The organism is Ensifer sp. ZNC0028, assembly GCF_000799055.1.
GTDB lineage: Bacteria > Pseudomonadota > Alphaproteobacteria > Rhizobiales > Rhizobiaceae > Ensifer.
This window is the reverse complement of record NZ_JTLA01000131.1, coordinates 1-56825: the sequence shown is the minus strand read 5'-3', so window position 1 is coordinate 56825 and position 56825 is coordinate 1. Positions and strand designations below refer to the sequence as shown.

The window sequence follows — 56825 nt, the reverse complement described above, 5'->3', positions numbered from 1 at the left end:
TAGACGAGGCGGCCGAATTCCTCATGCGCCATGAAATCCTGGCCATAGACGAACATCGGGCAGCCGAGACGCTCGGCGGTCGAGACCAGCACATCCCGGGCCGCCTCTTCCTCCTGCTGGCCGATCACCACAGGGCAACCACGCTTCATGATGCCGGCCTTTTCGGCGGCAATCAGCTCCACCCGATCGCCGAGATAGGCCTGATGGTCGAGCGAGATCGGCATGACGACCGAGACGGCCGGACGGGCAATGACATTGGTCGCGTCGAAACGGCCGCCAAGGCCGACCTCGATGATCGCGACATCGGCCGGATGCTCGGCAAAGAGCACGAAGGTAACGGCGGTCAGGATTTCGAAGACGGTGATCTTCTCGCCGCCATTGGCTTCAGCAACGCGACGCACGGCATCGGCGAGAACGGGATCGCTGACGAGCTTCCCCTTGCCGCCCTTGACGCCCAGGCGATAGCGCTCGTGCCAGTTGACGAGATGCGGCGAGGTATGAACGTGAACACTGAGGCCGGCCGCTTCCAGGATCGCCCGAGAAAAAGCGGTTGCCGAGCCCTTGCCGTTGGTACCGGCGACATGGATCACCGGCGGCAGGCGGTCCTGCGGATTGCCGAGTGCTGCGAGAAGCCGGGTGATCCTGTCCAGCGACAGGTCGAAGCCCTTGGGGTGAAGGGCGAGAAGTTTTTCGATCTCATAGCCCGCTTCGCTGGCTTCCACCGCTGCCATCTCTTAACCCCGCCCCGACACGCTCGGCTGCTACAGCGCGCGCCCTATAGGCCGTCTACCGATCGCTGTAACGCCCTGAGTTGCAGCATCTCCGCACACAAGAAATCGCGGAGATGCATCATTTTGTTCTATACAGTTCAGCCGACGCAGCGCTTCAGGCGCTGGCAGCGACCGGCAGGGCGGCCGGCTGCGTGCCGCCGTTGAGCTTCGAGGCTTCCGCCGGCTTCTTCATCAGGATCTTCAGGACCCGGGCGAGCGTCGACGGCAGATCATGGCGCTTGACGACCATGTCGACCATGCCATGCTCCAGCAGGTATTCCGACGTCTGGAAACCTTCCGGCAGCTTCTCGCGCAGCGTCTGCTCGATCACGCGCTTGCCGGCAAAGCCGATTTCCGCGCCCGGCTCGGCCATGTGGATGTCGCCGAGCATCGCGTAGGATGCGGTAACGCCACCGGTGGTCGGATTGGTGAGCACGACGATATAGGGAAGGCCGGCTTCCTTCAGCATGTTGACGGCAACCGTGGTGCGCGGCAGCTGCATTAGCGACAGGATGCCTTCCTGCATGCGGGCGCCGCCCGAGGCCGGGAAGATGACCAGCGGGCACTTCTCGGAAATTGCCCGTTCGAAGGCCTTGATGATCGCCTCACCGGCAGCCATGCCGAGCGAGCCACCGATGAAGTTGAACTCGTGCACGACGGCGACGAGCTTGACGCCCTGGACGCGGCCGAGACCGGCAACGATCGTGTCTTCGAGTTCGGTCTTGGCACGGCTGTCGCGCAGACGGTCCGAGTACTTCTTGGAATCGCGGAACTTCAGCGGATCCTGGGCAACCTTCGGCTGCGGAAACGCTTCAAAAATGCCGCCGTCGAAGAGGTCCTTCAACCGCGCCTTGGCCGGCATCTTCATGTGGAAGCCGGACTGCGGGATGACCCACTTGTTTTCCTCGAGATCGCGGTGGAACACCATCTCGCCGGTTTCCGGGCACTTGATCCAGAGATTTTCCGGAACTTCCCGGCGGCCCAGCATCGAGTTGATCTTCGGCCGAACGTAGTTTGTGATCCAGTTCACTTAGTAACTCCTGAAGATTTCCTTCGGGTTGTGCGCGCTAATATAGGCAATTATTCGGCTGCTGCGAGACGTGCGGACCGCACGCCTGCCGAGAGCCCTCTCACCAGCGCTTCGACACCCGGAACCGTCGCATCGGTCGCCTTGCCCTCTTCGGTCAGGCTCGACGCGATCTGGTTGACGATCGCCGTACCGACGACCACACCATCGGCAGATGCTCCGATGGCCCTTGCATGTTCCGCCGTCTTGACGCCGAAACCGACGCAAACGGGCAGATTGGTGTGTGCCTTGATACGCCCGACGGCGCCACCGATCAACGACGGATCGGGCAGAGCCGATCCGGTGATGCCGTTCATCGACACGTAGTAGACGAAACCGGAGGTGTTTTCGAGCACCTTCGGCAGGCGACGGTCGTCCGTGGTCGGCGTCGCCAGGCGAATGAAGTTGATGCCCTTTTCCAGCGCCGGGATGCAGAGCTCGTCGTCCATTTCCGGCGGCAGGTCGACGACGATCAGGCCGTCGATCCCGGCGACAAGCGCATCCGTCAGGAAGCGATCGACGCCGTAGATATAGATCGGGTTGTAATAGCCCATCAGCACGATCGGCGTGCGCTCGTCGTCCTCGCGGAAGCGGCGGGCGATTTCGAGCGTCTTTTCAAGCGTCTGGCCGCCTTTCAGCGAGCGCTGGCCAGCCAACTGGATAGCCGGGCCGTCGGCCATCGGGTCAGAGAACGGCATGCCGAGTTCGATGACGTCGGCGCCGGCCTTCGGCAGCGCCTTCATGATCGAGACCGACGTCTCGAAATCCGGATCGCCGCCCATGAAATAGGTGACGAGGACCGGACGTCCTTCGGCCGCGACATCGGCAAATCGCTTGTCCATGCGTGCGGTCATGATCTTACTGCCCCATTCCCAGTAACTTGCCGACGGTGAAGATGTCCTTGTCGCCACGGCCGGAGAGGTTCATCAGGATGATCTCGTCCTTGCCCATCTTCGGCGCGCGCTTGATCACCTCGGCAAGCGCATGCGACGGCTCGAGCGCCGGGATGATGCCTTCGAGACGGGTCAGCGTCTTGAAGGCTTCGAGCGCTTCGTGGTCCATGATCGGCACGTATTCGACGCGGCCGACATCGTTGAGCCAGGCATGCTCCGGACCGATACCGGGATAATCGAGGCCGGCCGAAATCGAATGGCCTTCCTTGATCTGACCGTCGCCGTCCTGCAGCAGATAGGTGCGGTTGCCGTGCAGCACGCCGGGCGAACCGGCGGTGATCGAGGCGCAATGCTCGTCGCCCTCGATGCCCTTGCCGCCGGCTTCGACGCCGACGATCTTGACGCTCTCGTCATCGAGGAACGGATGGAAGATGCCGATCGCGTTGGAGCCACCGCCAACGGCGGCAATGACGAGATCCGGCAGCCGGCCTTCGGCAGCGAGCATCTGCTCCTTGGCTTCCTGGCCGATGACGGCCTGGAAATCGCGGACCATCTCCGGATAGGGATGCGGGCCGGCAGCCGTGCCGATCAGGTAGTAGGTGTTGTCGACATTGGTGACCCAGTCACGCAGCGCCTCGTTCATGGCATCCTTGAGCGTGCCGCTGCCGGCGGTTACCGGCTTTACCTCGGCGCCCAGGAGCTTCATGCGGAAAACGTTCGGCGCCTGGCGCTCGACGTCGGTCGCGCCCATGTAGACGACGCAGGGCAGGCCGAAGCGGGCGGCGACGGTTGCCGAAGCCACGCCATGCTGACCGGCGCCGGTCTCAGCGATGATGCGCGTCTTGCCCATGCGCTTGGCGAGCAGGATCTGGCCGATGCAATTGTTGATCTTGTGGGAACCGGTGTGGTTCAGCTCTTCGCGCTTGAAGTAGATCTTGGCGCCACCAAGCTCGGCCGTCAGCCGTTCAGCGAAGTAGAGCGGGCTCGGGCGCCCGATATAATGCGCGCCGAGATGCTCCAGCTCCGCCTTGAAGGCCGGGTCGTTCTTCGCGTTATCCCACTCGTTCTGGAGATCGAGGATCAGCGGCATCAGAGTTTCGGCCACGAAGCGGCCGCCGAAGATACCGAAACGGCCGTCCTCGTCCGGGCCACCCCGGAAGGAATTCAACTTTGGCGCCTGGTTCACGTCCTGCTCCCTGACCGTGGCATGCCCGCCTCCGCCTGGCGAACGGCATTGAAAAACGATTCCATGAGCTTCAGATCCTTGACGCCCGGCGCGCTCTCGACGCCGGAGGAGATATCGATGGCACGCGCGCTGGTCTGCGCCATGGCCTCGCCAATGTTGTCGGCGTTAAGACCACCGGAAAGCATGTAATCGACGCTTCCGTCAAGCGCATCGAGTAGCTTCCAGTCAAAGGAAACGCCGTTGCCACCGGGCAATTCGGACCCTTTTGGCGGCTTGGCATCGAAGAGGAAGCGATCGGCGATGCCGATATAGGCATCGATCTTTTGGAGGTCCGATGCTTCGCGCACCGAAAAGGCCTTCATGACGGGAAGGCCATAGATTGCCTTGACCGTCAGCAGTCGATCCGCGTCCTCGCTGCCATGAAGCTGCAGGATATCCGGGTTGAGCGCCGAAACGATTTCGTCGAGCTCGTCATTGTCGGCATTCACCGTGACGGCGACGATCTTCGCCTGGCCGCGAATCCTGTCCGCGATGCGGCCGGCATCGTCAGGCTCGATGTTCCTGGGGCTCTTCGGGAAAAAGATGAAGCCGACATGGGATGCGCCGAGCGCGACAGCACGCTCCGCCGCTTCCGCGGTCTTCAGCCCGCATATCTTCACTTGGGTTTTCATGAGAAGCGACCTTGCATGAAATGCCGCGCGAGTCGAGCCAAAAACCGACGCAAAAGCGGTCACTCAGCACCCCTGCACCCGTCCTTCGCCGGGTGTGCGCCCCTTGCGCGGCAGGCGCGCTTTTACCATATGCATTTTACCACAACGGAGAGACTGATGCGCCTGTTGCTCGCGCTTATCCTGCCTTGGCTGCAGTTTTTTACCATCGGCCGCCCCTTTGCCGGCCTCATTTGCCTGATCCTGCAACTGACGCTGATCGGCTGGGTACCGGCGGCGATCTGGTCGGTCTATGCCCTCAGCCAATACAAGACCGACGAGAAGATCCGCGAAGCGCTGCGCCACCGCGCATAACGAGCCGCTCATCGCCCTCCAGGATTCAATCGAAGTCGATCGCGTGAAGCATCGTGCCGTTGCGGCGGAGCCAGCGCTTGGCGTCCTCCGTATCGGGGCACAATCTGCCGCAGAGCGCCCAGAAGCTCGGGCCGTGGTTCATTTCCTGCAGATGCGCCACTTCATGCGCCGCGAGATAGGCGATGACCTTCGGCGGCGCCATGACGATGCGCCAGGAGAAACTCAACGCCCCGTCGGCCGAGCATGATCCCCAGCGGCTGCGCGTGTCCTTGAGCGACAGCGACTTTGCCCGTCGGCCGATACGGCCGGTGTAGATCGCCACCAACCGGTCGAGATCCTGGCGGGCTTCCTTCTTCAGAAAATCGACGATGCGCCGGTTGAGGTGTTCCTCGCCGCCGCTGACGCGCAGCACCGGTTCGTCATCGATCACGATCGCTTCCGTGAGCCCGCGGATCTTTCCGGTGCGCTCGATGCGGTGGGCGATGCCGCGGATGAGGATGGAACCGCCCTCCTCGATCTGGCTCTCGCCGGAGAAGCGGGCGAGCTTGGTCATCAGCCACCCCTGGTGTCGTGTCAGGAAGGCGTTGACCTCTCGCTCGGGGAGTCCCTGCGGCACGGTCATCTTCAGGGCCCGGCCGCCCGGCTCGATGCGCAGCGTCATGCGCGTCGCGCGCGCGTTCTGCTTGATCGTCAGCGGCAGGGACTTGCCGGCGACCTCGATCTGCCGCGTCGTTGCGGGTGGTGCAGGATGAATGCGCCGCTTGAAAGAAGGGAACATGCAGGCTTTCTAACCGATTCGCGGGGCTTTCGCCTACAGTTCACAGGTTGGGGTGCATGCCAAAAGTGATCCGGCGTTTCATGTGAAACGCCGGAAGCGGTTTCGTCAGGTCAGTGGGCTTCGACAATCGGGCCCGAGCCGCCGTTCTTGCGGTCGCGCATGAAGCGGTCGAACTCTTCCTGGTCCTTGGCGCGGCGAAGCTCGCGCGCATAGCTGTCGAATTCTTCGCGCATCTCGTCGAGCTTGCGGCGTTCCTCGTCGAGACGGGTAAGTTCGGCTTCGCGCCAGTCGTCGAAGGCGACGTTACCGGTGCGATGCGTCCAGTTGGAACGGCGGCCGCCGCGCTTGAAAGCCGAGCACATGCCATCCACCGTATCGTTTGCGTCTTTCTTGAACGTCTTGAGCTTTTCGCCAAAGAGAATGTAGGCGAGCATGGCCAGGCCGAGCGGCCAGAAGACCACGAAGCCAAGCACCATCAGGGCGATGGTCGCGGGCGTCCAATCCGGACGGATCATTGCAGATTGGTTCATCTTCAGGATTCCTCGCAATCATCCGGGCCGCCCATGCGGCCCGATGAAAACGATGTGGGAAGGCGCTCTTGGCTCTGCAAGACGCCCTCCCCCGGAATCGGACAAACCCTTGACTCTACGCAGTCAAAACGGCCGTGCCGCCGAGATCAGGCCGACTTGCCGCCCTTGATCAGCTGCTTCACCGGTTTTGCGTGGCGCGCGTGCTCGCGGTGGAAAGCGACGATGCGCGGCGCGATTTCGCGGCGGAAGCGCGAGCCGTTGAAGACGCCGTAGTGGCCGACATCCGGCTGCATGTAATGCAGGCGCATGTGGTCGGGGATGTTGGTGCAGATCGTCTGCGCCGCCTGGGTCTGACCGACACCGGAGATATCGTCGTTCTCGCCTTCGACCGTCAGGAGCGCCACCTTCTTGATCGCCGTCGTGTCGACGCGCTTGCCGCGATGCATCATCTCGCCCTTCGGAAGCGCATGCTGCATGAACACCACCTGCACCGTCTGCAGGTAGAATTCGGCCGTCAGGTCCATGACCGCGAGATATTCGTCGTAGAAGTCGCGGTGCTTTTCGGCGGCGTCACCGTCGTTCTTCACCAGGTGGGCGAAGAACTCCTTATGGGCGATCAGGTGCCGGTCGAGGTTCATCGACATGAAGCCGGAGAGCTGCAGGAAGCCCGGATAGACCATGCGCATGAAACCCGGTTGCGGCCACGGCACCGGCATGATGACATTGTCACGGAACCATTCGATCGAACGCTCTTCCGCGAGCTGGTTAACGCCTGTCGGGTTGATGCGGGTGTCGATCGGTCCGCCCATCAGCGTCATCGTCGCCGGCGACAGCGGATCATCGGCAGCTTCCATCAATGCGACGGCAGCAAGCACGGGCACCGCGGGCTGACAGACGCCGATCACATGGGTGTCAGGCCCGAGGAAATGCAGCATCTGGATGACGTAGTCGATGTAATCGTCGAGATCGAAGGTGCCTTCGCTGAGCGGCACCATGCGGGCATCGATCCAATCGGTGATATAGATGTCGGAATGCGGCAGCAGGGCTTCCACCGTGCCGCGCAACAGCGTCGCATAGTGGCCGGACATCGGCGCGACGATGAGCACCTTCGGATCGGGCGCGCGGCCCTTGGGCAAGGCACGCTCGAAATGAATGAGGTTGCAGAACGGCGCGCGCCAGACGATGCGCTCGTAAATCGAAGCCGATTGACCATCGACGACCGTCTCGGGAAGACCGAACTCGGGCTTGCCATAACGGCGGGTGGAGCGCTCGAACACTTCAAGACCGGCTGCGGCGGCGCGACCGAAATAGGTGTGCGAGACGGGGTTCATCGGATTGCTGAACGCGAGCCGCATGGCGTCGGCTGCCGTGCGCCACGGCGCCATCATTGCGTGGTTCAGTTCATAGAGCTGGTAGAACATGGGAAGCGTACCCCTTGGTTCAATCAACGACAACGCCGCTCCCGGTCGGACGCAAGCTTGCGATTGTTTGTCTTGGTGTCCGCAATCGCTGCCAGACTACCACTTTTCTTGTGCAGTGCAACAAATATACCCGTCTCGCCTCGATACAAGGCCTGAAGCCAGAATGAATCCGGATTCCTGACGATTTGCAAACGAGCTTGCTCGAAACTGGCCGTTTTCCGCTATTTTCGTGCGTCGAGCCGCAATACCTGGCCTTTTCTGGGATAATTGGCGCCTCGCAGCGGCAAAGATGGGGTGCGCATCGCTGTGGCGATGCAGCAAACCCGCCAGCGTTCACGCGGCCGCCACTTGAATGACAGCCTTCACCAGGCCCGTCTTTTCCTCCGCCCATCGCGGCAGATCGGCAACCGCGCCGTCCAGCGTTGTGCGGTGGGTGATCAGCGCCTCTACCGGCACCAGGCCGGACGCGATCGATGCGACGACATGGTCGAAATCCTGCCGCGTCGCGTTGCGGCTGCCGACCAGCGTCATCTCGCGCTTGTGGAACTCCGGATCGGAGAAGCGGATATCGTCCTTGACGACACTGACGAAGACCAGGGTGCCACCGTGGGCGACGTGGGCGAAGGCCGCCTGCATCGAGCCGCCATGCCCGGTCGCGTCGAAGACGACATCGAAACCGTCTCCATCCGTCGCCGCGACAACGCGCGCCGCCGTATCGGTATCCACGACGATGCCCTTGGCAAAGCCGAGTTTGCGGGCGGCAAAGTCCAGCCGCTCCGCGCTGGTGTCGGCGAGCACCACGTCATGGCCGGCGATGCGGGAAAAGATCGCGGTGCCGAGACCGATCGGTCCGGCACCGATAACCAGCGCCCGTGACCCCGCATCCGTCGATGCACGGCGGACCGCGTGGGCGCCGATCGCCAGGAACTCGACAGTGGCGGCCGCCTCCGGCGAAAGACCCTGCGCCGGATAAAGATTGCCCTCCGGCACGACGATCTCTTCGCAAAACGCGCCGTCGGTGTGAACGCCGAGTACCTTGATGGCCGTGCAGCAATTGGGCTTGCCCTTTCGGCAGGCAACGCAAGCACCACAGGCGAGATAGGGGTTGACCACGACCGGCGTGCCGGGCGCCATCGTCGTCCCTTTCCCGCCGGCCATCACCGTTGCCGAAATCTCATGGCCCATGACCCGCGGATATTCGAGGAACGGATGTTTGCCGGCGAAGATATGGTAGTCCGTACCGCAGATGCCGACATGGCTGACGGCGAGGCGGACCCAACCGTCCGGCACGGTTTCGATTGGCGTGCGGTCGACGACCTCCAGCCGACCGGGTTGCGGGCAGAGCACGGCTTTCATGGCAATTCTCTCGAATACGGCAGCGCCTAACGGGCGCTGCGGCGACGCAATTGGTCGAAATAGACGATAACGATGATCAGCACCCCGGTGATGATGCGCTGCCAGAACGAGTTGACGTTCAAGAGGTTGGCGCCGTTGTTGATCGTCGCGAGGATGAATGCGCCGAGCAGCGGCCCATGTACCGAGCCGACCGCCCCGAACAGGCTGGTGCCGCCGATGACCGACGAGGCGATCGCCTGAAGCTCCCAGCCTTCGGCCTGGGTGGCGTTGCCGATACCGATGCGCGAGGCAAGCAGCAGGCCGACAAAGGCGGCGCAGGTGGATGACAGGATATAGGCGAGATAGATCGTGCGATGCACGTTGACGCCGGAGAGGCGCGCCGCCTCGCTGTTGGAGCCGACCGCAAAGAGATAGCGGCCGAAACGGCTCAAATGCAGGAAGACATAGGCCGGGATCGCCACCACGATCACCATCCAGAACAGGCTCGGAACGCCCAGGAAATCCGCGCGAGAGAAATTGGTGAAGGCCTCATTGGTGATCGAGATGGTCGAGCCATTGGTGATCAGGAGGCCGATGCCGCGCAGCGACGTCAGGGTCGCCAGCGTGATGATGAAGGGCGGCAGACCCATACGCACAATGCCGAAGGCATGGAAGGCGCCGATCAGGACACCGAAGGCGAGCGTCAGGATGATGGCAATCCAGAGCGGAACGCCGGCGGCCAGCAGCCAGGCGACGATAACACTGGTGAAGCCGACCACGGCACCGACCGACAGATCGATGCCGGCGGTGATGATGACGAAGGTCTGGCCAACTGCCAGGATCGCCGTCATCGCCCCCTGGCGCAAAAGGTTGCTGATGTTGTTGGGCGTCCAGAAGCTGTTGGTCGCGAAGCCCAGCGCCGCCCAGAGCAACAGAAGCAAACCGAGTAGGGTGAGACCAAAAAGGATGCTCACACCTTTCCTTGGTGCAGCACTTGCACCGCTCTCCGCCGTCTCCGCACTCATCGTCTTCCTCCCTGCGTCCCCTAAAACTTCTTGAAGCCGGATGCGGGCGGAAAACCGCTCACGCTCATCCCGCTCTGTGATCAAACGCCGATCGCCTGCGTCAGCACTTCCTCATGGCTGGCGGCGTGATAATCATGGCTGGCGACCAGCCGCCCGCGCCGGAACACATGCAGCCGGTCTGCCAGTTCGTAGACCTCCGGCAAATAGGACGAGATCAGGATGATGCCTGCCCCGTTCTCCAGAAGCCGCGCAAAAAGGCGATAGATTTCCGCCTTGGTGCCGACATCGACCCCGACCGTCGGCTCATCGAAGATGAAAAGCTTGGCGCCGTGGCTCAACCATTTGCCGATCACAATCTTCTGCTGGTTGCCGCCGGACATGGCCGACGCCAGCACCCGGCGTGACGGCGTCTTGATCTTCAGGTCTCGAATCTGCCGGTCGGCATTTTCCCGCTCCTGCTGGCCGTTGATCGTCAGGCCGCGCGTCAGCCGGTTGAAAACCGGCAGATTGATGTTGAGGCCGATCGGCAAGTTGAGGCAGAGGCCCTGGTCACGCCGGCTTTCGGGCGCAAGCGCAATGCCGAGGTCCATGGCCTTACGTTCGCTGGCGATCTCCACCTTGCGGCCCTGCCAGTAGACCTCTCCACCCGTTGGCCGATGCCGGCCATAAAGGCCGAGCGCAAACTCGCTGCGTCCCGCGCCGATCAGCCCGTAGAGGCCGACGATTTCGCCGGCGCGCACCGTCAGCGACACATCCTGAAAGCCGGGGCCGCTCAAGTTGCGCGTCTCCACGATGACAGCGCCCGGCGGAAAATGTTCCTTGTGATAGATCTGCTCGATGGTGCGGTTGATCATCAGCGCGATCAGTTCTGCCTCGTTGGTCTCGCCGATCTTGCGGGTGCCGACATGGGTGCCGTCACGCAGCACCGAGACACGGTCGGCCAGTTCGAAGACTTCCTCCATGCGGTGGCTGATATAGACGATCGTCACCCCTTCGGTCTGCAGCCTTCGGATCAGCCGGAAGAGCTGGGCCGATTCCTGACGGGTGAGATAGGCGGTCGGCTCATCGAAGATTAGAAACTGCGTGCCGCGCATGGCGGCGCGCGCGGTGGCGACGAGCTGCTGCTGGCCGATCGTCAGGCTACCAAGCACGGCACCGGCCGGCAGGTTGAAGCCGAGATCATCCAGCACGTTTTGTGCCGCATCGGTCATCGCGCGCTTGCGCATCAGGCCGTTGCGATTGATCTCGTCGCCCAGAAACATATTGGCCGCAACCGACAGGTGGGCGCAAAGTACGACCTCTTGGTGCACGGCATTGATACCGCGCTCGATCGCCTCCTGCGGCGTACCGAGCTGAACGGGTTTTCCGCACCAGAAGATTTCACCGGACGTGCGCTTGATAACGCCGGTCAGAAGCTTAATCAGCGTCGACTTACCGGCACCGTTTTCGCCGACGATCGCGTGAATTTCACCGGAAAGAAAGGTCAGCGACGCGGGCTTCAAGGCTTCGACGGCACCATACTTCTTCTGCAGGGCGCGCAGTTCCAGGATCGGCTCGCCTTTGGGAACCGGGTGACGCGTCGCCACATGCAGTCCTTCTGTTCTGATGTCGCGTGGCTCTTGCAAGTCGGTCATCTGCGCATTCCTCCCATCGCAGAGATCGCTTGCGGCCGGTCCTCGTTCCGGCCGCAAGCGGGTGCGGCAGGCTCAAGCCCGCCGCAGCCGTCGTCACTTGATCTTCGGGTTCAAGAGAGCGTCGATCTTCGGCTCGGCCATGTTGGCCTTGGTCACCAGATTGGCACCGGTATCGACATTCGCCTCGACCTTCTCCTTCTTCGAGACGGCGAGCGCCGTCTTTATGCCATCATAGCCCATGCGGTAGGGATCCTGAACGACGAGGCCGGCCAGAACGCCTTCCTTGAGGAAGCCCACCGTCTTGTCATCGCTGTCGAAGCCGATCACCTTGATCTTGTCGCCGAGCTTGTTTTCGGCAATCGCCTGGCCAACGCCCTGCGCCATGATCAAGTTGGATGCGAAGACACCAACCAGATTGGGGTTGGCTGTGATCAGGTCGGTCATCATGTTGAGGCCAGTGGTTGCCTGGCCGTCCGCATACTTATCCGCAACGACTTTGAAGCCCGGATACTTGGTCTTGATCTGATCGAGGAAGCCTTCACGGCGCTGGTCGAGCGAGCCGACGCCCGGGAGGTTGGTGATGATGGCGATTTCGCCCTCTTCCTTGCCGGTCATTTCCTTGACCGCTGCGGCAAGACCATCGGCGGCGATGCGACCGCCCTGGACGTTGTCGGTGGTGAGGAACGACGAGAAGGCCTTGGAATCAGCTGCGGAATCGATACCGATGATCGGCACGGTCTTGGCCGCTTCGTCGATCGGCTTGCCGAGCGCCTTGAACTCCGTCGGCGAGATGACGACGGCAGCCGGGGCACCGGCAACCGCGTTCTCGAGAATGCTGATCTGGCCGTTGATGTCGGATTCGGCCTGAGCGCCGAGTTCCGGCACGTTGACGCCGAGATCCTTGCCGGCGGCGCGGGCACCGGCGAGCACGATCTGCCAATAGAAGGACGTGGTATCCTTGACGATGATCGGGATCGTCACGTCCTGTGCGAAGGACGCGACCGGCGACATGCCGGCGATCATCGCGGCGCCGGCCAAGGCGGTAAAGGCGCGGCGGGTAAGGCTGCTTTTCAGAATGCTCATCCCAGGTTTCTCCTCTTGGTGCACCGTGTTCCACTTCTTGGAGATCGATCGCAGGTGCTGGCTTATCGACCTTTTATCGATAAAAAACATATTGGAATGCTAATACGACAATCCCGGCTTGGCAAGCTGCCGGAACAGCATTTCAGACGGCGCTCTAGTGCCGTCCGCTAGACCCGAACCGGCGCGTCCCCGAGCTCCGGTGCGACCAGTGTGAACGGTTCAAAAGCCGCGAAATCCGCTGCGGAAAACCGGTGCTCGGCGAGCGCCATGTTGCGCGCCAGGCTCTGCGGCTTGGCGGTGCCGAGCAGCACCGAGGCGACCTGCTGACTGGCCAGCGGAAACTGCATGGCAGGTGCGGCAAGCGGCATATTCATGCCGCGCGCAACCGCGTCCATGGCGGCAACCTTTTGCCGGATATCGTCCGTCGCCGGCATGTAGTCGAAATGCGCACCTTCGACCGGTCCCGTCGCCAGGATGCCCGAATTGAACACCCCACCGACGACGAGCGAGGTCTGTTTCTTCTCGCAGAGCGGCAGCAGTTCAGCGACAGCGGACCGGTCGAGCAGCGTGTAACGCCCGGCGAGCAGGATGCAGTCGAGATCGGCCTCACGCAGGACGTCGAGACAGACCGGCACCTCGTTGACGCCGAGGCCATAGGCCGCGATCGTTCCCGAGGATTTCAGCGCCTCCAACGCCTTGAAGCCGCCCTCCAGCAATTGCCGGAGGTAGACCGCATTGCGAGCGGCTCCATGGGTGTAGACGCCAATATCGTGCACATAGAGGATGTCGATGCGATTGAGCCCGAGCCGGGCATAGCTGAACTCAACCGAGCGCATGATGCCGTCATAGCTGTAATCGTAGGTGACGTCGAAATTGAGCGGGTTCACGTAGGAATAGTCCGGCACCTTGTCTTCCGGCACCGGATGCAGGAGACGGCCAACCTTGGTGGAGAGCACGAACTGATCACGCGGCTTGTCGCGCAGGAAGTCGCCGACACGACGCTCGGCAAGACCGAGGCCGTAGAAAGGCGCGACATCGAAGTAGCGCATGCCCGACTGCCAGGCAGCGTCCAGGGTCACGATCGCGGAGTCGCGGGTGCATTCGCGGTAGAGGCCGCCAAGACCGGCAGCGCCGAAGCTAAACTCGGTCACCGATAGGTCGGTTCGACCGATCCGTCTCGTCTGCATTCCCCGTTTCCTCCTCCCAGGATGCCTAAGGTATTTAGAGCGTTGCGCCCAAATGCCAGGGCACGAACTCATTATCGCCGTAGCCGAAAAGCTCGCTCTTGGTCTTGCGGCCAGAGGCGGTCTCGACGATCAGGTCGAAGATCTCGCGGCCGAGCCCGGCAATGCTCGCATCCCCCGAAGCGATCACGCCGCAATCGATATCCATGTCCTCTTCCATCGCCCGGTAGAGCGCCGTGTTGCTGGTGAGCTTGATCGACGGCGCCGGCCGACAGCCGAAACAGCTGCCGCGACCGGTGGTAAAGGCAATGACATTGGCGCCGCCGGCGACCTGGCCGGTGGCCGATACCGGGTCGTAGCCGGGGGTATCCATGAAGACGAGCCCGCGCTCGGTCACGCGCTCGGCGTAGCGGTAGACCGCGTTCAGCGGCGAACGACCGCCCTTGGCGACGGCGCCGAGAGATTTTTCGAGGATGGTGGTCAGGCCACCGCGTTTGTTGCCCGGCGAAGGATTGTTGTCGAGCGAAGCGCCATGCAGCGCCACATAGTTCTCCCACCAGGCAATCAGCCCATCGAGTTTCACCGCGACCGCGTCGTTCACGGCACGGCTGCGCAACAGGTGCTCGGCGCCATAGATTTCCGAAGTCTCGGAGAGGATCGCCGTGCCGCCGGCGGCCGCAAGGATGTCGACCGCAGCACCCAGCGCCGGGTTGGCGGTGATGCCCGAAAGCCCGTCCGACCCGCCGCATTGCAGACCGACGATAATCTCGCTGACCGGGATAGCGACCCGACGTTCCTTGCCGACTTCGGCAGCTATTTCCTCGAGAATGCCCAACGCCTTTTCGACGGAACGGCGCGAGCCGCCGGCTTCCTGGATGTTGAAATGGCGTTTCTCCGCGCCGGCGCCGCTTTGGCCATAGAGCGTCAACTGGTTGACCTCGCAGCCGAGGCCGACCATCAGCACGCCGCCGAAATTGACATGGCGTGCGTAGCCGGCGAGCGTGCGGTGCAGATTGGCCATGCCGTCGCCGGTCGAGGACATGCCACAGCCCTGATCGTGCACGATCGGCACGAAACCATCGATGCCTTCGTACCTCGGCAAGATGCGCCTGTTCGCCTCCTCGGCGATGGCGCGACAGACGGTGGTGGAACAGTTCACGCTGGCGACGACCCCGATGTAGTTTCGCGTCGCTGCGCGGCCGTCCCCTCTTCGATAGCCCATGAAGGTGCGCGCCCTGTCGGCATCGCTTGCCGCTTCCGGCGCCCCTTGAGGGCTGATCGCCAGCCGGTCCTTGTCGAAGGCGAGGTTATGGGCGTGCACGTGGTCGCCCGGCGCGATATCGGCGGTCGCCCGGCCGATCGCCTGGGCATATTTGACGACCGGTTCGCCGGCGCGGATGGCACGGATGGCGATCTTGTGTCCGGCATCGACCTTTGCCGCCGCGCGCACGCCGTTTGGCAGAACGTCGCCGGCGGCAATCGCCAGCGTCGCCACGATAACATTGTCCTCCGGTGCGAGCAGGATGGTGGACGGCGCAGACACCCGATTTCTCCCTAACGATTTTTGTTCTGTCTTTTATCTACAATAGACAGATTGTCGTCAATGGGTATTATAGCGAAAACGTCGACGGCACGGCCGAGATGCCCCGGAGCGGCTGGGAGGAACAGATATGGATGACAGACGCAGACAAACCCGGAGCGACGGGATAGAGGAGCGTTCCGCGTAAGCGCAGAAAACTTCGAACGATCCGGACGTCGCCCATGGCAAAACAGAACACCGTCTTCAAGGATGCCTATAACCGCTGCCTCAAGCTGCTGGCGGACACATCCTCGCTGCCCTCCGAGCCGGAGCTTGGGCAGATGCTTGGCGTTAGCCGGACGACGGTGCGGGCGATCCTTGGCCGCTTCGAGGAACTGCAGCTGATTGCCTGGGACAAGCGCAAGAAGAGCGTGCTGCGCCAACCCCGGCCCGACGATTATTTTCCAACGGAAGAGACGGATTCACTCGCCGAGATTATCGAGCGCAGCTTCATGCGCCGGATTCTCGCCGGTGGTGCCGAGCCGGGCATGCAGATCAACGAACTGGAACTGGCACGCGACATTGGCACCGGCACGACCAGCGTGCGCGAGTTCCTGATCCGCTTCAGCCGCTTCGGCCTGATCGAGAAGCGACCGAACAGCCATTGGATCCTGAAAGGCTTCACCCGCGAATTCGCGCTGGAACTGACGGAAGTGCGCGAGATGTTCGAGCTGCGCTCGGCCGCACGCTTCGTCTCCCTGCCCAACAACCATCCGGCCTGGGAAGAGCTTCGGGAAATCGAGGCCCTGCACCGGGACATCCTCGCCGACATCGACAACCGTTACCGGGAGTTCTCCGAGCTCGACGAGCAGTTTCACCTGCTGGTGCACAAGGCATCGAGCAACCGCTTCATCGTCGATTTCTACGACATCATCGCGATCGTCTTCCACTATCACTACCAGTGGAACAAGACGAATGCCCGCCAGCGCAACGCCCGTGCGCTGGAAGAACACCTCGCCTATATCGAAGCGCTGCGCTCGCACGACCCGGCAAAGGCCGAACAGGCCTGCCGGCGACACCTTCAATCGGCGCGCGAAACCCTTCTCCAATCCATTCCATAGCCAGCTATCGGAGCCTATGCATGCCGACGCCGATCGTGCAATTCGGGACGAGCCGTTTCCTTCAGGCGCATGCCGATCTCTTCATCAGCGAGGCTTTGAAGAGAGGGGAGGCAGCAGGACCGATCACGATCGTTCAGACGACCGGGTCAAGCGAACGGTCAGGGCGGCTTGCAGCGCTCGCCCGCCCCGAGGGCTTTCCCGTTATCATTCGTGGCATCCAGGGAGGCGAGAGGATTGACGCAACGCAGCACGTGACAAGCGTCGTGCGCGCGCTTTCAACTGCCCAAAACTGGAGCGAGATCCGGGCGATTATCGCCGAGGAAGCCGAAATCCTGATCTCCAACACCGGCGATACGGGCTACCAGGTCGGCGAGGACGATCCGATAACGGAAGTTCCCCGTTCCTTTCCGGGCAAGCTGCTTCTGCTCTTGAAGGCGCGCTTCGTCGCAGGCGGCCGTCCCCTGACGATGCTTCCCTGCGAACTGGTGTCACGCAACGGCGACGTGCTGAAGGCGCTGATGCTGCGGCTCGCGGCGGAGCGGGTGAAAGACAAAGCCTTTGCCGACTGGCTGGACAAGGATGTCGTCTGGGCGAATACGCTGGTCGACCGCATCGTCTCCGAGCCGCTCGAGCCGGCCGGTGCCATTGCCGAGCCCTATGCGCTCTGGGCAATCGAAAACCAGCCCGGCTTGCGGCCCCCATGCATCCACCCCTGCGTAAAGCTCGTGGATGACCTGACGCCTTACGAGAAGCTGAAGCTCCACATCCTCAATCTCGGCCACACGGTGCTGGCCGATCTCTGGCTTAGGCAAGGCCGCGACCCGAAGGAGACTGTGCGGGAAATCTTGACCGAGCCCGACATCGCCACGCGGCTAGACCGTATCTATCAATCCGAAGTGATTCCGGCCTTTGCGGCAAAGGGCCTGGAGAGCGAAGCGGCAGACTATGTTGTCGCGACGCTGGAACGCTTCAGAAACCCGTTCCTCGATCACCGCCTAGGCGATATCGCCAACCACCACCGCGAAAAGATCGAGCGGCGGATCGTCGATTTGCGGCGCTGGAGCCCGGGCGTTGCGATGCCCGAACTCCAGGCAATCTGCAATCAGTAGCCGGATTCCTGCCTCTTCGGAGCCGACGTCGCTTCGCCGAGAAACTCCTGGCGCAGCGTCGTCGTCGCACGCACGAGGGAGGTGACATCCGTGCCGATCGCCATGAAATCAGCGCCCATCTCGCGATAGTCGCGCGCCTGCTCGAGGTCGAGCGTCATGATGCCGCGTGCCTTGCCGGCCTTCTTGATGCGCTCGAACGCGTCGGCAATCGCCGCGCGTACCTCCGGATGGCCTGGCTTGCCGAGATAGCCCATGTCGGCGGCCAGATCGGAGGGACCGATGAAGAGGCCGTCGACGCCATCGAGTGCGGCAATCTCGTCGATGGCCGCAAGACCTGCGCGGCTTTCGATCTGCAGGATCAGGCAGATTTCATTGCCGGCGGTCTGGAGATAATCGCCGATGCGGCCGAACTCGGAGGCACGCCCGAGAGCGGCGCCGACGCCGCGAACGCCATGCGGCGGATAGCGGGTGGCGCGTACCAGCTGTTGCGCCTGCGCCAGGCTTTCGACCATGGGGATCAGGAGCGTCTGCACGCCGGTGTCGAGGATCTGCTTGATCAGCACGGTATCGCCCACCGGAAGGCGAACCATCGGGTGGCTCGCCGATGCGGCGACGGCGCGAAACTGCGCCGACAGCAACGGGATATCGTTCGGCGCGTGCTCGCCGTCGAGCAGCAGCCAGTCGTAACCGCTGCCGGACACCACTTCGGCTGCATAGGGGCTGGCAAGCGCCACCCACAGCCCGAGCTGGAAGCGGTTTTCGCGCAGCGCTGCTTTGAAGGGGTTCTTCGGTGCCGGCATGGGTCGTCTCCTCCTGCAATGCGACGGGACGAGCGATGCCTCGATCCCGCAATCACGAGATTTCTATCGGCAAAGAAAAAAACCGGCCAGAACTTTCCGGCCGGTTTTTCAGATTGGGTACCGTATCTTACGCAACGCCGCCCAGGCAGACGTATTTGATCTCGGTGAACTCCTCGATGCCGTAGCGCGAGCCCTCGCGGCCAAGACCCGAAAGCTTCACGCCGCCGAACGGCGCTTCGGCCGTGGAGATCAGCCCGGTGTTGACGCCGACCATGCCGTATTCCAGCGCTTCGGCGACACGGAAAACACGCGCAAGATCCTTGGCGTAGAAGTAGGAGGCAAGGCCGAACTCGGTGTCGTTTGCCTGCTCGACCACGTCGGCCTCGTCGGTGAAGCGGAAGAGCGGTGCGACCGGCCCGAAGGTTTCCTCGCGTGCAACCGCCATCGCCTGGGTGACGTCAGCCAGAACCGTCGCCTCGTAGAAGGTGCCGCCGAGGGTGTGACGCTTGCCGCCCTGGATGACGCGAGCGCCCTTCGAGGTGGCGTCGGCGACATGTTCCTCCACCTTCTCCAGCGCCGCCTTGTCGATCAGCGGGCCGAGGATCACGCCCTCGTCGACGCCGTTGCCGATCTTCAGCTTGGCGACCGCCTTGGCGAGCTTGTCGGCGAAGGCGTCATAGACCTTGTCCTGCACATAAATGCGATTGGCGCAGACGCAGGTCTGGCCGTTGTTGCGGAACTTGGCGATCAGCGCGCCTTCGACAGCCGCGTCGAGATCGGCATCGTCAAAGACGATGAAGGGCGCGTTGCCGCCAAGCTCGAGGCCGAGCTTCTTGATGGTGGCCGCGCTCTGGCGGTAGAGTTCCGCGCCCACTTCGGTCGAGCCGGTGAAGGTGAGCTTGCGCACCACTGGGTTCGAGGTCATCTCGGCGCCGATTTCGCGGGCCGAGCCGGTGATGACGCTGAAGAGGCCCTTGGGCAGGCCGGCGCGCTCGGCCAGAATGGCGATCGCAATCGCCGAGAACGGCGTCTGGGCGGCCGGCTTCAGCACCATGGCGCAGCCGGCGGCAAAGGCCGGGCCGGCCTTGCGGGTGATCATCGCATTGGGGAAGTTCCACGGCGTGATCGCCGCGACGACCCCGATCGGCTGCTTCATGACCAGGATGCGCTTGTCGGGCTGGTGGCCAGGGATCAGGTCGCCATAGAGACGGCGCGCCTCTTCGGCAAACCACTCGACGAAGCTTGCGCCATAGACGATTTCGCCGGTCGCTTCGGCCAGCGGCTTGCCCTGCTCCAGCGTCAGGATGCGGCCGAGATCCTCCTTGTTCTCGATCATCAGCTCGAACCATTTGCGCAGGACACCGGCGCGGTCCTTGGCCGTGCGCGCTGCCCAGCCCTTCTGGGCGACACGCGCGGCCTCGATCGCGGCCCTGGTTTCCTTGGCGCCGAGCTTCGGCACGCGACCGATGATTTCACCCGTCGCCGGGTTGTTCACCTCGATCGCGTTTGCCGCGTCCGCTTCGATCCACTCGCCGCCGATAAGCGCTGCCTGGCGAAACAATGATGGGTCCTTAAACGACATGATCCGTCCTCTCTCAAATCCTACAGAACTTATACAACTTTTTTCTTGGAAACAGCAATGACCCCAAGTCGCCGTTTCTGCAATTTCCTGAGGCGCACTAGGCGAACGGGCGCTCACGTTTGCGTGCATCCAACCCGTTCCTTCGCCATCCGTCCTCATGTAGCGTTCGAAACGAATCAAACCATGGGCCGCCCGTCGGTCCGGCGGCGTTCCCAAGTTCACGCGACACCGAGAAGAGGCATGTCCATGACGGCGACCGACAACAGAAAAGCTGACCATCCGATCGATGCCATGTTCATCGAGCGCTGGTCGCCCCGCGCCTTCACCAACGAGGAAATCGACGAAAAGACCCTGCTTTCCTTCTTCGAAGCGGCCCGCTGGGCGCCGTCTGCCAGCAACCGCCAACCCTGGCGCTTCGTTTATGCGCGCCGCGGGACGGATCGCTTCCCGGTGTTGCTCGAAACGCTCGACGAGGGAAACCAACGCTGGGCGAAGAATGCGGCAGCACTGCTGATCGTGATTTCAAGAACGCATAATGCAGCACAGAACGGCGAAATGCGGCATGCCTATACCCACGCCTTCGATACCGGGGCGGCCTGGTACAGCCTTGCCTTGCAGGCCTCGCTTGCGGGCTGGCACACCCACGGCATGGCGGGCATCGATCGCGACAAGGCGATGCACGCCCTGAACGTTCCCGAACACTACCGGGTCGAAGCCGCCGTTGCGATCGGCCGGCTCGCCGATCCCTCGACATTGCCGGACGATCTGCGCGCACGCGAAATTCCGAGCCAGCGCAAGCCGGTCGGCGAATTCGCCTTCGAGGGCCAGTTCAAGGGCGAGTGAAGCACAAACAAAAAATCCCGGCTCTCAGGCCGGGATTTTCTTTTTGTCTCTGCAATGGTTTCGATCAGATGTCGAGGTTGGCGACGCTCAGCGCGTTTTCCTGAATGAAGTCGCGACGCGGCTCGACCTCGTCGCCCATCAGACGCGAGAACAGACCGTCGGCGTCGGTGGCGTCGGTCACCCGGACCTGCAGCAGCGAGCGGACGTTCGGATCGAGCGTTGTTTCCCAGAGCTGCTCGGCGTTCATCTCGCCCAGCCCCTTGTAGCGCTGCATCGACAGGCCCTTGCGGCCGGCGGCGAAGATCGCGTCGAGAAGCGCGCGCGGGCCGCTGATCTCCTGCGTGCCGTCACGGCGACGCAATACCGGCGGCGCCGAGTAGACTTCCTTCAGCTTTGACGCCAGCTGGTCGATGTAGCGCGCATCGGACGAACCGATCAGCGCCATGTCGAGCACCGCGGCTTCCTTGACGCCGCGCACCATGCGTTCGAACCGCAGCCCGCCTTCGCTGGTAACGGTACCGGTCCAGCCACGCTCGGTTTCCTCGGCGATCACGTCGAGGCGGCGGGCGATTTCGGCGGCGGTCTTTTCGTATTCGTCGCGCTGGCCGTTGAGCTCGACGTTCAGCGCGCCGGCAATGGCCGCTTGTTCGACGATGGCCCGGTTGTAGCGCGAGTGAAGCCCGTTCATGAGGTTACGCAGACGCAGCGCGTCGGTGATAACCTCGCGCAGGTCCTGCCCGGCGCGGACTTCACCCGATTCAAGCTGCAGCGTCGCTTCCTCGAGACCCATCGAGATCAGGTAATCTTCGAGCGCCTGTTCGTTCTTGAGATACTGCGCCGACTTGCCGCGCGTCACCTTATAGAGCGGCGGCTGGGCGATATAGATGTGGCCGCGCTCGATCAGTTCCGGCATCTGCCGGAAGAAGAAGGTGAGCAGCAACGTGCGGATGTGGGCGCCGTCGACGTCGGCGTCCGTCATGATGATGATCTTGTGGTAGCGCAGCTTATCGGCGTTGAACTCGTCCTTGCCGATCGAGGTGCCGAGCGCGGTGATCAGCGTGCCGATTTCCTGGCTCGACAGCATCTTGTCGAAGCGCGCACGCTCGACGTTGAGGATCTTGCCGCGCAGCGGCAGGATCGCCTGGTTTTCGCGCGACCGGCCCTGCTTGGCGGAACCACCGGCCGAGTCACCTTCCACCAGGAAGACTTCGGATTTGGCCGGATCGCGTTCGGAGCAGTCCGCCAGCTTGCCGGGCAGCGACGAGATATCGAGCGCGCCCTTGCGGCGGGTCAATTCGCGGGCCTTGCGGGCGGCTTCACGGGCAGCAGCCGCTTCGACGACCTTGCCGACCAGGATCTTGGCTTCAGTCGGGTGCTCTTCGAACCAGGTGCTCAGCGCCTCGTTGACGAGGCTTTCGACCACCGGCCGCACTTCCGACGACACCAGCTTGTCCTTGGTCTGCGACGAGAACTTCGGATCGGGAACCTTGACCGAAAGCACGGCCGTCAGGCCTTCGCGGCAGTCCTCACCCTGGAGCGTGACCTTTTCCCGCTTCGTGATGCCGGATGTATCGGCATAGGACGTGACCTGTCGGGTCAGCGCGCCGCGGAAGCCCGCCATATGCGTGCCGCCGTCGCGCTGCGGGATGTTGTTGGTGAAGCAGAGCACGTTTTCGTGGTAGCTGTCGTTCCACCACATCGCCACTTCGACGGTGATGCCGTCCTTTTCGCCACGGATAGCCACCGGCTTGTGCACCAGCGGCTTCTTCGCGCGGTCGAGATAAGCGACGAAGGCTTCGAGGCCGCCCTCATACATCAGCTCGTCCTGTCGGACGTCGGAATGGCGCTTGTCGGTCAGCATGATGCGGACGCCGGAATTGAGGAAGGCGAGCTCGCGCAGGCGATGTTCGAGCGTGCTATAGTCGAACTCGGTCTTGGAGAAGGTCTCGGCGCTCGGCAGGAACGTCACCTCGGTGCCTGTCGCGTCACCCGCATCGCCGGTGACGGCGAGCGGACCATCGGCGACGCCGTGGGTGAAGCTCATCTCGTGGATCTTGCCGTCGCGGCGGATCTTCAGCTTCAAGGAGACCGAAAGCGCGTTGACCACCGACACGCCAACGCCATGCAGGCCGCCCGAAACCTTGTAGGAGTTCTGGTCGAACTTACCGCCGGCGTGCAGCTGGGTCATGATGACCTCGGCGGCCGAGATACCCTCTTCCTTATGGATGCCGGTCGGGATGCCGCGACCGTTGTCGGTCACGGTTACGGATCCGTCCGGATTGAGCGTCACCGTGACCACGTCGGCGTGGCCGGCAAGCGCCTCGTCGATAGCGTTGTCGACGACTTCGTACACCATGTGATGCAGGCCGGAGCCATCGTCCGTGTCGCCGATATACATGCCCGGCCGCTTGCGTACGGCGTCGAGGCCCTTCAACACCTTGATGGAATCGGCACCATATTCGGCGCTGGCGCCGGCTGCGGTTTCAGGAGTATCGGTCATACGGTACGGGTCTTTCCAGGTTCTTCGGACATGGTGATTCGTTGCGAATCACGTCTCGGACGCCTCGCGGACTATAGGAAATTTGTCCACGGTTCCAAATCCCGGACCGCCAGGCAGCGGCCGGAAACAAACATTCATCCCCTGTCATTATCAGGAAATGTGGCTTTTTCCAAAACATCTTCCAGCTTGCGGATCGTCTCCGGAGACAAAGCACGGATTTGCTCGCTCAGACGGTTTGCAAATGCGGTGTGCTCGGGCGTCAGACCCGACGTATCAAGCACCGTTTTCGGCGAGGAGACATTGGCGATGCGGAACAAATCCTCCGCCTCGTCCCAGATCACGTTGAAGTAGCCAGTGACGCGCTGGAGGAAATCGAAGCTCGGTGCACCGCGCTTTCCGTGCTCGAGCGCCGAGAGATAAGCCGCAGAGACGCCGATCGCCTTCGCCATTTCCTTCTGCGACACGCCCTTGCGGCGCCGGAGTTCGCGCAGAGCCTGGCCGAAGGGCGTCATAGCGCGCTGCCCCTCACCCGCGCCAGGCGAACATAGAGCGCGCCGTCGCCGCCATGGTTTCGGGCGGCAGGTTCATAGGACGAGATCAGCGGCCGGAATTCGGGAAGCGAGAACCAGAGCGGCACGGCTCGCTTCAAGGCGCCGTCACTCCCGAACGAAGTGCCCTTGCCGGTAATGACGAGCACATGGCGCAGTCCCCGCTCGTGCGCCCTCAGCAGAAACTGCAGAAGAAGACCATGCGCTTCGCTCTGGATCATGCCGTGCAGGTCGATCCGACCCTCGAGCACCAGGTGCCCCTTGGCCAGCTTGCGCTTTACCGGCCGCTCGAGAGGATGATGCACTTTTTCGCCGGGCTTCTTCGTCAGCGCTATACCCGACTGCTCGGCTGCCATTGCCGGCTGTTGCGGCTGCTGCTTGGCCTTCGCCTCTTCCGGAGGCTTTGCCTGTTCGGCCTCGGCCAGAATCTCCATGAGATCGACGAGCCGACCGGGCATCGGTCTCGCCGAACGGGCAACCTTGCCCCAGAGAATGCGATCCTCGGCCGAGAGCTTCTTGTCCTTAGCCATGGCCGTAACGGGCCGCGGCCGCCTTGGGAACGAAGACGTAGAAGTCGGCCGCGTTGCGAACCGCTCCGGCCCGTTCGCCAGCCTCGAAACCGGACCCGGTGAAGATATCGCCGCGCGCCGGGCCGACGATCGCCGAGCCGGTATCGAGCGCCAGCATCAGACGCTGGAAGGGCTTTCCGTCATCGAGCCACGTCAAGCTCCCGCTGGCGATAAAAAAGGGAACGCCAAAAGTGTGGATCAACCGATCGACGGCCAATGAGCGGTTCGGCTCGAGCGAGACCTTGGCGGCGGCGATCGGCCCCAACCGCTCGTCCTCGACCTCTGCCTCGCGGAAGAAGATGAACGACCGGTTGTGCCAGAGAACTTCATCGACCTCGTCGGGATGGGCTTCCAGCCAGTCACGAATGCTCATCATCGAAACGGTGGCGGCATCGATCTTGCCGCGCTCGATCAGCAATTTGCCGACTGCTGAGAAATAGTGCCCGGTCTTGGCCGAATAAGTGACGCGACGACGCGAACCATCCGGGAACCGGAGCCGTGCGGCACCCTGCACATGAACGAAGAAGATCTCGACCTTGGACTTCGCATAGGCGATCTCCAGGCCGCGGCCGGCCAGATGGCCCTGCTCGATTGCCTGCCTGTCCGGATACTCGCTGATGCGTCCACCCTCGGAGAGGCCGAATGCAAAGTAGGGATCCATGCCCTCCGGCCTGTTGCCATCATGAACATCGACCAGATCGTCCGGCCGGCGGTAGAGCGGATAACGATAGGTCTCGTCCGGTTCGGCGCGCACATCGATCTCGGGCTCGTAGAAGGCCGTGACAAAACCTGAACCCGTCTCGGGCACGATCCGGAAGGGGACGAACTGCGCTTCGAAAAACGCCCGCGCGTTCTCTGCGCTGTCAACCTGCTGCTGCGATGCGGAGAAGGCCGGCGAAAGATCGTCGACCGAAATCCCGAGAGAACCCGTGCGATAGGGTTTGACCGTCGAGACATGCTGGTGACAGCGACGCATCGCCTCGATCACCGTGGTCGGATCATCATCCTGCCAGCCCGGAAGCTCGGAGAAACGGGCTGGCTCAAGTCGATAGGACATCGGTACCGCGTCCGCTCAGTTTTCGGATTCGGTGGCGATCAGCTTCCAGTTCGGATCCCGCGAGCGAATGTCGCGCGCGAAGGTCCAGAGATCGTTGACCTCCGCAACCGACTCGGCGTCGCCGTCGATCAGACCGCCCTGCTTGTCGTAGGTCGCCGAGATCAGCTGGCTGACGATGCGAACGGTGATGTTCTCCTCGCTGTCCTTCACTTCGGCGTGAATGATGTCCGCCTTGTCGATGCCGACGAAGGTGGACTTGACGACTTCGCCCTTGCGCTCGCGATCGGTGATCGCCGCGTCGAAGCCTTCATAGACCTCGCGGGACAGCAGATTCTTCAGCGTCTTGCGGTCGCCGTCCGCGAAAGCCATGACGATCATCTCGTAGGCCATCTTGGCGCCGTTGACGAATTCCTTGGGATCGAAACCCTGATCCGCATCGCTCAACGCCCGCAGCTGGGTGTTCAGCGTCGTTCCGGTCTTGGCAAAGGCGTCGATCGCTTCGTAGCGGTTCGCTTCTTCGTCCGCATTCTCGCGGCGCGGCAATTGCACGACCTTGCCCTTGTCGCCGTTATCCGGCCCTTGGCTCATGTCGCGTGGCGAATACGGATCGAACGGCGGCCGCTCGTTCCCGGTCCGGCGGCCCAAGACGCTGCGCAGTTGCAGGAAAATGACCACCGCGGCGATCAGGAAAAAAAACGTGATGAAGTCAAAAGAGCCCATTTCCACCCGGAACCGCTGTTAGAATTTCTCGTGGCTATTCCATATAGTCCGCAAGAATAGATCATTCAAATGGCGATGTCGCACCCTTAGACGGGGATGTGACACCAGGTTTCATTTTCGGGCAGCATCGATGCGTTCATTTCTTATCCCCCTTGCCATCCTCGGGCTTCCGCTGGCCGAGATCGCCGGTTTCGTTGTCGTCGGCCGAGAGATCGGCCTCCTGATGACGTTGCTTCTTGTTCTTGCCAGTGCATTTGTCGGCGTTATCCTGCTGAGAGTCCAGGGATTTACCGTCATTCGTCGGATGCAGCACGCCACGCGCAACGGCAGCGACCCGGGCCGGGAGGTGCTTGGCGGCGCATTGTTGTTCGTCGCGGCGATCCTGCTGGTGGTGCCGGGCTTCGTCAGCGACGTGATCGGTCTCCTGCTGTTTTTGCCTTTCGTGCGTAATGCGGTCGCCGGTTTCCTGCGCAAGCGAATGACGATCGTGACCGCTGCCTCCGGTGCCGGCTGGACACGTCCGCGCGAACCGGGCCCCTCGCCGCGCGTCATCGACCTGGAAGACGGCGAATTCTCGCGGACGGACGACGAGGACCCGCCGCAGGTCGGCGATCGCCGCCGGCCCTAGCCAAAGCCATGCTGGCAGAATGCAGGAACGGCACGCTATCGCCCATATTCCGGAGCATTCTTACAGCTCTCCGCTTGGAGCGGGAGGCCGCGCGTCCGCTGGAAAGCGCCGGGCCCGCAGGGTTGTAAGCCCTAGGCCGAAATGCTAGATGGCCTCACCTATTTTTGTCGAGGAACCCTTATGACGACTGATACCGCATCCAACGGCAACGGCAGCGCGCAGCAGAGCCCGACGCTGAACATCCTCGCCCAGTATATCAAGGACCTTTCCTTCGAAAACCCGGGCGCGCCGCGTTCGCTGCAGGCCCGTGACAAGGCGCCGGCGATCAATATCAACGTCAACGTCAATGCAAACCCGCTCGCAGAGAACGATTTCGACGTCGTGCTCTCGCTGAACGCAGAAGCCAAGGACGGTGACCGCGTTCTGTTCAACGTCGAACTCGCCTATGGCGGCGTTTTCCGCGTTGCCGGCTTCCCGCAGGAGCACATGCTGCCGCTGCTCTTCATCGAGTGCCCGCGCCTGCTGTTCCCGTTCGCCCGTCAGATCGTTGCCGACGCAACCCGCAACGGCGGCTTCCCGCCGCTGATGATCGACCCGATCGACTTCGCGCAGATGTTTGCCCAGCGCATGGCCGAAGAAAAGGTCCGCGCCCAGGTTTCGAACGAAACCGCAAACTGATCGAATTTCAGATTGCTGAAACGAAAAGCCCGGCCAATGTGCCGGGCTTTTTCGTATCTGCCTCATTCCTGAGGTTCGTATTTTGTCCAGATCGCCTTGGAACCGATCTTTGCAATCAACGCCGCATGAGCGGCCAGGTCAGCCTCCGAGAGCCGGTTCGGCAAGGGGCGCGGCCGCTGGCCGATAAGGATCGGCGCTTCATCGTGTTCGATCGCCTGGCCGGTCGATTTGCTGGACACGAGCCCGAGTGCGGCCTGACGGCCACCGAGCATCTCAATGTAGACTTCAGCCAGCAGTTCGGAGTCGAGAAGAGCGCCATGCTTGGCGCGATGCGAATTGTCGATGCCATATCGGCGGCACAGTGCGTCGAGCGAGTTCGGTCCCATCGGATTTTTGCGGCGGGCGAGCGCCAGCGTATCCGTTACCCGATCGTTCGCGATCGGAGGCATTCCCAGCCGTGCGAACTCGGCGTTGATGAAACCCATGTCAAAGGTGGCGTTGTGCGCGACCCAGCGAGCATCGCCAAAGAACGCGAGGATCTCCTCGACCACATCGGCAAAGGGCGGCTTGTCCTTCAGGAACTCGTCGGTGATCCCGTGAATGGCGAGCGCATCCGGGTGAACCTTGCGGCTGCCGGGATTGACGAAGATGTGCAGCGTGCGGCCGGTCGGAAACTGGTTCTCGAGCTCGACACCGCCGATTTCGATCACCCGGTCCTCGCGATTGTCGAGGCCTGTCGTTTCCGTATCGAAGATGATCTCACGCATCCGCGTCTCCGTTGCTGGCTGCGAGTTGGTCGACGACGGCCTTCACCTGGGCCCGGGTGACGTCGAAACTGTCGCTGGTATCGATGATGTAGTCGGCGCGTTTACGCTTTTCGCTGTCCGGCACCTGCCGCGCAAGGATCATCGCAAGTTTTTCCTCGGTCATCCCTGGGCGCTTCAGCGCCCTTTGGCGTTGCAGTTCGGCCGAACAGGTCACGACGACGACGCGATCGACCCGCTTTTCCGCGCCCGTTTCAAACAGAAGAGGAATGTCGAGGACCACAAAGGGCGCATTGGCGGCGCGGTTTTCCGCAAGGAACTCCTGCTCCTTGCCGCGCACCAGCGGATGGACGATCGCCTCGAGTTCGCGCAGCCGTTCCGGCGCCTGCATGAGCTGGCGCGAAAGTTCGGCGCGATCGACCTTTCCATCTCTCGTGCTTCCGGGAAAGGCCGCTTCCACCGGTGCGACCGCCTCGCCGCTATAGAGCTGATGCACAGCTTCGTCGGCATCGTTCACCGGCACCCCGAAGTCGCGAAACATCTGGGCGGTCGTCGACTTGCCCATGGCGATCGATCCGGTGAGCCCGAGGATAATCATCAGTGCCTGTCCATGTCGTCGATAATCAATTGTCGAAGAGCGGCGTCCACCGTCGGCCGACAGCCGAACCAGAGTTCGAAGCCGGGCACCGCCTGATGCAGAAGCATGCCCAGACCGTCTACGGTCGCAAAGCCTTGCGCTTCTGCCTGTGCCAGGATCGGCGTCTTCAAGGGAACATAGACGATATCCGTGACGACGGCGCTCGCAGCCATGACACCGAAGTCGATTGCCGGTGCTTCGCTGCCGTCCATGCCGAGTGAGGTGGTGTTGATGAACAGGCCTGCGCCGGTCATTGCGTCCTTGAGTGCGCCCATCGGGTGGGCTTCGACCGCCCGGCCGAACCGGTCGGCAAGTTCCTGCGCCCGTTCGACGGTGCGATTGACGACGTGGATCGTTTTTATGCCACGGTCGCGAACAGCCTGGATGATCGCCCGGCTGGCGCCGCCGGCGCCGAGGATGACCGCCGTCGACGTTTTGTCCCAACCGGCCGCCCGCTCGTCGAGGTTGGCAACGAAGCCGCGGCCGTCGGTGTTGGTGGCATGCACCTTTCGGTCCTGAACCCACAGCGTGTTGGCAGCGCCGAGTTCCTGGCTCAGCTCATCCGGCTGATCCGCCAGCCGACAGGCCACTTCCTTATGGGGAATGGTGACATTGCCGCCGCTGAAACCGGATGTCCCATCCTTGAGGCTGGCCACGAAGGCGGCGAAATCTTCCGGCTTGACCTCATGGGCGCGGTAGCTGCCGGGCAGCCCGAGCTGTTTCAGCCAATAACCATGGATCAACGGCGACCGGGAATGCTTGATCGGGTAGCCGGTGACGAAGGCGTGGTTAACAAATGTTTCACGTGAATCACGCATCGATCGTTCCCAGTTCGCGAAGTTTGGAAAGCAGCGGCAGCATCGGAAGACCGAGGATCGTGAAGTAGTCGCCCTCGATCTTTTCGAAGAGCTGGATGCCCTCACCTTCCAGCTGGTAGGCGCCGACGCTCGAAAGCGCCTTCTCGCCCACACGCTCCAGATGACGCTCGACGAACTCCGCTGTCAGCGGTCGTACGGTCATGTGGGCGGACGACACGTGCCGCCAGACAATCTCGTCATCACGAAGAAGCACGATCGCACTGTTGAGGCGGTGGGTCTGGCCGGAAAGCGAAAGAAGGTGTGCAGCGGCCTCCGCCATGGTCTTCGGCTTGTGGTAGACCCGCGAGCCCAGGGACATCGTCTGATCGGAACCGATCACCAGCGCCCCGGAAAAATGCCGCCCGACATCCCGCGCCTTTGCTTCCGCCAGTTCGAGAGCGACGGTCTCGGGTGCTGCACCTTTGTCTTCAAGCGGCTTTTCCAGCGCGCGCTCATCGATCTCGGCTGCCCTCGCTTTAAAGACCAGGCCGGCATTTTCCAGGAGCGCCCGGCGAAACGGGCTGGCCGAGGCCAGGACGAGCGAAGATGTCATCATTCAGGTTCCCGAATTGTTCGAATCCGCTCTAACGCAGACGTGGACGCAGGGCAACGATCGCCGCCGCGGTTTCCTCGATCGAACGGCGGGTGACGTCGATGACCGGCCAATTGTTGCGCGCGCAGAGCGACCGGGCATATTTCAGTTCCTCGGTAATCGAGGCCTTGTCTGTGTACTGATCGCCGTGAAAGCCTTGCGTCGTTCCGAGCACCCGATGCTGGCGCACCTGCGAAATACGGTCGGCCGTCGCGATCAGCCCGACGACGAGAGGCTTCGTCGCTTCCATCAACCTTTCAGGCAGCGGCACGCCCGGGACGATCGGGATATTCGCCGTCTTGATGCCGCGATTGGCGAGATAGATGCTGGTCGGCGTCTTCGACGTCCGGCTGATGCCGACGAGAACGACATCCGCATCATCGAAATCGGCCGGCAGCTGACCGTCGTCATGGTCCATGGTGAAGTTGAGTGCGTCGATGCGGGCGAAATATTCCGCGTCCATCACATGTTGCGCCCCCGACCGGCGGCGAGATGGCGATCCCAGATAGGACTGGAAAAGGTCGATGATCGGATCGAGCACCGAGACGCAAGGAACACCCATCTCGCGGCAACGGCGATCGATGATGTCGGCGAGTTCGCGATCGACGATCGTATAGAGAACGATGCCCGGTGCGCCATCGATGGCGTCGAGAACCTGCAGCAGCTGCTTGCGGTTTCGGATCAGCGGATAGACGTGCTCGAGCGCATGCGAGCTTTGAAATTGGGCCGCGGCAGCGCGCCCGGCGGCAATGAGAGTCTCGCCCGTTGAGTCCGAAATCAGGTGAAGGTGGAAGTAGTTTTTCTTGTTCTCCACGCAATTCTCCTGGTGCTGTTGATAAGCCGGGATGAAACACAGCTAACGACGGGGCCTGGATCCAGGCAAGTGGAAAACAGCCGAGTTATTCACAATTGGCACTGTCGCGGACATTGTTTCGGGGTGGATGTGGACAAGACTCGCGGTGCGGACAAAGTGTCACGCGTATCAACCGCTTTTCCACAGGCGCGGCAAAAATCGAGCGCGGCTTAAAGACATGATTCAAAAAGCGTTTCCGAGATTGACCACGCTGTTTTTCCAGAGATCGCTCTCATTGTCCCGTCAGTTGGCGCTACGATCGCCGCTCGTGGACAAGTCGGTGGGTAGTTTTAATCCTTGATACCCACCGACTCTAAGAAATAGAAACCTTCTAAATATCTTTGATTTTAAATTGGGAGAGACGATCCGTGACCGAAACGCGCAGAAAGGTTCTGGAAGTTTTGGCAGGGAAGACGGTGTCACCTCCCCCGATCTGGCTCATGCGCCAGGCGGGACGATACCTGCCGGAGTACAGGGCGACACGTGCTGTCGCCGGAAGCTTCCTCGATCTTTGCTACACGCCCGATCTCGCCGTTGAGGTCACCTTGCAGCCGATCCGGCGCTACGCTTTCGATGCTGCCATTCTCTTCTCCGACATTCTGGTCATTCCCGATGCACTGAAACGCAATGTGCGCTTCGAAGAAGGCCACGGGCCACGAATGGATCCGATCGATGTCGATGGTATCCGTCTCCTGAAGCCAGAGGGCATCGCTGAGCACCTCCAGCCAGTCTTTGAGACGGTTTCGCGGTTGCGCGCAGAACTTCCCTCGGAAACGACGCTGCTCGGCTTCTGTGGCGCTCCCTGGACGGTTGCGACCTATATGATCGCCGGACACGGTACGCCGGATCAGGCCCCTGCCCGTCTCTTCGCCTATCGCAATCCCGAAGCCTTCGATCATCTGCTTGCCTTTCTGGCGGATGTGTCGGCGGATTATCTCGTGCGGCAGATCGATGCCGGCGCCGATGCGGTGCAGATCTTCGATTCCTGGGCAGGTGTTCTCGGCGAGGAGGAATTCGCCCGCTACGCCATCAAGCCGGTGCAGCGGATCATCGCCTCCGTTCGGGCCCAGCGGCCGCAGGCAAAGATCATTGCCTTTGCAAAGGGCGCAGGGCAGCTTTTGAACGGCTACCGGCAGGCGACCGGCGCTGACGCGATCGGCCTCGACTGGACGGTCCCGCTTTCCTTCGCAAAGGACCTGCAGAAGGAAGGGCCGATACAGGGCAATCTCGATCCGATGCGGGTGGTCGCCGGCGGCGTGGCGCTTGAGGAAGGCATCGACCGCATTCTCGACGCACTCGGTCACGGTCCGCTGATCTTCAATCTCGGCCATGGCATAACGCCGCAGGCAGATCCCGATCACGTCTCGGCGCTGGTTGCCCGGGTTCGCGGAGCAAGATGATGGCGGAGAAGCAGACCGATAGGGCGCCCGGCAACAGGGCGCGGCTCAGGGCAGCGATCGCGCTCGGCGCGTTCGCGGCGCTTCTTGTCGGTCTGTTCGTCTGGCGTCCGGATGATCTCTATCTCTGGATCAAGGCGTTGCACGTTATCGCCGTGATGTCCTGGATGGCGGCGTTGCTCTACATGCCCAGGCTGTTCATCTACCACACGGATGCTGAGCCCGGCTCCGCCCAATCGGAAACCTTCAAGATGATGGAGTTGCGGCTCCTGAAGGTCATCATGAACCCGGCGATGATGATTTCCTGGGTGCTCGGGCTTTATCTCGCCTGGAGCGTCTATGGCTTCCAGGGTGGCTGGCTGCATGCCAAGCTTCTGTTCGTGGTGCTTCTGACGGCTGTCCACATGCGTTTCAGCCGTGCGGTGCGCGCCTTTCAGCGCGACGAAAACAGGCACGACGCGCGCTATTGGCGGTTGATGAACGAGGCCCCTACGCTCCTGATGATCCTCATCGTCATCATGGTCGTCGTGAAGCCATTTTGAATTTAATCGATTTGCGGCCTGTCATAGGCGTTTCTAATTTGCGACAGCCCCTTGCAGGGTTTCACGTGAATCGCTATTTTCTGCCATCTCCTCTTCATGGCTTGTGACAAAGACAAGAGCCTGCCCCTTCCAGCTGCAGCTCCCTAATCAATACTCGCCATCTCTCCACTACCCATACCAAACATGGATCCTTCATGGCTGAAATGAAGCTACAAGAACTCAAGAACAAGACGCCGACCGATCTGCTCGCTTTCGCCGAGGAGCTCGAGGTGGAGAACGCCAGCACGATGCGCAAGCAGGAGCTGATGTTCGCAATCCTCAAGATGCTCGCGGCTCAGGATATCGAGATCATCGGTGAAGGCGTCGTTGAAGTGCTGCAGGACGGCTTCGGCTTTCTGCGCTCGGCGAATGCAAACTACCTCCCCGGCCCGGACGACATCTACATCTCGCCCTCCCAGATCCGCCGCTTCTCGCTGAAGACCGGCGACACGGTCGAGGGTCCGATCCGCGGACCGAAGGAAGGCGAGCGCTACTTCGCCCTCCTCAAGGTCAACACCATCAACTTCGACGATCCGGAAAAGATCCGTCACAAGGTTCACTTCGACAACCTGACGCCGCTCTACCCGAACGAGCGCTTCAAGATGGAACTCGATGTTCCGACCTCGAAGGATCTTTCGGCCCGCGTCATCGACCTGGTCGCACCGCTCGGCAAGGGCCAGCGCGGCCTGATCGTCGCGCCGCCGCGCACCGGTAAGACCGTTCTGCTGCAGAACATCGCCCATTCGATCACCGCGAACCATCCGGAATGCTACCTGATCGTTCTCCTGATCGACGAACGTCCGGAAGAAGTGACGGACATGCAGCGCTCGGTGAAGGGCGAAGTCGTTTCGTCGACCTTTGACGAGCCGGCGACGCGCCACGTTCAGGTCGCGGAAATGGTGATCGAAAAGGCCAAGCGCCTCGTGGAACACGGTCGCGACGTCGTCATCCTGCTCGACTCGATCACCCGCCTCGGCCGCGCCTACAACACCGTTGTTCCGTCATCGGGCAAGGTCTTGACCGGCGGTGTCGACGCCAACGCCCTGCAGCGCCCGAAGCGTTTCTTCGGTGCCGCCCGTAACATCGAGGAAGGCGGCTCGCTGACGATCATCGCGACCGCGCTGATCGATACCGGCAGCCGCATGGACGAAGTCATCTTCGAAGAGTTCAAGGGCACCGGCAACTCGGAAATCGTGCTTGACCGCAAGGTCGCCGACAAGCGCATCTTCCCGGCGATGGACATTCTCAAGTCCGGTACGCGTAAGGAAGACCTGCTCGTTCCGCGCCAGGATCTGCAGAAGATCTTCGTGCTCCGCCGTATTCTGGCGCCGATGGGAACGACGGACGCGATCGAGTTCCTTATCGACAAGCTCAAGCAGACGAAGAACAACGGCGATTTCTTCGACTCGATGAACACCTAAGACGTTCATCGCCAATTGTGAAAGCCGGTCGACCATGCGTCGGCCGGTTTTTTCGTTTCAAAACCTTAGCCGGATTCTCCACTGCGTTCGATTCGGTTTCGCAACGATCTCCGCTCTACGCCCGCCGTTGGATCGCCGCCCCACCTGCTGATTCACGTGAAACACGTACGGGCGTGAAACACGAGGATGCAGCGGCATCTTGAAATTTCAGCATTCTTTCGGCATAAGCACGCCGACCCTTTGAGATACCGTTTGGCTCTATGTGAGCGCACTCCGCGAAGCAGGACGATCCGGTCGGGAACTTCGACGATCCCCATTGTTTCGACCATCGACGCGCTTGCATGCGCCCGAGGTCTTTTCAGGTGAGCCCATGACAGCGACGCAAACGATCTATGCGCTTTCCAGCGGAGCTCTGCCCGCCGGCGTCGCCGTCGTGCGTGTCAGTGGAAGGCATACCGAAGCAGTGCTGCAGGCACTATGTGGTGGGGTGCCCTCGCCGCGGTCGGCGACATTGAGATCGATTCGGTCTCGTAACGGTGATGTTATCGATAGCGGCCTTGTTCTCTACTTTCGCGGACCTGCCTCCTTCACCGGAGAAGATTGCGCCGAGTTTCAGATCCATGGTGGCCGCGCCGCGGTCAACGCTTTGCTTGAGGAACTCTCGAAGCTCGAGGGTTTACGCCATGCAGAAGCCGGTGAGTTTTCGCGTCGCGCGTTTCAGAACGGCAAGCTCGATCTGGTCGAGGTGGAGGGTCTCTCTGACCTGATTGTTGCCGAGACGGAAATGCAGCGTCGGCTCGCGATCGAGCATTCCGGCGGCGGACAGTCAAAAGTCTATGCCGGCTGGGCGAAGCGTTTGACCCATGCGCGGGCGATGATCGAGGCGGAGCTCGATTTTGCTGATGAAGACGACGTGCCGGGATCGGTCAGCGAGCGCATCTGGCGGGACATGTCTCTACTGTCGCAAGAGATCGCAGCGCATATTGCCGACGCACCGATCGCGGAGATCATCCGCGATGGCCTGAAGATCGTTATCGCAGGTGAGCCAAACGCCGGCAAGTCGAGCTTGCTCAACGCGCTGGCCCAGCGCGACATTGCAATCGTCACTGAGATTGCCGGCACGACCCGCGACGTTCTTTCTGTCGACCTTTCCTTAGCCGGATTCTCCGTGAAACTTTATGACACGGCCGGTCTGCGGGAGACCGACGAGAAAGTAGAACAAGAAGGCATTCGTCGCGCGCGAGAAATTATCGAGAGAGCGGATCTGATCTTGCTGCTGGCCGATGCGCCGGATGGATTTGATGTCATATCCGACCTTGCACCCGAGATGACGCCGGTGCTGCGCGTCGGAACCAAACTTGATCGCGGCGGTGTTAGTTGGCGCGATGGTTCTGCCGACGTGTTGGTTTCCACGAAAACCGGCGACGGTATGGAACAACTGCTGGACGCGATCGCGGCGCATCTGCCCGATCTCAGTGGGCGCACGTCGCTGTCACTGCCGTCTCGGCGGCGACATGTCGATAGCCTGCGGCAGGCGCAACGCTCGATCGACGACAGCCTGGCAAGGCAGGATCTGGGACTGGACATACGCGCGGAACTCTTGCGCCTTGCTGGCGACGCAATTGGACGGATAACCGGCCGCGTGGATGTTGAGAACCTTCTCGATGTGATATTTTCCGAATTCTGTATCGGGAAGTAGGCCGTGGGGCAGAGCAATACAACGTGTGCGAGTCCTTCGTCGTGTTTCACGTGAAACGATTCGTGCCGGGGTCAACCCCGGAGAAGAGGCAAAGATGCAATTTGACGTAATCGTCATTGGCGGTGGCCATGCCGGCTGCGAGGCCGCGGCTGCAGCCGCGCGTCTGGGCGCCAACACGGCGTTGATCACGCACAAGGCATCGACGATCGGGGTTATGTCCTGCAACCCGGCCATCGGCGGCCTGGGCAAGGGACACCTGGTCCGCGAGATCGATGCGATGGACGGCTTGATGGGGCGCGTCGCCGATGCTGGCGGCATTCAGTTTCGTCTGCTCAATCGCCGCAAGGGACCAGCGGTGCGTGGACCGCGCACGCAAGCCGATCGTCGCCTCTATCGCGAGGCCATGCAGCGGGAGATCGCTGCGATCGACAATTTGACGGTCATCGAGGGCGATGCCTTCGACCTGTTGGAAGACCAGGGCCGTATCAAAGGTGTCGTCATGAAGGACGGCCGAAGCTTCCAAGCCAAGTCCGTCGTTCTGACGACGGGCACGTTTTTGAAAGGCCTCATTCATATCGGCGATCAAAAGATCCCGGCCGGTCGCGTTGGTGAGGAACCGTCCGTGGGGCTTTCCGGCACCTTGTTGCGGTTTGGCTTGCGGCTTGGCCGCCTGAAGACTGGAACGCCCGCCCGCCTGGATGGACGCACCATCGACTGGGCAAGTGTTGGCCGCCAGGGCCCGGACGAGGATCCGGTGCCCTTCTCGTTCATGACCGACACGATTGTGAACCGCCAGATCGATTGCGGCGTGACGCGCACCACGGAAGCGACACACAAGATCATTGCCGACAATATCGGCAAGTCGGCGATGTATTCGGGTCAGATCGAGGGTGTCGGTCCGCGCTATTGCCCGTCCATCGAGGACAAGATTGTACGGTTCGGCGAGCGTGATGGTCACCAGATCTTCCTGGAACCGGAGGGGCTTGACGACGACACGATCTATCCGAACGGTATTTCGACATCGCTGCCGGCAGACATTCAGGAAGCCTTTATCAAGACGATCCCCGGCTTGGAGAATGTCGCAATCCTCCAGCCTGGTTATGCCATCGAGTATGATCACGTCGATCCGCGCGAATTGAACGCGACCCTCGCCGTGCGCAAGATGCCGGGGCTTTTCCTGGCCGGGCAAATCAACGGCACGACTGGCTACGAGGAAGCGGGAGCCCAGGGCTTGGTCGCCGGCTTGAATGCCGCATTGATCGCTACCAAGCGTCCCGAGGTCGTGTTCAGCCGGACGCAGTCCTATATCGGTGTCATGATCGACGACCTGACATCGCGTGGGATCACTGAGCCCTATCGCATGTTCACCTCCCGCGCGGAGTACCGACTGTCGCTGCGGGCTGACAATGCCGATGCACGCCTGACACCGCTGGCCATGGAGATTGGTTGCATCTCCGATGCGCGCCGCGATCGCTTCGTCGATTGGCGTGCGCGTTTCGACGAAGGGGGCGCGCTGCTGAAGAGCCTCTCGGTCACCCCGGCCGAGGGTAACCGTCATGGCCTGAAGCTCAATCAGGATGGTCAACGGCGTACCGCTTTCGAGATCCTGTCCTATCCCGATCAGTCGATTGCCAGCTTGCAGCCGATCTGGCCCGAGCTGTCGTCGATTGGTCCGCGCGTCGTTGAGGCGCTTGAGATCGATGCGGTCTACGCCGTCTACATGGATCGTCAGGCCGCGGATATTGCCGGCATTCAGCGCGAAGAAAATCTCGTCATACCCGATGGCTTCGACTTCGATATGCTTTCGGGCCTCTCCAATGAGTTGAAGCAGAAGCTCAAGCAGCAGGCGCCCCGCAATCTGGCTCAGGCGATGAAGGTCGACGGCATGACGCCGGCAGCGGCATCGCTGATCCTGGCATGGCTGAAGCGACAGAACCGTACCGTAGAACGTGAAGAAAAGGTCAGCGTACAATGAAGGCGAGTCCAATCGATGTGTTGAACGGACTGCGTGTTTCACGTGAAACGAATGAACGGCTGGAGCACTTTGCCAGACTTTTTCAGAAGTGGGCGAAGTCGATCAATCTTGTAGCGCCGTCGACGGTCGACGATCTTTGGCGCCGGCATATCGTCGATAGTCTGCAACTCGCGCAGCTGTCGCCGGAACCGAAGACCTGGGTCGATCTCGGTAGCGGTGGCGGTTTTCCCGGCGTGATTACGGCGATCTATCTCGCTGAGTTTGCTGACGGCTGGGTGCATCTCGTCGAAAGCAACAACAAGAAGGCTGCCTTTTTGCGCGTCGCCTTGGCAGAAACGGGCGCGCGCGGCTCCGTTCACCCGGTTCGAATCGAAGATGCGGGCGCAATTATTCCCCGCGCCGACGCTGTTTCTGCGCGTGCGCTAGCAGATTTGACCCTGCTGCTTGACTATTCTGCGCCGTGGATGACGGCACAGGACCAAAAAGCAGTCGCCTATTTTCACAAAGGGCGGGATTACCAGCGCGAAATCGACAAAGCCGTTGGCCGCTATCAGTTTGATCTGGTAAAACATCCAAGCGTGGTCGAGCCGGATTCTGTTGTGCTCGAGATCGCAAATCTGTCACGCAAGGCTTAGTGATCGCGAGCGGAAACATGTTTGGTGGCAAAAACCGGATCATCACAATCGCAAATCAGAAGGGTGGCGTGGGCAAAACCACGACGGCCATCAATCTGGCGACCGCATTGGCGGCTATCGGCGAGCGCGTCCTGATCGTCGATCTCGACCCTCAGGGCAACGCCAGTACCGGTCTTGGTATCCAGCGCCGCGATCGGAACCTGTCGTCCTATGAATTGATGATGGGGTCGCACGGGATCGGCGAGATCGCCCAGGAAACCGTGGTCCCCAACCTTGCCATCATTCCGTCGACAATGGACCTTCTTGGCGTCGAGATGGAAATCGCGCAGGAACCGGATCGTGTCTTCCGTTTGCGCAAGGCCTTGGTCAGCCCTGCCGCAATGGAATATTCCTACGTGCTGGTCGATTGCCCGCCGTCGTTCAACCTGCTGACGATGAACGCGATGGCAGCGGCCCATTCGGTGCTTGTGCCTCTGCAGTGCGAGTTCTTCGCGCTTGAGGGCCTGAGCCAGCTGCTGGAGACCGTCGATCAGATACGCCGGACCGTGAATCCGAGCCTGGATATCCAGGGTATCGTCCTGACCATGTTCGATTCGCGCAACAACTTGGCACAGCAGGTTGTCAGCGACGTCCGGACGCATCTTGGCGACAAGGTCTACCACACTCTGATCCCGCGCAATGTTCGCGTCTCGGAAGCGCCGTCCTACGGCAAGCCGGCCATTCTGTATGATCTGAAATGTGCCGGTAGCCAGGCCTATCTACAGCTGGCCTCCGAAGTCATTCAGCGCGAGCGCCAGCGCAAGGCGGCATAATCATTTCGGTAGCGTAATTTAACTCGGGTGACGATATGAACGACGATAGCTCGAAGAGGCGGCTTGGTCGCGGACTGGCCGCGTTGATCGGCGAGATGGATCAGCCGTTGCAAACGGGCGCGGCCGCCCCTGCCCCGGTCAATCCCGATCGGCGCGTGCCGATCGAGTTCGTATCGCGCAATCCGCGCAACCCGCGTCGTCAGTTCGACGAGGCCGAACTGCAGGATCTTGCCAATTCGATCCGCCAGCATGGGATCGTGCAACCGGTCGTCGCCCGGACGATCGGCGCCGATCGCTACGAGATCATCGCTGGCGAGCGCCGTTGGCGCGCGGCGCAGTTGGCCGGATTCACAGAAATCCCGGTCATTATTCGCGACGTTGATGATCGCACGGCGCTCGAAATCGCCATCGTCGAAAACGTCCAGCGCTCGGATCTCAATCCGCTGGACGAAGCGCTTGGCTATGAACAACTGATCGCCGAGCACGGCTATACGCAGAACGATCTCGGAGAGATCATCGGCAAGAGCCGAAGCCATGTCGCCAACAGCCTGCGTCTCTTGAAATTGCCGGAACCGGTTCGGGACATGTTGTCGGAAGGCACGCTGTCGGCCGGACACGCGCGCGCGCTCATTCCGACGTCGGATCCTGCCACCCTCGCCCGGGCGATCATTGCCAAGGGTCTCTCGGTGCGTGACGCCGAGCGTATCGCGCAGAACGATATTCGCGCGCAGAACGATCCGAACTACGGCAAGACCGCCCGTCGCGACGAGAAGGATGCGGACACGCTGGCGCTCGAGCGCACGCTGTCCGATAGCCTCGGGCTTGAAGTCACGGTGAACCATAAGGCGTCCGGTGGCCATCTGCGCATCGCCTACAAGACGCTGGATCAGCTTGAAGAAATCTGCAGGCTGCTGGAGCGGCGATAAGCCACTCCTTCAGATCTCGAATTCATGCATTGATGGCGCGCCGCTCCAAGAGCGGCGCGCCTAATTGTTTGATATAACGAGATCTTTTGGCATACAGCTTAATTCGGCTGGTGACATGAAGGCACCCAAACATCTCAGGCAGACCCGCCGAAAGCCCGCCGGTGAAGCTCTGACTCAGCGTTGGAAGCGGCAATAGGCCTGGCGGAGAACTCAGCGTCGCGCCGACTGCACCGCGATCGCCATCAGGTTCTGTAGCACAAGGCTCTCTTCCAGGCTCGCGCGGCTGCGGCTCTGAAAAATGGTCGTCTGCAGGCGGTTGAGTTCGCGACGGATGGCAGGGCTCGACCAGTGCTTCAAGGCTGCCTCGACGATCGGCTTGCGGCGAAAGTGCAGACCACGTCCGAGGGTGGCGATCACCTGGCCGGCCTGCTGACGGCTTGCGTCCATCTCGGCGCGTATCACATCGAGTTGCTGGAACTGGCGCAGGCACGCCTGCAGCACCAGAAAGGCCGGCGTCTTGGATGTCGTGATCTTCTGCATGGCGTGCAGCAAACCATCGAGGTCGCCCTTCAGCACCGCATCGACGGCATCGTCGACGGAGATGGCGCTGGCATCGCCAACGATATCGAGAACGTCCTCTTCGTCCACCGTGGACTTGCCACGGCAGTAGAGCGCGAGCTTTCGCAACTCGTTGCGCGAGGCCAGGCGGTCGCCGCCGAGCGCCTCCAGCAGCCTTTGCCGAGCCGCGGGGCTGATGCCCAGCTTCTCGTCGCCGAGTTCCTTGTCGATCAGCGCCTGCAGGCTGCGCGTATCGTCGCTGTAACAGGCGATACAGGCGACCGAACGGGCGCTCTCGCCGACCTTTCGAAGTGCCGACCCCTTCTTCAGGTCGCCGGCCTCGACGATCACATAGCTTCCGGTCGGTGGTTCGGTGGACAGGATTTGCAAGGCATCGACCAGCGGCTTTTCGTTGGCTGCGCCACGGATCCAGACGAGCTTTTCTCCGCCGAAGAGGCCGATCGAGTTTACCTCATCGAGCAGCCGCCCCGGCGACTGCGTCAGTTCGCTAACGTCGAGCTTCAACAGCGAAAAGGGATCGTCGAGCGGCACGCCGCAGCGGCCGGCGATTGCCGAAGCACGCTCGGAGACGAGCCCGCGGTCGGGCCCGTAGAGGATGAAAAGCCGGTAGACTCCGGCTGACTTCTGGAGAAAGGAGTCGAACTCGTGCGACTTGACCTCGCTCATGCCGACACCGCTTAGCGGCTGAGAGCCGCGGCGATGTCGGCCCGGATCAGCTCGGCCAGTTCCTTCGCCGCGCGGTTTTCGCCGTCACGAACGGCGCGCACCTTGGCAAATTCCTGAACCGGGAAGTCAACGAGGGCCACCGCCGTGCGGTTGCCCGACTTGATGGTCTCGCCCGTGCCGATCTTCGTCAGATTGTAGTCCGCCTTGACGACGATACGGCCGGCGCCGGCGCGGTCCTTGGCCTGATCGTAGAGCACGCCCATCGAGCGGTGGGTGACGGTGAGCGCCAGGTGATATTGCGGGTTCGCAGGCTCGCCCTGGCCACCTGCTGCCAGGAAGATCAGCGCGTTGCGCACTTCCTGCTCGACGCGGTCGTTGGCTTCGGAAATCTCGATCGCCGCCAGTGCCGTCGAGGTGCCGACCGGGTCGGAATAGAGCGGCCGGACCTGGCAGCCGGCGAGCGCGGTCAACATGAGCACGCCAGCCAGAACCGGAATCGACCGGATACGGAAACCAGCTCTATCAGACAACGACATTGACGATCCTCTGGGGCACGACGATGATTTTCTTGGGGCTGCTGCCGTTGAGCGCGGACTTGACGGCATCGAGCGCCAGGACGGCGCTTTCGATCGCACTCTGATCCGCATCGCGGGCGATTGTCAAATCAGCGCGCTTCTTGCCATTGATCTGCACCGGCATGGTGATTTCGTTCTCGACGACCAAGGCTGGGTTGAACGCCGGCCAGCGGCGTTCTGCAATCAGCCCCTCGCCGCCGATCTGGCGCCAGCATTCCTCGGCGAGGTGCGGCATCATCGGTGCGATCAGGTCGATCAGGATCGTCGTTGCGTCCTTTACGGCACCTGCCAGCGCCGCGTCGGCCTTGCCGGCGGCAACCTGGGTCAGCGGTGCGGCAAGCGTGTTCACGAGCTCGTAGATGCGTGCCACGGCCTTGTTGAAGGCGAGCTTGTCATAGTCCGCCTCGACCGCACGCAGCGTCTTGTGCGCGGCTTGCGAAACCGACAGTCCCTCGCCTTCGAGCGCCGGGGCGGCCTCGATAGCGCGCAGCTTCTCGGCCGCTTCGCTGATCAGGCGCCAGACGCGCTGCACGAAGCGATGCGATCCTTCGACACCGGCTTCCGACCAGATCACGTCACGATCCGGCGGTGAATCGGAGAGAACGAAGAAGCGAGCGGTGTCGGCGCCATAGGAGGCGATGATGTCGTCGGGATCGACGACGTTCTTCTTCGATTTCGACATCTTTTCGATCGAGCCGATGGCGATGTCCTCACCTGTCTCGATCAGCGTCGCACGGCGGCGTCCATCGATCTCCTCGATGTGGATTTCTGCCGGCGTCACCCATTCGCGCTGGGCGCCTTCGCCGCGGCTATAGGTTTCGTGCACGACCATGCCTTGCGTGAACAGGCCCTTGAACGGCTCGTCGACGGCCACATGGCCGGTCGCCTTCATCGCACGGGTGAAGAAGCGCGAATAGAGCAGATGCAGGATCGCGTGCTCGATGCCGCCGATGTACTGATCGACCGGCAGCCAGTGGTTGGCGACCTTGGGGTCGGTCGGATTGTCTTCCCAAGGTGCTGTGAAGCGCGTGAAGTACCAGGACGAATCGACGAAGGTGTCCATCGTGTCCGTCTCGCGGCGGGCGTCCTTGCCGCATTGCGGGCAGGCGACGTGGCGCCAGGTGGCGTGACGGTCGAGCGGATTGCCCGGTTTGTCGAAGGTAACGTCCGGCGGCAGCACGACCGGCAGGTCGGCCTTGGGAACCGGCACGACGCCGCAGTCCTCGCAATGGATGACCGGGATCGGGCAGCCCCAGTAGCGCTGGCGCGAGATGCCCCAGTCACGCAGGCGGAAATTGACCTTGCGCTCGGCACGTGGCGCGCCGTCGAGCATTTCCTTCTCGAGCTTCGAAGCAACGGTCTCGAAGGCGTCTTCCGTCGACAGGCCATCGAGGAAGCGCGAATTGATCATCACGCCGTCGCCGATATAGGCCTCGTCACCAATGGCAAAGGTTGCGGCATCGCCGTCCTTCGGCATGACGACGGGAACGACCGGCAGGTCGTATTTGCGCGCGAAGTCGAGGTCGCGCTGGTCGCCGGAGGGGCAGCCGAAGATGGCGCCCGTGCCGTAGTCCATCAGCACGAAGTTCGCGACATAGACCGGCAGCTCCCAGCTCGGATCGAGCGGGTGCTTGGCACGGATGCCGGTGTCGATGCCCTTCTTCTCGGCCGTTTCAAGGGCTGCGAGCGAAGTGCCGGCGCGGCGGCATTCTTCGCAGAATGCATCGACCTCGGGGTTGCTGGCCGCCACCTGCCTTGCCAACGGGTGATCGGCAGCGATCGCCAGGAACGAGGCGCCGAAGAGCGTGTCCGGACGGGTGGTGTAGACGGTGAGTTCCGTTGCGTCGCCGGCGGTGCCCTCGACGATTTCCCAACGCAGCGACAGGCCCTCGGAGCGGCCGATCCAGTTCTTCTGCATCAGGCGCACCTTCTCGGGCCACTGATCCAGCGTATCGAGCGCGTCGAGCAGTTCCTGGCTGAAGTCGGTGATGCGGAAGAACCATTGCGTCAGTTCGCGCTGTTCGACCAGAGCGCCCGATCGCCAGCCGCGGCCGTCGATCACCTGCTCGTTGGCCAGCACTGTGTTATCGACCGGGTCCCAGTTGACCTTGGACTGCTTGCGGTAGACGAGGCCCTTTTCCAGGAAGTCCAGGAACAGGTACTGCTGGCGCTGGTAATAGGCGGGGTCGCAGGTTGCGAACTCGCGGTTCCAGTCGAGCGACAGGCCCATGACCTTCAGCTGCGCCTTCATCGAGGCGATGTTCTGGTAGGTCCAGCTGGCCGGGTGCACGCCACGCTCCATGGCGGCGTTCTCGGCCGGCATGCCGAAGGCGTCCCAACCCATCGGGTGCAGCACGTTGAAGCCGCGGGCGCGCTTGTAGCGCGCTACCACGTCACCCATGGTGTAGTTGCGCACGTGGCCCATGTGGATGCGGCCCGAGGGATAGGGGAACATCTCGAGCACGTAGTACTTTTCGCGCGGATCGTCGTTCTCGGTCTGGAAGACCTCGTTCTTTTCCCATTCCTGCTGCCAACGGGGCTCGGCATCACGCGGATTGTATCGTTCGCTAGACATGTCTTTTCGATGTTCCGGAAGTTCTGCGGCGCATAGTTGCGCCTCATGATAGTTGGGGTGACCTTCACCACGAAACCGCCTGACGGTCAAGTTTTTGAAGGGTTTGGCGCGACACTTTGGCGGATTTGAGCCGGTCCGCGACGGAGCGGCCTTGGCAATCGGCTCAACTTTGCCTAAGCCGCTCGGTCAGTGGTTTGGAAATCCCGTGTCGGAGAGCAGGTCCATGGAAGTTCAAGAGCGGTTGCAGGATGTCGTGAGCCGGATTCAGACGGCGGAGAAGTCTGCTGGTCGTGCCAAAGGCGCCGTCACGCTGGTGGCTGTTTCCAAGACCTTCGACGCTGATGCCATCCGCCCGGTGATTGCGGCCGGGCAGCGGGTGTTCGGCGAGAACCGCGTGCAGGAAGCGCAGGGCAAGTGGCCGGAGCTGAAGGCCGAGACGTCCGGTCTCGAACTGCACCTGATCGGTCCGCTGCAGTCGAACAAGGCGGCGGAAGCCGTCGCGCTGTTCGATGTCATCGAGACGGTCGATCGCGAGAAGATCGCCCGCGCGCTTGCTGCCGAAATGCAGAAACAGGGCCGAACACTCAGGCTCTATGTGCAGGTCAACACCGGATTGGAGCCGCAGAAGGCCGGCATTGCGCCGGACGAGACTGTTGCCTTCGTGGAACTCTGCCGCAACGAGCTGGGCCTTTCGATCGAGGGGCTGATGTGCATTCCGCCGGTCGAGGAAAATCCGGGTCCGCATTTTGCGCTGCTCGCCAAGCTGGCTGCTGCCTGCAAGCTCGAGAAGCTGTCGATGGGCATGTCCGGCGATTTCGAGACAGCTGTCCAGTTCGGCGCCACCGGCGTTCGCGTCGGTTCGGCCATTTTCGGCGCACGCTGAGGTCACTTCGTCACATACCGCTTTCGTCGGGGTTCCCCTCGTCTCTCATTAGCCTATCCTTGTGCACGAGGAGGCCGGAAATGTCCGGCAACATGCGCAGGGAGGAACGGACATGGCGAGCAGCTATGCCGACGTGTACGCGGGCTGGAAAGCGGACCCGCAGAGTTTCTGGTCCAATGCAGCCAATGCGATCGACTGGTTTGAAAGACCGGTACGGGCGTTCGATGCGGAGGCCGGCATCTATGGGCACTGGTTCGCCGACGGCGTTACCAATACCTGCTACAACTGCCTGGATCGCCATGTGGCCGCTGGCCGTGGCGAGCAGATCGCCTTCATCTACGACAGCCCCGTCACCGGGCGTGTGGAGCGCATCTCCTATGCGTCCCTGCTCTCCGACGTAGCGGCCCTTGCCGCCGTCTACCGCAAGCTGGGGGTCGGCAAGGGCGACCGGATCATCATCTATATGCCGATGATCCCGCAGGCGGCGGTTGCGATGCTCGCGGCTGCGCGCATTGGCGCTGTGCACTCCGTGGTCTTCGGCGGCTTTGCCGCCAACGAGCTCGCCGTGCGCATCGACGATTGCCAGGCGAAGCTGATCGTGTCCGCAAGCTGCGGTATCGAACCCGGTCGTACTGTGGCCTACAAGCCGCTGCTCGATGCGGCGCTCGACATCGCAACCCACAAGCCGGCCCATTGCCTTGTCTTCCAGCGCGAGATGGCGGAAGCCGCCATGACCGAGGGACGCGACATCGATTTCGCGTCGGCGCTCGCCGCGGCGAAAGAGGCGGGGGAAGAAACCGAATGCGTGCCGGTCGCCTCGACCGATCCGCTCTATGTGCTCTACACCTCGGGCACGACCGGCCAGCCCAAGGGGGTGGTGCGCGACAATGGCGGCCACATGGTCGCGCTCAGATGGTCCATGGAGAACTTCTTCGGCGTGCAGCCGGGCGACGTCTTCTGGGCCGCGTCGGACATCGGCTGGGTTGTCGGCCATTCCTATATCGTCTACGGCCCGCTTCTGAACGGCAGCACGTCGATCCTGTTCGAAGGCAAGCCGGTCGGCACGCCGGACCCCGGAACCTATTGGCGTATCATAGCCGAGCACGGCGTCGTGGTGATGTTCACCGCGCCGACGGCGCTCAGGGCGATCCGCAAGGAGGATCCGGAGGCCTCTCACGTTCGCCGATACGACCTGTCGAAGTTCCGCGCGTTGTTTCTCGCCGGCGAACGGGCGGATCCCGACACGATCCACTGGGCCGAGAAGGCCCTCGGCGTGCCCGTCATCGATCATTGGTGGCAGACGGAAACCGGATGGCCCGTGGCGGGAAATCCCATGGGGCTCGGCCTTCTGCCGGTAAAATACGGTTCGCCGGCCGTTCCGCTACCGGGATACGACGTCCAGATCCTCGACGATGCCGGACATCCGGTAACAGCCGGTACGCTGGGCAATGTGGTCGTGAAGCTGCCGCTTCCGCCGGGATGCCTGCCGACGCTCTGGAATGCAGACCACCGGTTCCGCGCGGCCTATCTCGACGAGTTTCCCGGCTACTACAAGACTGCCGATGCCGGCTATCTCGATGAGGATGGCTATATCTTCATCATGGCGCGAACGGACGACATCATCAATGTGGCTGGCCATCGCCTCTCCACCGGAGCGATGGAGGAGGTCTGCTCCAGCCACCCCGATGTTGCCGAATGTGCCGTCATCGGTATTGCCGACGATTTGAAAGGCCAGATACCGGCCGGCTTCCTCGTCATCAACTCCAATGTTTCCCGTGAAACGTCGGAGATCGAACGCGAAGTCATCAGCCTCGTGCGCGAACGCATCGGACCGGTTGCCGCCTTCCGGCTGGCGATCTGCGTCAAGCGGCTGCCGAAGACGCGGTCGGGCAAGATCTTGCGCGCCACGATCCAGAAGATCGCCGACCGTCAGCCCTGGAAAATGCCGGCGACGATCGATGATCCTGTCATCCTCGACGAAATCACCGTCGCTCTGCATGGGCGAGGCATCGGTGTCTAGTGATTGCTAAGCCGGCTCATGAATTTGCGCGGTGCACACCGCATTAGGTGTGCACGACCGCGGCAAACCAATCACTGAAACTGGCTGCGGCCCTTGAGCGTGTGACTTTGGTGATCAGGAAGTAGCTTTCGTCCTCCAGGGTGGCGATATCGGACAGGATCACCAGGTCTCCGTTGTCGATTTCGCGCCGGAAGACTTCGACCGGGCAAAGCGCCACGCCATGGCCGGCAATGACTGCCGTTGCCAAAAGGTTGAAGTCCTGAAACACCGGGCCACGTAACGTCTGCGTGGCCTCCTGCCCTGCCCTTGCCAGCCAATCGCGCCAGCGTGACGTCGTTTCGTCGTGCAACAGATCGGCTGACGCGATCGCCTGCGGTGACGTCAGCGCGCCTTTTCGTTCGAGATAGCGGGGGCTCGCAACCGGACGGTTGATGCGGGAGAACAGCCGGTCGGAACGCGTTCCTTCGCTCTTGTCGGCCCCGAGCGTGATGAGGACGTCGCAGCCGGTTTCCCGCAATTGCTGCTCGGCCATCGCGTAGACGACCTTGACGTCCACCTCCGGGTGACGGTGCAGGAATTCGCCGAGTGCCGGGATCAGCCAGCGCGTGGCGATCGAGGGTATGCAGGCAACGCTCACCTGCGCCTTGGCGTTCAGCCGCAGCAGTTCCGTTTCCGCAGCGATGCGCTCCAATGCCGATGTCAATACCGCGGCCAGGTTCTCGGCCTCTGGCGCCAGCCTGACCCCACGCTTCTCGCGCACGAAGAGCGGCCGGCCGAACCACTCCTCCAACAGCCGGATCTGGTGACTGATGGCCGCGTGCGTCACATGCAACTCGTCGCCGGCGCGGGAGAAGCTCGCCAGACGCGCCGCGGCTTCGAAGGCGCGCAGCATGCCGAGTGGTGGCAACATCATCTGTATGCTTTCCTCATCAATGCCTTGAGGAAAGGTCGTTTGATTGGTCACCGTTGTCAACGGATATTGGGCCTACCATCGGATTGGGAGAGAGTTTCCCGTCCATAGACATTAGAAATACTTACAGATGGAGAGATCTATGTTCGTGCGCAGCCTGCAGCAGATCGAAGCTACCGACCATTTTGTCGAATGGGGCAGCGGGACCAGCCATCGGCTGCTAACCGAGCGGGATGGCATGGGTTTCACCGTCTGCCACACGGTCGTTCGTGCCGGAACGGTATCGTTGCTCGAGTACCGCAACCATCTCGAAGCCTGCTATTGCATCGCCGGGCACGGCGAGGTCGAGGACATGCAGGGCAAGGTATTCCCGATCAACAAGGGCGATATCTACGTGCTCGACCAGCACGACAAGCATTTCCTGCGCGGCGGCAAGGACGAAGACCTGATCCTCGTCAGCATCTTCAATCCGCCGCTCAAGGGGACCGAGCGGCACAATCTCAACGACCCATCCGGCTCGGCCTACTGAACTCGTTGCCGAGCACCGACCAACAAAAAAGCCCGGATCGACGATCCGGGCTTTTTTCATTGGGCTGGACGGCGATCAGTAATGATCGTCTTCGTCCTCGTCCTTGCGGTCCGACTTCAGCGACTTGAGCTTGGCGAAGACGGCATCGGCGTCGATTTCCTTCTCTTCCTCGCGCTCGTAGCTGAAGCCCAGCTTTTCGGTTTCCTGGGCCGATTCCAGCGTCTGGCCGAGTTCGGCAGCCGTCGGCAGCGGACGGCCCTTGGAAGCGCGTTCGACTTCGAGGTCGAGGTCGATCTGCGAGCAGAGGCCGAGGGTTACCGGGTCCATCGGCGTCAGGTTGGCGGAGTTCCAGTGGGTGCGCTCGCGGATCTGTTCGATCGTCGACTTGGTGGTGCCGACGAGACGCGAGATCTGCGCGTCCTTGAGTTCCGGATGGTTGCGAACCAACCACAGAATGGCGTTCGGGCGATCCTGGCGCTTGGAAACCGGGGTGTAGCGCGGGCCCTTGCGCTTGCTATCAGGCACGCGAACCTTCGGCTCGGACAGCTTCAGCTTGTGGTTGGGGTTGCCTTCGGCGCGGGCGATCTCGTCGCGCGAAAGCTGACCGGTCGCGATCGGGTCGAGGCCCTTGATGCCCTGCGCGGATTCACCGTCGGCGATCGCCTTCACTTCGAGCGGGTGCAGCTTGCAGAACTGCGCGATCTGGTCGAAGGACAGCGCGGTATTGTCAACCAGCCAGACGGCGGTCGCCTTGGGCATAAGCAGTTGCTGAGCCATGGATATAGTCCTTTTGTCCGCCGCGCCGGTGTCGCGGGCCGTGGAGTCTACCACTGATTTCCGGGAAATGTGGGCCTCTATACCGTCGTTGTCGCGAAATTGCAATTCTTCAGTTCCAAATGTCCTTTTGTCTAATTGCGGCGGGCATTTGACCTGCTATGAATGTGCGCGAAACGGGGGAGCCCTAGGAGGGGCGAACCGCACTAGGAATGCGTAGGGAGGAAAATATGTCCGCCAAAATCTATCCGGTGTTGAAGTCTGCCAAGAGCCGGACGCTGCTTGATAACGCCACATACCTGAAGTGGTACGAAGAGAGCGTTTCCGATCCGGCAAAGTTCTGGGGCAAGCACGGCAAACGGATCGATTGGTTCAAGCCCTATACCAAGGTCAAGAACACATCCTTCAAGGGCAAGGTCTCGATCAAGTGGTATGAAGACGGCCTTACCAACGTCTCCTACAACTGTATCGACCGCCACCTGAAGACGCATGGCGAAAAGACCGCCATCATCTGGGAAGGCGACAATCCCTATATCGACAAGAAGATCACCTACAACCAGCTCTACGAGCAGGTCTGCCGCCTTGCCAACGTCCTGAAGAAGCATGGCGTCAAGAAGGGTGACCGCGTCACCATCTACATGCCGATGATCCCGGAAGCATCCTATGCGATGCTTGCCTGCGCCCGCATCGGCGCCATTCATTCGGTCGTCTTCGGCGGCTTTTCGCCGGATGCGCTTGCCGGCCGTATCATCGACTGTGAGTCCACCTTCGTCATCACCTGCGACGAGGGCGTTCGCGGCGGCAAGCCGGTCCCGCTCAAGGAAAACACCGATACGGCGATCGACATCGCGGCCAAACAGCATGTCATCGTCAACAAGGTTCTGGTCGTGCGCCGCACCGGCGGCAAGACCGCCTGGGCACCGGGCCGTGACCTCTGGTACCACCAGGAAATCGCCACCGTGAAGCCGCATTGCGAGCCGGCGAAGATGAAGGCGGAAGATCCGCTGTTCATCCTCTATACCTCGGGCTCGACCGGCAAGCCGAAGGGCGTGTTGCACACGACCGGCGGCTACCTGGTCTATGCATCGATGACGCACGAATATGTCTTCGACTATCGCGATGGCGAGGTCTACTGGTGCACGGCCGACGTCGGCTGGGTCACCGGCCACTCCTATATCGTCTATGGTCCGCTCGCGAATGCTGCGACCACCGTGATGTTCGAAGGCGTGCCGAATTTCCCGGATGCCGGGCGTTTCTGGGAAGTGGTCGACAAGCACAAGGTCAACGTCTTCTACACGGCGCCGACGGCGATCCGCTCGCTGATGGGCGCCGGCGACGACTTCGTCAAGCGCGCCTCGCGCTCGTCGCTTCGCCTGCTCGGTTCGGTCGGCGAGCCGATCAACCCGGAAGCCTGGGAGTGGTATTACAATGTCGTCGGCGAGCAGAAGTCGCCGATCGTCGATACCTGGTGGCAGACGGAAACCGGCGGCATCCTGATCACGCCGCTGCCGGGCGCGACCGACCTTAAGCCCGGTTCGGCCACGCGGCCGTTCTTCGGCGTTCAGCCGCAGCTGGTCGACAATGAAGGCAACGTGCTCGAGGGCGCTGCCGATGGCAACCTCTGCATCATCGACAGCTGGCCGGGCCAGATGCGCACGATCTATGGCGACCACGCGCGTTTCGGCCAGACCTACTTTGCCACCTACAAGGGCAAGTATTTCACCGGTGACGGCTGCCGCCGCGATGAAGACGGCTACTACTGGATCACCGGCCGCGTCGACGACGTCTTGAACGTGTCGGGCCACCGTCTCGGCACGGCCGAAGTGGAATCGGCGCTCGTGTCGCACCACCTCGTCTCGGAAGCAGCCGTCGTTGGCTATCCGCACCCGATCAAGGGCCAGGGCATCTATTGCTATGTCTCGCTGATGGCTGGTGAAATCGGCAACGACGAACTGCGCGCCGCCCTGGTGAAGCATGTCCGTTCGGAAATCGGCCCGATCGCCACACCGGACAAGATCCAGTTCGCTCCGGGCCTGCCGAAAACCCGCTCGGGCAAGATCATGCGCCGCATCCTGCGCAAGATCGCCGAGGATGATTTCGGCGCGCTCGGCGATACCTCGACGCTCGCCGATCCGGCCGTCGTCGACGATCTGATCGCGAACCGCCAGAACAAGGCCTGACCTTGAAAAGCCGCCGCGCACCTCTCGGGCGTGCGGCGGCTCTCCTATCGTCGCAGATGATGTAAGATCTCCGGTATCGCCGATGCGGCACCTGTCTCGGCAAGCCGGACAATTTCGTGAGCCGGATTCAGATCGCGGTCGCAGGCGTCTGACCCGAACTTAGAAGTCGATTGCGCGACCCTTGATCTCCCAATCACCGTAGCGGGCTGGATCTTCGCCCCCGCGCCCGCCGATCTCCGGCGGCAGCTCTTTCTTGATCTCCGCCTGACGCCGCTCTTCCGCTTCCTTCAGGGCCCGCACGGCAGCAGGCGGCAGCGGCTTCTTCGGGCGGTCGGCGGCGTTGTCATTGTCGTTCTGCATCTGAACGGTATCCGGATTCGAGCATCAATATTGAAGAATTGGCTGTTTGCACCCATCATATAGGATGCCGTTCCCCGTACGGGAACCCTGATTCACGTGAAACGTCGACGACCCGGAGCCTTCTGATGAACCTTGTCCGCACCGCCATGCTGCTTGCAGTCATGACCGCCCTGTTCATGGCGGTAGGCTTCGCCATCGGCGGACGCGGTGGCATGATGATCGCCTTCGTCATGGCCGCAGGCATGAACTTCTTCTCCTATTGGAACTCCGACAAGATGGTGCTGCGCATGTATCGCGCGCAGGAGGTCGATGAGCGCAGCGCGCCGGAGTACTACGGCATCGTTCGCGACCTCGCGCGCAATGCCGGCCTGCCGATGCCGCGTGTCTATGTGATCGACAGCCCGCAGCCGAACGCGTTTGCCACCGGCCGCAACCCGGAGAATGCCGCGGTTGCCGCTTCGACCGGCCTGCTTCACGCTCTCAACTATGACGAGGTCGCCGGCGTGATGGCGCATGAACTCGCCCACGTACAGAACCGCGACACCTTGACGATGACGCTGACGGCCACCCTTGCCGGCGCGATCTCGATGCTCGGCAACTTTGCTTTCTTCTTCAGCGGCAACCGTGAAAACAACAATCCGCTCGGCTTCATTGGCACGCTGGTGGCGATGATCGTAGCGCCGATGGCGGCAATGCTGGTGCAGATGGCGATCAGCCGGACGCGCGAATATTCGGCCGACCGTCGTGGCGCCGAGATTTGCGGCAAGCCGCTGGCGCTCGCTTCGGCGCTGCAGAAGATCGCGGGCGCCGCCCATCAGATCCACAACGACGATGCCGAGCGCAACCCGGCTACGGCGCATATGTTCATCATCAATCCGCTCTCCGGCGAGCGCATGGACAACCTGTTTTCGACCCATCCGAACACCGAAAACCGCATCGCTGCCCTGCAGCAGATGGCCCAGGAGATGTCTTCGGTCTCGACGCCACCGGTTCGGGCTGATAATCCCGTGCGCAAATCGCGCTCTGTGCCCTCTACCGGTTGGGGTCGCGGTGGTTCCGAACCGCCCAAAGGTCCCTGGTCCTGATGTCCGCAGAAAACAACAACGATTCACGTCCGAAACGATCGCACCGCAACGGCGGCGCAGCAAAGTCGAAGAAGCCTGCCCCGGCGCCGCGTGGTCCGGAGAAGCCTGGCCTGAGAGCGCGTCAGGCCGCCGCGAAGATCCTGGCGGCCGTTATCGATCGCAAGACGTCTCTCGACGGCATGCTCGACAGCGAGCACGGCAACCCGGCCTATCGCGAGCTGAATGAAGCCGACCGCGCCCTGGTCCGGGCAATCCTCAATTCCGCCCTTCGCCATCTCCCGCGCGTGCAGGCTGCGATCAACTCGCTGCTGCAGACGCCCTTGCCGGAGGGTGCGCGGGCGCTCGACCACGTGCTCGCTGTGGCGGCGGCACAGATCCTCTATTTGGACGTGCCCGATCATTCCGCTGTCGATCTCGCTGTCGAACAGGCACAGAACGATCCGCGTAACCGCCGTTTCGCCAATCTCGTGAACGCCGTGCTGCGGCGTCTGTCGCGTGAAAAGGATGCCGTTCTCGAAAGCACGCGCCATATTCCGGCGATGCCGGAATGGTTCTTCGAGCGCCTCATTGTCCACTATGGCGCAGCGGCGGCCGAGAAGATCGCCGAGGCACAGCTGACGCCGGCGGCGATCGATCTCTCCGTCAAGTCCGAGCCTGCAGCTTGGGCCGAGCGGCTTGGTGGCACAGTCCTGCCGACCGGCTCGGTACGGCTCGGCGCATTCTCCGGCTCGATTCCTTCCTTAGCCGGATTCGATGATGGTGCCTGGTGGGTTCAGGACGCGGCCGCATCGATCCCGGCGCGGCTCTTCGGCGATCTCAAGGGCAAGCGGACCGTCGATCTGTGTGCTGCACCCGGCGGCAAGACGGCCCAGCTCATCCTCGCCGGCGCCGAAGTGACGGCGCTCGACCAGTCCGGTAGCCGCTTGCGCCGGCTGAAGGGCAATCTCAAGCGGCTTGGGCTCGAGGCCGAGACCACGGAAGTCAACATGGCGGACTTCCAGCCGGAGACGCTGTTCGATGCCGCCCTGCTCGACGCCCCCTGCTCTTCGACCGGCACGACCCGCCGTCATCCTGACGTGCTGTGGACCAAGGGACCGGAAGACATCGAAAAGCTCGCAGACCTGCAGGAGCGGCTGCTTCGTCATGCACTGACGGTGGTCAAGTCCGGTGGCACGGTCGTCTTCTCCAATTGCTCCCTCGACCCGCGCGAAGGCGAAGAGGTCGTTGCCCGGGTTGTCGGTTCTGGCGAAAGCTACGAGCGGGTGCCGATTTCCGCCTCCGACTGGCCGGGGCTCGAGGACGCAATCACGCCGATCGGCGAAATGCGGACGACGCCTGCCATGCTGCCGCTCGATGCTCCGTTTTCGAGCGGCCTCGATGGTTTCTACGCAGCGGTGATTCGCCGCAAATAACAGCCCAAACTCGCATTTCAGCGCTTGGAACTGGGCCTCAAGGCCCTGTTCCACCGCATCATTTGACGCTTTCGACCGGGAAGCCTATCAAAGATGGCAGGATTGATAAAAGTTTAATGGTCTTCGCGGCACCATGCGGGCGCTGGCGCGAGGTCCTGGCCGGCTCCGATGACGTGAGCGATCGTGCCAGAAATGAGGTAACCGGCGGCGTTGATGTTGTTTTCCGGCAGGCGAAGGCTTTCCTACCTGTATATGCGTGAAGGCTGGCGCCGTGTGTCGCGTCGCCTGTCGATCGGGCGCGTCTCCACGCTGCGCTTCACCGGCTCCACCCCCAATCGTCTGATTGTTGCGCCGACGGATCTCAGGGCCGTCGATCCCTTTGTCGCGGAAGAGATTCTTGCCGGGCGTTTCCCGCTTGCCGGCCGCGTGCTCGACACGGAGGGCGAGTCGCCGTTCGAGATCGATCTGCCGTCGCGCGAATTTGCCGCCCGGCTGCATTCCTTCGGCTGGCTGCGGCACCTGCGGGCGATCCGCGAGGATGCAGGCTTCGTCCGGCTGCGGCAGATCGTCGACGACTGGATCGGCACCCATGGACGCGATCTCGGCGGCGTTGCCTGGGATGCGGATATCATGGCGCAGCGCATCATCGCCTGGCTTTCCCATTCGCCGGTCGTGCTGCGCAATGCCGAACATGGCTTCTACCGACGCTTCCTCAAGAGCCTGGCGCTGCAGGTGCGCTATCTCAGGCATATCGCCGATACGGTGCGCGACGGCGAGCAGAGGCTTCGGGTGCGGCTTGCGCTTGCCATGGCGTCGGTTTCCATGCCGGCATCGCCCAGCGCCATCCGCAAGGCATCGCGCCACCTCGATCTCGAACTCGACCGGCAGATCCTCCCGGACGGCAGCCACTTCTCGCGCAGCCCGCGCGCTGGCCTCGAACTGCTGCTGGACCTGCTGCCGCTCCGCCAGACCTACGTCAATCTCGGCCATGACGTGCCGTCGCGCCTCATTCCCTGCATCGACCGGATGTACCCGGCCCTGCGCTTCTTCCGGCATCAGGGTGGTGAGTTGGCGCTGTTCAACGGCGCCACCTCGGTCCTCGCGCATGAACTGGCGTCGGTGCTGCGCTATGACGAGACGGCCGGCGAACCCTTCCGTTCGCTGCCGCACGCCCACTACGAACGTATGGCGATGGAAAACACGGTCGTCATCATGGACACCGGGCGGCCGCTTTCGGTCGACCTGTCGCGCAGCGCCCATGCCGGTTGCCTGTCCTTCGAAATGTCCTCGGGCAAGACGCGTTTTATCGTCAATTCCGGCGCGCCGAAGTTTGCCGGGGAGCGTTTCCGCCAGATGGCGCGGATGACGGCTGCCCATTCGACGGTGACGGTCAACGACACCTCGTCGTCGCGCTTCTCGCAGTCGCGCTTTCTCGGACCGATCATGACGTCAGGCGTCAAGCAGGTGACGGCGGCCCGCAAGGACGAGGCGGGCGGGCTCGAGTCGGTGACGGCAAGCCATGACGGC

At 62.0% G+C, this 56825-nt stretch carries 53 protein-coding genes (1 of these 53 running past the window's edge); 21 read left to right on the top strand and 32 right to left on the bottom strand.

The window, feature by feature from the left end:
• The 5 genes from L981_RS28105 to L981_RS28085 all read right to left on the bottom strand — a co-directional run.
• Positions 1–731, bottom strand: partial view of a folylpolyglutamate synthase/dihydrofolate synthase family protein gene (locus tag L981_RS28105; RefSeq protein ID WP_043624311.1) — the 5' portion only. The gene continues 613 nt to the left of window position 1, outside the view; 731 of the gene's 1344 nt are visible here — the first part of the coding sequence; its start codon is at positions 729–731; its stop codon lies beyond the left edge, outside the window.
• A 154-nt stretch (positions 732–885) separates the two neighbouring features.
• Positions 886–1800, bottom strand: a complete 915-nt coding sequence (gene accD, locus L981_RS28100; protein ID WP_043624309.1) for an acetyl-CoA carboxylase, carboxyltransferase subunit beta — start codon at positions 1798–1800, stop codon at positions 886–888.
• Between the two features lie 50 nt (positions 1801–1850).
• The gene (gene trpA, locus L981_RS28095) at positions 1851–2690 is read right to left on the bottom strand and encodes a tryptophan synthase subunit alpha (protein WP_043624307.1); all 840 of its coding nucleotides are present in this window, start codon (positions 2688–2690) and stop codon (positions 1851–1853) included.
• A 4-nt stretch (positions 2691–2694) separates the two neighbouring features.
• A complete protein-coding gene (trpB, locus tag L981_RS28090) occupies positions 2695–3915 on the bottom strand; it encodes a tryptophan synthase subunit beta (RefSeq protein ID WP_043624305.1) in 1221 nt (406 codons plus the stop codon).
• Positions 3912–4586, bottom strand: a complete 675-nt coding sequence (locus tag L981_RS28085; protein WP_043624299.1) for a phosphoribosylanthranilate isomerase — start codon at positions 4584–4586, stop codon at positions 3912–3914. The genes trpB and L981_RS28085 overlap by 4 nt, the downstream gene beginning before the upstream one ends.
• 156 nt (positions 4587–4742) lie before the next feature.
• On the opposite strand from L981_RS28085, the gene L981_RS28080 reads away from it, so the two are divergent.
• On the top strand, positions 4743–4937 hold the full coding sequence (locus L981_RS28080; protein WP_034801662.1) for a YqaE/Pmp3 family membrane protein: 195 nt from the start codon (positions 4743–4745) through the stop codon (positions 4935–4937).
• A 25-nt stretch (positions 4938–4962) separates the two neighbouring features.
• On the opposite strand, the gene L981_RS28075 is transcribed toward L981_RS28080, so the two are convergent.
• From L981_RS28075 to L981_RS28035, 9 genes are all read right to left on the bottom strand, one after another.
• Complete coding sequence (locus L981_RS28075; RefSeq protein ID WP_043624295.1) at positions 4963–5715, bottom strand: M48 family metallopeptidase; 753 nt, start codon at positions 5713–5715, stop codon at positions 4963–4965.
• A gap of 110 nt (positions 5716–5825) precedes the next feature.
• Positions 5826–6245, bottom strand: a complete 420-nt coding sequence (locus L981_RS28070) for a DUF2852 domain-containing protein (RefSeq protein ID WP_043624293.1) — start codon at positions 6243–6245, stop codon at positions 5826–5828.
• Between the two features lie 146 nt (positions 6246–6391).
• A complete protein-coding gene (gene phaZ / locus L981_RS28065; RefSeq protein ID WP_043624289.1) occupies positions 6392–7666 on the bottom strand; it encodes a polyhydroxyalkanoate depolymerase in 1275 nt (424 codons plus the stop codon).
• A 333-nt stretch (positions 7667–7999) separates the two neighbouring features.
• On the bottom strand, positions 8000–9022 hold the full coding sequence (locus tag L981_RS28060; protein ID WP_043624287.1) for a zinc-binding alcohol dehydrogenase family protein: 1023 nt from the start codon (positions 9020–9022) through the stop codon (positions 8000–8002).
• A 26-nt stretch (positions 9023–9048) separates the two neighbouring features.
• Positions 9049–10026 (bottom strand): ABC transporter permease, encoded by a 978-nt coding sequence (locus L981_RS28055; RefSeq protein ID WP_043624277.1) that lies wholly within the window; start codon positions 10024–10026, stop codon positions 9049–9051.
• An 80-nt stretch (positions 10027–10106) separates the two neighbouring features.
• Entirely contained in the window at positions 10107–11660 is a 1554-nt protein-coding gene (locus L981_RS28050) for a sugar ABC transporter ATP-binding protein (protein ID WP_043624276.1), read from the bottom strand.
• A 93-nt stretch (positions 11661–11753) separates the two neighbouring features.
• Positions 11754–12743 carry an ABC transporter substrate-binding protein gene (locus L981_RS28045; RefSeq protein ID WP_043624274.1) on the bottom strand — a complete coding sequence of 330 codons (990 nt, stop codon included), beginning with the start codon at positions 12741–12743 and terminating at the stop codon, positions 11754–11756.
• 167 nt (positions 12744–12910) lie between these two features.
• On the bottom strand, positions 12911–13930 hold the full coding sequence (locus L981_RS28040; protein WP_043624271.1) for an aldo/keto reductase: 1020 nt from the start codon (positions 13928–13930) through the stop codon (positions 12911–12913).
• Between the two features lie 34 nt (positions 13931–13964).
• Positions 13965–15470: a UxaA family hydrolase gene (locus L981_RS28035; protein ID WP_043624268.1), complete on the bottom strand. Its 1506-nt coding sequence runs from the start codon at positions 15468–15470 to the stop codon at positions 13965–13967.
• Positions 15471–15688: 218 nt separating this feature from the next.
• On the opposite strand from L981_RS28035, the gene L981_RS28030 reads away from it, so the two are divergent.
• Both L981_RS28030 and L981_RS28025 read left to right on the top strand, forming a co-directional pair.
• Positions 15689–16567 (top strand): GntR family transcriptional regulator, encoded by an 879-nt coding sequence (locus L981_RS28030; protein ID WP_043624266.1) that lies wholly within the window; start codon positions 15689–15691, stop codon positions 16565–16567.
• Between the two features lie 20 nt (positions 16568–16587).
• Positions 16588–17676: a D-mannonate oxidoreductase gene (locus L981_RS28025; protein ID WP_043624259.1), complete on the top strand. Its 1089-nt coding sequence runs from the start codon at positions 16588–16590 to the stop codon at positions 17674–17676.
• Here the strand turns inward: L981_RS28025 and hpaI are convergent.
• Together hpaI and gabD are read right to left on the bottom strand one after the other, a co-directional pair.
• Positions 17670–18476 (bottom strand): 4-hydroxy-2-oxoheptanedioate aldolase, encoded by an 807-nt coding sequence (gene hpaI / locus L981_RS28020; RefSeq protein ID WP_043624258.1) that lies wholly within the window; start codon positions 18474–18476, stop codon positions 17670–17672. The two genes, L981_RS28025 and hpaI, sit on opposite strands and share 7 nt — an antisense overlap.
• A 127-nt stretch (positions 18477–18603) precedes the next feature.
• A complete protein-coding gene (gabD, locus tag L981_RS28015) occupies positions 18604–20058 on the bottom strand; it encodes an NADP-dependent succinate-semialdehyde dehydrogenase (protein ID WP_043624257.1) in 1455 nt (484 codons plus the stop codon).
• A gap of 246 nt (positions 20059–20304) precedes the next feature.
• Between gabD and L981_RS28010 the strand changes: the two genes are divergently transcribed.
• Complete coding sequence (locus L981_RS28010; protein ID WP_043624348.1) at positions 20305–20901, top strand: nitroreductase family protein; 597 nt, start codon at positions 20305–20307, stop codon at positions 20899–20901.
• 64 nt (positions 20902–20965) lie between these two features.
• On the opposite strand, the gene gyrB is transcribed toward L981_RS28010, so the two are convergent.
• From gyrB to L981_RS27985, 5 genes are all read right to left on the bottom strand, one after another.
• Positions 20966–23401: a DNA topoisomerase (ATP-hydrolyzing) subunit B gene (gene gyrB, locus L981_RS28005; RefSeq protein WP_043624256.1), complete on the bottom strand. Its 2436-nt coding sequence runs from the start codon at positions 23399–23401 to the stop codon at positions 20966–20968.
• 134 nt (positions 23402–23535) lie between these two features.
• Positions 23536–23913, bottom strand: coding sequence for a helix-turn-helix domain-containing protein (locus L981_RS28000; protein ID WP_043624249.1), 378 nt, complete (start codon positions 23911–23913; stop codon positions 23536–23538).
• Positions 23910–24479: a Smr/MutS family protein gene (locus tag L981_RS27995; RefSeq protein WP_043624247.1), complete on the bottom strand. Its 570-nt coding sequence runs from the start codon at positions 24477–24479 to the stop codon at positions 23910–23912. The genes L981_RS28000 and L981_RS27995 overlap by 4 nt, the downstream gene beginning before the upstream one ends.
• Positions 24472–25575 carry a murein transglycosylase A gene (locus L981_RS27990; RefSeq protein WP_043624245.1) on the bottom strand — a complete coding sequence of 368 codons (1104 nt, stop codon included), beginning with the start codon at positions 25573–25575 and terminating at the stop codon, positions 24472–24474. The genes L981_RS27995 and L981_RS27990 overlap by 8 nt, the downstream gene beginning before the upstream one ends.
• Before the next feature lie 15 nt (positions 25576–25590).
• On the bottom strand, positions 25591–26295 hold the full coding sequence (locus L981_RS27985; protein WP_043624242.1) for a Tim44/TimA family putative adaptor protein: 705 nt from the start codon (positions 26293–26295) through the stop codon (positions 25591–25593).
• Positions 26296–26425: 130 nt separating this feature from the next.
• Between L981_RS27985 and L981_RS27980 the strand changes: the two genes are divergently transcribed.
• A complete protein-coding gene (locus tag L981_RS27980) occupies positions 26426–26923 on the top strand; it encodes an FxsA family protein (RefSeq protein ID WP_043624240.1) in 498 nt (165 codons plus the stop codon).
• A 180-nt stretch (positions 26924–27103) separates the two neighbouring features.
• Entirely contained in the window at positions 27104–27601 is a 498-nt protein-coding gene (secB, locus tag L981_RS27975; protein WP_043624236.1) for a protein-export chaperone SecB, read from the top strand.
• A gap of 62 nt (positions 27602–27663) precedes the next feature.
• On the opposite strand, the gene dnaQ is transcribed toward secB, so the two are convergent.
• Genes dnaQ through L981_RS27950 form a run of 5 tightly spaced genes read right to left on the bottom strand, consistent with a single transcriptional unit; the run spans position 27664 to position 31265 of the window.
• Positions 27664–28368, bottom strand: a complete 705-nt coding sequence (gene dnaQ, locus L981_RS27970; RefSeq protein WP_043624234.1) for a DNA polymerase III subunit epsilon — start codon at positions 28366–28368, stop codon at positions 27664–27666.
• On the bottom strand, positions 28361–28963 hold the full coding sequence (gene coaE, locus L981_RS27965; RefSeq protein WP_043624232.1) for a dephospho-CoA kinase: 603 nt from the start codon (positions 28961–28963) through the stop codon (positions 28361–28363). Before coaE ends, dnaQ begins: the two co-directional genes overlap by 8 nt.
• Positions 28963–29820 carry a shikimate dehydrogenase gene (locus tag L981_RS27960; RefSeq protein WP_043624230.1) on the bottom strand — a complete coding sequence of 286 codons (858 nt, stop codon included), beginning with the start codon at positions 29818–29820 and terminating at the stop codon, positions 28963–28965. Before L981_RS27960 ends, coaE begins: the two co-directional genes overlap by 1 nt.
• Positions 29813–30412 (bottom strand): Maf-like protein, encoded by a 600-nt coding sequence (locus L981_RS27955; protein ID WP_043624347.1) that lies wholly within the window; start codon positions 30410–30412, stop codon positions 29813–29815. The genes L981_RS27960 and L981_RS27955 overlap by 8 nt, the downstream gene beginning before the upstream one ends.
• 31 nt (positions 30413–30443) lie before the next feature.
• The gene (locus L981_RS27950; RefSeq protein ID WP_043624228.1) at positions 30444–31265 is read right to left on the bottom strand and encodes a pyruvate, water dikinase regulatory protein; all 822 of its coding nucleotides are present in this window, start codon (positions 31263–31265) and stop codon (positions 30444–30446) included.
• 407 nt (positions 31266–31672) lie between these two features.
• On the opposite strand from L981_RS27950, the gene hemE reads away from it, so the two are divergent.
• The 8 genes from hemE to L981_RS27910 all read left to right on the top strand — a co-directional run bounded on the left by hemE (position 31673) and on the right by L981_RS27910 (position 40750).
• The gene (gene hemE, locus L981_RS27945) at positions 31673–32704 is read left to right on the top strand and encodes a uroporphyrinogen decarboxylase (RefSeq protein ID WP_043624225.1); all 1032 of its coding nucleotides are present in this window, start codon (positions 31673–31675) and stop codon (positions 32702–32704) included.
• On the top strand, positions 32701–33243 hold the full coding sequence (hemJ, locus tag L981_RS27940; RefSeq protein WP_043624224.1) for a protoporphyrinogen oxidase HemJ: 543 nt from the start codon (positions 32701–32703) through the stop codon (positions 33241–33243). The genes hemE and hemJ overlap by 4 nt, the downstream gene beginning before the upstream one ends.
• 194 nt (positions 33244–33437) lie before the next feature.
• Positions 33438–34703, top strand: coding sequence for a transcription termination factor Rho (gene rho / locus L981_RS27935; protein ID WP_089044254.1), 1266 nt, complete (start codon positions 33438–33440; stop codon positions 34701–34703).
• A 370-nt stretch (positions 34704–35073) separates the two neighbouring features.
• Positions 35074–36402 carry a tRNA uridine-5-carboxymethylaminomethyl(34) synthesis GTPase MnmE gene (gene mnmE, locus L981_RS27930; RefSeq protein WP_043624223.1) on the top strand — a complete coding sequence of 443 codons (1329 nt, stop codon included), beginning with the start codon at positions 35074–35076 and terminating at the stop codon, positions 36400–36402.
• A gap of 94 nt (positions 36403–36496) precedes the next feature.
• Positions 36497–38377, top strand: coding sequence for a tRNA uridine-5-carboxymethylaminomethyl(34) synthesis enzyme MnmG (mnmG, locus tag L981_RS27925; RefSeq protein WP_043624220.1), 1881 nt, complete (start codon positions 36497–36499; stop codon positions 38375–38377).
• Positions 38374–39012, top strand: a complete 639-nt coding sequence (gene rsmG / locus L981_RS27920; RefSeq protein ID WP_043624218.1) for a 16S rRNA (guanine(527)-N(7))-methyltransferase RsmG — start codon at positions 38374–38376, stop codon at positions 39010–39012. The genes mnmG and rsmG overlap by 4 nt, the downstream gene beginning before the upstream one ends.
• Before the next feature lie 17 nt (positions 39013–39029).
• Complete coding sequence (locus L981_RS27915; protein WP_043624346.1) at positions 39030–39824, top strand: ParA family protein; 795 nt, start codon at positions 39030–39032, stop codon at positions 39822–39824.
• A 35-nt stretch (positions 39825–39859) separates the two neighbouring features.
• Positions 39860–40750 carry a ParB/RepB/Spo0J family partition protein gene (locus L981_RS27910; RefSeq protein WP_043624216.1) on the top strand — a complete coding sequence of 297 codons (891 nt, stop codon included), beginning with the start codon at positions 39860–39862 and terminating at the stop codon, positions 40748–40750.
• 210 nt (positions 40751–40960) lie between these two features.
• Here the strand turns inward: L981_RS27910 and holA are convergent, their stop codons facing one another.
• The 3 genes from holA to leuS are packed head-to-tail and all read right to left on the bottom strand — an operon-like array spanning position 40961 to position 45145.
• Complete coding sequence (holA, locus tag L981_RS27905; RefSeq protein WP_043624214.1) at positions 40961–41995, bottom strand: DNA polymerase III subunit delta; 1035 nt, start codon at positions 41993–41995, stop codon at positions 40961–40963.
• A gap of 11 nt (positions 41996–42006) precedes the next feature.
• Entirely contained in the window at positions 42007–42531 is a 525-nt protein-coding gene (lptE, locus tag L981_RS27900) for an LPS assembly lipoprotein LptE (RefSeq protein ID WP_043624211.1), read from the bottom strand.
• Positions 42518–45145 (bottom strand): leucine--tRNA ligase, encoded by a 2628-nt coding sequence (leuS, locus tag L981_RS27895; RefSeq protein ID WP_043624210.1) that lies wholly within the window; start codon positions 45143–45145, stop codon positions 42518–42520. Before leuS ends, lptE begins: the two co-directional genes overlap by 14 nt.
• A gap of 223 nt (positions 45146–45368) precedes the next feature.
• On the opposite strand from leuS, the gene L981_RS27890 reads away from it, so the two are divergent.
• Both L981_RS27890 and L981_RS27885 read left to right on the top strand, forming a co-directional pair.
• Positions 45369–46028, top strand: coding sequence for a YggS family pyridoxal phosphate-dependent enzyme (locus L981_RS27890; RefSeq protein ID WP_043624209.1), 660 nt, complete (start codon positions 45369–45371; stop codon positions 46026–46028).
• Between the two features lie 112 nt (positions 46029–46140).
• Positions 46141–48048, top strand: a complete 1908-nt coding sequence (locus L981_RS27885; protein ID WP_043624208.1) for a propionyl-CoA synthetase — start codon at positions 46141–46143, stop codon at positions 48046–48048.
• Positions 48049–48091: 43 nt separating this feature from the next.
• On the opposite strand, the gene L981_RS27880 is transcribed toward L981_RS27885, so the two are convergent.
• A complete protein-coding gene (locus tag L981_RS27880) occupies positions 48092–48958 on the bottom strand; it encodes a LysR substrate-binding domain-containing protein (protein WP_052202063.1) in 867 nt (288 codons plus the stop codon).
• Positions 48959–49100: 142 nt separating this feature from the next.
• Here L981_RS27880 and L981_RS27875 point away from each other — a divergent pair, with 142 nt between their 5' ends.
• A complete protein-coding gene (locus L981_RS27875; protein WP_043624205.1) occupies positions 49101–49487 on the top strand; it encodes an ectoine synthase in 387 nt (128 codons plus the stop codon).
• A gap of 75 nt (positions 49488–49562) precedes the next feature.
• On the opposite strand, the gene L981_RS27870 is transcribed toward L981_RS27875, so the two are convergent.
• Positions 49563–50264 carry a DUF1013 domain-containing protein gene (locus L981_RS27870; protein ID WP_043624204.1) on the bottom strand — a complete coding sequence of 234 codons (702 nt, stop codon included), beginning with the start codon at positions 50262–50264 and terminating at the stop codon, positions 49563–49565.
• Positions 50265–50491: 227 nt separating this feature from the next.
• Between L981_RS27870 and acs the strand changes: the two genes are divergently transcribed.
• Positions 50492–52441, top strand: coding sequence for an acetate--CoA ligase (gene acs / locus L981_RS27865; protein ID WP_043624200.1), 1950 nt, complete (start codon positions 50492–50494; stop codon positions 52439–52441).
• A gap of 159 nt (positions 52442–52600) precedes the next feature.
• On the opposite strand, the gene L981_RS27860 is transcribed toward acs, so the two are convergent.
• Positions 52601–52801 carry a DUF1674 domain-containing protein gene (locus L981_RS27860; RefSeq protein WP_043624199.1) on the bottom strand — a complete coding sequence of 67 codons (201 nt, stop codon included), beginning with the start codon at positions 52799–52801 and terminating at the stop codon, positions 52601–52603.
• 125 nt (positions 52802–52926) lie between these two features.
• On the opposite strand from L981_RS27860, the gene htpX reads away from it, so the two are divergent.
• The 3 genes from htpX to L981_RS27845 all read left to right on the top strand — a co-directional run.
• Entirely contained in the window at positions 52927–53886 is a 960-nt protein-coding gene (gene htpX, locus L981_RS27855; RefSeq protein ID WP_043624198.1) for a zinc metalloprotease HtpX, read from the top strand.
• Positions 53886–55298: an RsmB/NOP family class I SAM-dependent RNA methyltransferase gene (locus L981_RS27850; protein ID WP_043624194.1), complete on the top strand. Its 1413-nt coding sequence runs from the start codon at positions 53886–53888 to the stop codon at positions 55296–55298. The genes htpX and L981_RS27850 overlap by 1 nt, the downstream gene beginning before the upstream one ends.
• A gap of 213 nt (positions 55299–55511) precedes the next feature.
• Positions 55512–56825, top strand: a 1314-nt coding sequence (locus L981_RS27845; RefSeq protein WP_043624345.1) for a heparinase II/III family protein, incomplete at its 3' end; no start/stop codon positions are given.

Excerpts from the sequence above, each read along its gene's own strand:
- trpA (WP_043624307.1), bottom strand. The coding sequence starts at position 2,690 with ATGACCGCACGCATGGACAAGCGATTTGCCGATGTCGCGGCCGAAGGA.
- L981_RS28085 (WP_043624299.1), bottom strand. The coding sequence starts at position 4,586 with ATGAAAACCCAAGTGAAGATATGCGGGCTGAAGACCGCGGAAGCGGCG.
- L981_RS28080 (WP_034801662.1), top strand. The coding sequence starts at position 4,743 with ATGCGCCTGTTGCTCGCGCTTATCCTGCCTTGGCTGCAGTTTTTTACC.
- L981_RS28075 (WP_043624295.1), bottom strand. The coding sequence starts at position 5,715 with ATGTTCCCTTCTTTCAAGCGGCGCATTCATCCTGCACCACCCGCAACG.
- L981_RS28070 (WP_043624293.1), bottom strand. The coding sequence starts at position 6,245 with ATGAACCAATCTGCAATGATCCGTCCGGATTGGACGCCCGCGACCATC.
- phaZ (WP_043624289.1), bottom strand. The coding sequence starts at position 7,666 with ATGTTCTACCAGCTCTATGAACTGAACCACGCAATGATGGCGCCGTGG.
- L981_RS28060 (WP_043624287.1), bottom strand. The coding sequence starts at position 9,022 with ATGAAAGCCGTGCTCTGCCCGCAACCCGGTCGGCTGGAGGTCGTCGAC.
- L981_RS28055 (WP_043624277.1), bottom strand. The coding sequence starts at position 10,026 with ATGAGTGCGGAGACGGCGGAGAGCGGTGCAAGTGCTGCACCAAGGAAA.
- L981_RS28050 (WP_043624276.1), bottom strand. The coding sequence starts at position 11,660 with ATGACCGACTTGCAAGAGCCACGCGACATCAGAACAGAAGGACTGCAT.
- L981_RS28045 (WP_043624274.1), bottom strand. The coding sequence starts at position 12,743 with ATGAGCATTCTGAAAAGCAGCCTTACCCGCCGCGCCTTTACCGCCTTG.
- L981_RS28040 (WP_043624271.1), bottom strand. The coding sequence starts at position 13,930 with ATGCAGACGAGACGGATCGGTCGAACCGACCTATCGGTGACCGAGTTT.
- L981_RS28030 (WP_043624266.1), top strand. The coding sequence starts at position 15,689 with ATGGCAAAACAGAACACCGTCTTCAAGGATGCCTATAACCGCTGCCTC.
- L981_RS28025 (WP_043624259.1), top strand. The coding sequence starts at position 16,588 with ATGCCGACGCCGATCGTGCAATTCGGGACGAGCCGTTTCCTTCAGGCG.
- hpaI (WP_043624258.1), bottom strand. The coding sequence starts at position 18,476 with ATGCCGGCACCGAAGAACCCCTTCAAAGCAGCGCTGCGCGAAAACCGC.
- gabD (WP_043624257.1), bottom strand. The coding sequence starts at position 20,058 with ATGTCGTTTAAGGACCCATCATTGTTTCGCCAGGCAGCGCTTATCGGC.
- L981_RS28010 (WP_043624348.1), top strand. The coding sequence starts at position 20,305 with ATGACGGCGACCGACAACAGAAAAGCTGACCATCCGATCGATGCCATG.
- gyrB (WP_043624256.1), bottom strand. The coding sequence starts at position 23,401 with ATGACCGATACTCCTGAAACCGCAGCCGGCGCCAGCGCCGAATATGGT.
- L981_RS28000 (WP_043624249.1), bottom strand. The coding sequence starts at position 23,913 with ATGACGCCCTTCGGCCAGGCTCTGCGCGAACTCCGGCGCCGCAAGGGC.
- L981_RS27995 (WP_043624247.1), bottom strand. The coding sequence starts at position 24,479 with ATGGCTAAGGACAAGAAGCTCTCGGCCGAGGATCGCATTCTCTGGGGC.
- L981_RS27990 (WP_043624245.1), bottom strand. The coding sequence starts at position 25,575 with ATGTCCTATCGACTTGAGCCAGCCCGTTTCTCCGAGCTTCCGGGCTGG.
- L981_RS27985 (WP_043624242.1), bottom strand. The coding sequence starts at position 26,295 with ATGGGCTCTTTTGACTTCATCACGTTTTTTTTCCTGATCGCCGCGGTG.
- L981_RS27980 (WP_043624240.1), top strand. The coding sequence starts at position 26,426 with ATGCGTTCATTTCTTATCCCCCTTGCCATCCTCGGGCTTCCGCTGGCC.
- secB (WP_043624236.1), top strand. The coding sequence starts at position 27,104 with ATGACGACTGATACCGCATCCAACGGCAACGGCAGCGCGCAGCAGAGC.
- dnaQ (WP_043624234.1), bottom strand. The coding sequence starts at position 28,368 with ATGCGTGAGATCATCTTCGATACGGAAACGACAGGCCTCGACAATCGC.
- coaE (WP_043624232.1), bottom strand. The coding sequence starts at position 28,963 with ATGATTATCCTCGGGCTCACCGGATCGATCGCCATGGGCAAGTCGACG.
- L981_RS27960 (WP_043624230.1), bottom strand. The coding sequence starts at position 29,820 with ATGCGTGATTCACGTGAAACATTTGTTAACCACGCCTTCGTCACCGGC.
- L981_RS27955 (WP_043624347.1), bottom strand. The coding sequence starts at position 30,412 with ATGACATCTTCGCTCGTCCTGGCCTCGGCCAGCCCGTTTCGCCGGGCG.
- hemJ (WP_043624224.1), top strand. The coding sequence starts at position 32,701 with ATGATGGCGGAGAAGCAGACCGATAGGGCGCCCGGCAACAGGGCGCGG.
- rho (WP_089044254.1), top strand. The coding sequence starts at position 33,438 with ATGGCTGAAATGAAGCTACAAGAACTCAAGAACAAGACGCCGACCGAT.
- mnmE (WP_043624223.1), top strand. The coding sequence starts at position 35,074 with ATGACAGCGACGCAAACGATCTATGCGCTTTCCAGCGGAGCTCTGCCC.
- mnmG (WP_043624220.1), top strand. The coding sequence starts at position 36,497 with ATGCAATTTGACGTAATCGTCATTGGCGGTGGCCATGCCGGCTGCGAG.
- rsmG (WP_043624218.1), top strand. The coding sequence starts at position 38,374 with ATGAAGGCGAGTCCAATCGATGTGTTGAACGGACTGCGTGTTTCACGT.
- L981_RS27915 (WP_043624346.1), top strand. The coding sequence starts at position 39,030 with ATGTTTGGTGGCAAAAACCGGATCATCACAATCGCAAATCAGAAGGGT.
- L981_RS27910 (WP_043624216.1), top strand. The coding sequence starts at position 39,860 with ATGAACGACGATAGCTCGAAGAGGCGGCTTGGTCGCGGACTGGCCGCG.
- holA (WP_043624214.1), bottom strand. The coding sequence starts at position 41,995 with ATGAGCGAGGTCAAGTCGCACGAGTTCGACTCCTTTCTCCAGAAGTCA.
- lptE (WP_043624211.1), bottom strand. The coding sequence starts at position 42,531 with ATGTCGTTGTCTGATAGAGCTGGTTTCCGTATCCGGTCGATTCCGGTT.
- leuS (WP_043624210.1), bottom strand. The coding sequence starts at position 45,145 with ATGTCTAGCGAACGATACAATCCGCGTGATGCCGAGCCCCGTTGGCAG.
- L981_RS27890 (WP_043624209.1), top strand. The coding sequence starts at position 45,369 with ATGGAAGTTCAAGAGCGGTTGCAGGATGTCGTGAGCCGGATTCAGACG.
- L981_RS27885 (WP_043624208.1), top strand. The coding sequence starts at position 46,141 with ATGGCGAGCAGCTATGCCGACGTGTACGCGGGCTGGAAAGCGGACCCG.
- L981_RS27880 (WP_052202063.1), bottom strand. The coding sequence starts at position 48,958 with ATGTTGCCACCACTCGGCATGCTGCGCGCCTTCGAAGCCGCGGCGCGT.
- L981_RS27875 (WP_043624205.1), top strand. The coding sequence starts at position 49,101 with ATGTTCGTGCGCAGCCTGCAGCAGATCGAAGCTACCGACCATTTTGTC.
- L981_RS27870 (WP_043624204.1), bottom strand. The coding sequence starts at position 50,264 with ATGGCTCAGCAACTGCTTATGCCCAAGGCGACCGCCGTCTGGCTGGTT.
- acs (WP_043624200.1), top strand. The coding sequence starts at position 50,492 with ATGTCCGCCAAAATCTATCCGGTGTTGAAGTCTGCCAAGAGCCGGACG.
- L981_RS27860 (WP_043624199.1), bottom strand. The coding sequence starts at position 52,801 with ATGCAGAACGACAATGACAACGCCGCCGACCGCCCGAAGAAGCCGCTG.
- htpX (WP_043624198.1), top strand. The coding sequence starts at position 52,927 with ATGAACCTTGTCCGCACCGCCATGCTGCTTGCAGTCATGACCGCCCTG.
- L981_RS27850 (WP_043624194.1), top strand. The coding sequence starts at position 53,886 with ATGTCCGCAGAAAACAACAACGATTCACGTCCGAAACGATCGCACCGC.